Source organism: Maribacter orientalis (assembly GCF_900109345.1).
Taxonomy (GTDB): domain Bacteria; phylum Bacteroidota; class Bacteroidia; order Flavobacteriales; family Flavobacteriaceae; genus Maribacter; species Maribacter orientalis.
The window spans coordinates 1-57671 of record NZ_FNZN01000006.1; the positions used below are offsets into that span (position 1 = coordinate 1).

48 protein-coding genes, 1 tRNA gene and 1 pseudogene (1 of these 50 running past the window's edge) are annotated in these 57671 nt (G+C 33.7%); 35 read left to right on the top strand and 15 right to left on the bottom strand.

The annotated features are described in order from the left end of the window. From BMY56_RS13175 to BMY56_RS13190, 4 genes are all read left to right on the top strand, one after another. Window positions 1-3676: T9SS type B sorting domain-containing protein (locus BMY56_RS13175; protein WP_143057822.1), on the top strand; the 3676-nt coding region annotated here is incomplete at its 5' end. 16 nt (window positions 3677-3692) lie between these two features. Next, window positions 3693-4640, top strand: coding sequence for a PorP/SprF family type IX secretion system membrane protein (locus BMY56_RS13180; protein ID WP_091625508.1), 948 nt, complete (start codon window positions 3693-3695; stop codon window positions 4638-4640). A gap of 44 nt (window positions 4641-4684) precedes the next feature. Continuing rightward, a complete protein-coding gene (gene folB / locus BMY56_RS13185) occupies window positions 4685-5044 on the top strand; it encodes a dihydroneopterin aldolase (protein ID WP_091625090.1) in 360 nt (119 codons plus the stop codon). A gap of 92 nt (window positions 5045-5136) precedes the next feature. Further along, window positions 5137-5210, top strand: a tRNA-Cys gene (locus tag BMY56_RS13190). A 101-nt stretch (window positions 5211-5311) separates the two neighbouring features. On the opposite strand, the gene BMY56_RS13195 is transcribed toward BMY56_RS13190, so the two are convergent. Both BMY56_RS13195 and BMY56_RS13200 read right to left on the bottom strand, forming a co-directional pair. Then, the gene (locus BMY56_RS13195; RefSeq protein ID WP_091625092.1) at window positions 5312-5710 is read right to left on the bottom strand and encodes a DoxX family membrane protein; all 399 of its coding nucleotides are present in this window, start codon (window positions 5708-5710) and stop codon (window positions 5312-5314) included. A 6-nt stretch (window positions 5711-5716) separates the two neighbouring features. Further along, complete coding sequence (locus BMY56_RS13200) at window positions 5717-6877, bottom strand: DNA polymerase III subunit (protein WP_091625095.1); 1161 nt, start codon at window positions 6875-6877, stop codon at window positions 5717-5719. Window positions 6878-7002: 125 nt separating this feature from the next. Between BMY56_RS13200 and BMY56_RS13205 the strand changes: the two genes are divergently transcribed. The 3 genes from BMY56_RS13205 (at window position 7003) to BMY56_RS13215 (ending at window position 10965) form a co-directional block, all read left to right on the top strand. Beyond that, complete coding sequence (locus BMY56_RS13205; protein ID WP_091625098.1) at window positions 7003-8193, top strand: phosphoglycerate kinase; 1191 nt, start codon at window positions 7003-7005, stop codon at window positions 8191-8193. A 117-nt stretch (window positions 8194-8310) separates the two neighbouring features. Further along, entirely contained in the window at window positions 8311-9951 is a 1641-nt protein-coding gene (locus BMY56_RS13210) for a LysM peptidoglycan-binding domain-containing protein (RefSeq protein WP_091625100.1), read from the top strand. 12 nt (window positions 9952-9963) lie between these two features. After that, the gene (locus tag BMY56_RS13215; protein ID WP_091625103.1) at window positions 9964-10965 is read left to right on the top strand and encodes a DUF4837 family protein; all 1002 of its coding nucleotides are present in this window, start codon (window positions 9964-9966) and stop codon (window positions 10963-10965) included. 134 nt (window positions 10966-11099) lie between these two features. Here BMY56_RS13215 and BMY56_RS19100 read toward each other — a convergent pair whose 3' ends face one another. The 3 genes from BMY56_RS19100 to tatA all read right to left on the bottom strand — a co-directional run bounded on the left by BMY56_RS19100 (window position 11100) and on the right by tatA (window position 14602). Next, window positions 11100-11276 carry a DUF6747 family protein gene (locus BMY56_RS19100; protein ID WP_317040627.1) on the bottom strand — a complete coding sequence of 59 codons (177 nt, stop codon included), beginning with the start codon at window positions 11274-11276 and terminating at the stop codon, window positions 11100-11102. A gap of 331 nt (window positions 11277-11607) precedes the next feature. Further along, complete coding sequence (locus BMY56_RS13220; protein WP_091625511.1) at window positions 11608-14064, bottom strand: OmpA family protein; 2457 nt, start codon at window positions 14062-14064, stop codon at window positions 11608-11610. 352 nt (window positions 14065-14416) lie between these two features. After that, window positions 14417-14602 carry a twin-arginine translocase TatA/TatE family subunit gene (gene tatA, locus BMY56_RS13225; RefSeq protein WP_091625105.1) on the bottom strand — a complete coding sequence of 62 codons (186 nt, stop codon included), beginning with the start codon at window positions 14600-14602 and terminating at the stop codon, window positions 14417-14419. Between the two features lie 663 nt (window positions 14603-15265). Between tatA and BMY56_RS13230 the strand changes: the two genes are divergently transcribed. The 23 genes from BMY56_RS13230 to purD all read left to right on the top strand — a co-directional run bounded on the left by BMY56_RS13230 (window position 15266) and on the right by purD (window position 40749). Further along, window positions 15266-16135 carry a M23 family metallopeptidase gene (locus tag BMY56_RS13230; RefSeq protein ID WP_091625108.1) on the top strand — a complete coding sequence of 290 codons (870 nt, stop codon included), beginning with the start codon at window positions 15266-15268 and terminating at the stop codon, window positions 16133-16135. A 7-nt stretch (window positions 16136-16142) separates the two neighbouring features. Next, complete coding sequence (locus BMY56_RS13235) at window positions 16143-17648, top strand: GH3 family acyl-acid amido synthetase (RefSeq protein ID WP_091625110.1); 1506 nt, start codon at window positions 16143-16145, stop codon at window positions 17646-17648. Window positions 17649-17694: 46 nt separating this feature from the next. Beyond that, window positions 17695-19377: a DUF6909 family protein gene (locus BMY56_RS13240; protein ID WP_091625113.1), complete on the top strand. Its 1683-nt coding sequence runs from the start codon at window positions 17695-17697 to the stop codon at window positions 19375-19377. A 1-nt stretch (window position 19378) separates the two neighbouring features. After that, window positions 19379-20374 (top strand): hypothetical protein, encoded by a 996-nt coding sequence (locus BMY56_RS13245; RefSeq protein WP_091625116.1) that lies wholly within the window; start codon window positions 19379-19381, stop codon window positions 20372-20374. 7 nt (window positions 20375-20381) lie between these two features. Continuing rightward, window positions 20382-21392 (top strand): dTDP-glucose 4,6-dehydratase, encoded by a 1011-nt coding sequence (gene rfbB / locus BMY56_RS13250; RefSeq protein WP_091625118.1) that lies wholly within the window; start codon window positions 20382-20384, stop codon window positions 21390-21392. Window position 21393: 1 nt separating this feature from the next. Further along, entirely contained in the window at window positions 21394-22254 is an 861-nt protein-coding gene (gene rfbA / locus BMY56_RS13255; RefSeq protein WP_091625121.1) for a glucose-1-phosphate thymidylyltransferase RfbA, read from the top strand. Continuing rightward, window positions 22251-22796 carry a dTDP-4-dehydrorhamnose 3,5-epimerase gene (gene rfbC / locus BMY56_RS13260; RefSeq protein WP_091625123.1) on the top strand — a complete coding sequence of 182 codons (546 nt, stop codon included), beginning with the start codon at window positions 22251-22253 and terminating at the stop codon, window positions 22794-22796. Before rfbA ends, rfbC begins: the two co-directional genes overlap by 4 nt. Beyond that, window positions 22793-23566: a dTDP-4-dehydrorhamnose reductase gene (gene rfbD / locus BMY56_RS13265; protein WP_091625126.1), complete on the top strand. Its 774-nt coding sequence runs from the start codon at window positions 22793-22795 to the stop codon at window positions 23564-23566. The genes rfbC and rfbD overlap by 4 nt, the downstream gene beginning before the upstream one ends. A 21-nt stretch (window positions 23567-23587) precedes the next feature. Then, window positions 23588-24715 carry a non-hydrolyzing UDP-N-acetylglucosamine 2-epimerase gene (gene wecB, locus BMY56_RS13270; RefSeq protein WP_091625127.1) on the top strand — a complete coding sequence of 376 codons (1128 nt, stop codon included), beginning with the start codon at window positions 23588-23590 and terminating at the stop codon, window positions 24713-24715. An 8-nt stretch (window positions 24716-24723) separates the two neighbouring features. After that, a complete protein-coding gene (wecC, locus tag BMY56_RS13275) occupies window positions 24724-25941 on the top strand; it encodes a UDP-N-acetyl-D-mannosamine dehydrogenase (RefSeq protein ID WP_091625130.1) in 1218 nt (405 codons plus the stop codon). Between the two features lie 161 nt (window positions 25942-26102). Then, window positions 26103-27398, top strand: coding sequence for an MBOAT family O-acyltransferase (locus tag BMY56_RS13280; RefSeq protein WP_394332503.1), 1296 nt, complete (start codon window positions 26103-26105; stop codon window positions 27396-27398). Window positions 27399-27404: 6 nt separating this feature from the next. Further along, window positions 27405-28811: a hypothetical protein gene (locus tag BMY56_RS13285; protein ID WP_091625135.1), complete on the top strand. Its 1407-nt coding sequence runs from the start codon at window positions 27405-27407 to the stop codon at window positions 28809-28811. A gap of 218 nt (window positions 28812-29029) precedes the next feature. Next, window positions 29030-29179, top strand: a complete 150-nt coding sequence (locus tag BMY56_RS18680; protein WP_177170973.1) for a hypothetical protein — start codon at window positions 29030-29032, stop codon at window positions 29177-29179. 174 nt (window positions 29180-29353) lie between these two features. Beyond that, window positions 29354-30634: a flippase gene (locus BMY56_RS13290; RefSeq protein WP_091625138.1), complete on the top strand. Its 1281-nt coding sequence runs from the start codon at window positions 29354-29356 to the stop codon at window positions 30632-30634. A 4-nt stretch (window positions 30635-30638) separates the two neighbouring features. Then, on the top strand, window positions 30639-31634 hold the full coding sequence (locus tag BMY56_RS13295) for a nitroreductase family protein (protein WP_218144568.1): 996 nt from the start codon (window positions 30639-30641) through the stop codon (window positions 31632-31634). Further along, window positions 31631-32743 carry a polysaccharide pyruvyl transferase family protein gene (locus BMY56_RS13300; protein WP_091625141.1) on the top strand — a complete coding sequence of 371 codons (1113 nt, stop codon included), beginning with the start codon at window positions 31631-31633 and terminating at the stop codon, window positions 32741-32743. The genes BMY56_RS13295 and BMY56_RS13300 overlap by 4 nt, the downstream gene beginning before the upstream one ends. Then, the gene (locus BMY56_RS13305) at window positions 32740-33879 is read left to right on the top strand and encodes a glycosyltransferase family 4 protein (RefSeq protein WP_091625143.1); all 1140 of its coding nucleotides are present in this window, start codon (window positions 32740-32742) and stop codon (window positions 33877-33879) included. The genes BMY56_RS13300 and BMY56_RS13305 overlap by 4 nt, the downstream gene beginning before the upstream one ends. Continuing rightward, complete coding sequence (locus tag BMY56_RS13310; RefSeq protein ID WP_091625145.1) at window positions 33872-35104, top strand: O-antigen ligase family protein; 1233 nt, start codon at window positions 33872-33874, stop codon at window positions 35102-35104. The genes BMY56_RS13305 and BMY56_RS13310 overlap by 8 nt, the downstream gene beginning before the upstream one ends. Then, on the top strand, window positions 35094-36338 hold the full coding sequence (locus tag BMY56_RS13315) for an O-antigen ligase family protein (RefSeq protein WP_091625148.1): 1245 nt from the start codon (window positions 35094-35096) through the stop codon (window positions 36336-36338). Before BMY56_RS13310 ends, BMY56_RS13315 begins: the two co-directional genes overlap by 11 nt. Window positions 36339-36378: 40 nt before the next feature. After that, on the top strand, window positions 36379-37071 hold the full coding sequence (locus BMY56_RS13320) for a WecB/TagA/CpsF family glycosyltransferase (protein WP_245737224.1): 693 nt from the start codon (window positions 36379-36381) through the stop codon (window positions 37069-37071). A gap of 90 nt (window positions 37072-37161) precedes the next feature. Next, window positions 37162-38451 (top strand): exopolysaccharide biosynthesis polyprenyl glycosylphosphotransferase, encoded by a 1290-nt coding sequence (locus BMY56_RS13325; protein ID WP_317040631.1) that lies wholly within the window; start codon window positions 37162-37164, stop codon window positions 38449-38451. A gap of 6 nt (window positions 38452-38457) precedes the next feature. After that, on the top strand, window positions 38458-39435 hold the full coding sequence (locus tag BMY56_RS13330) for a UDP-glucuronic acid decarboxylase family protein (protein ID WP_091625156.1): 978 nt from the start codon (window positions 38458-38460) through the stop codon (window positions 39433-39435). A 42-nt stretch (window positions 39436-39477) separates the two neighbouring features. Beyond that, complete coding sequence (gene purD / locus BMY56_RS13335) at window positions 39478-40749, top strand: phosphoribosylamine--glycine ligase (RefSeq protein ID WP_091625159.1); 1272 nt, start codon at window positions 39478-39480, stop codon at window positions 40747-40749. A gap of 60 nt (window positions 40750-40809) precedes the next feature. On the opposite strand, the gene BMY56_RS13340 is transcribed toward purD, so the two are convergent. Beyond that, window positions 40810-41034, bottom strand: coding sequence for a DUF6341 family protein (locus BMY56_RS13340; RefSeq protein WP_091625163.1), 225 nt, complete (start codon window positions 41032-41034; stop codon window positions 40810-40812). 40 nt (window positions 41035-41074) lie between these two features. Between BMY56_RS13340 and BMY56_RS13345 the strand changes: the two genes are divergently transcribed. From BMY56_RS13345 to BMY56_RS13355, 3 genes are read left to right on the top strand one after another with little or no spacing between them, the layout of a single operon-like run. After that, complete coding sequence (locus tag BMY56_RS13345; protein ID WP_091625165.1) at window positions 41075-42004, top strand: DUF6427 family protein; 930 nt, start codon at window positions 41075-41077, stop codon at window positions 42002-42004. Between the two features lie 38 nt (window positions 42005-42042). Further along, window positions 42043-42642: a DUF4254 domain-containing protein gene (locus BMY56_RS13350; protein ID WP_091625168.1), complete on the top strand. Its 600-nt coding sequence runs from the start codon at window positions 42043-42045 to the stop codon at window positions 42640-42642. After that, complete coding sequence (locus BMY56_RS13355) at window positions 42632-43684, top strand: glycosyltransferase family 9 protein (protein ID WP_245737225.1); 1053 nt, start codon at window positions 42632-42634, stop codon at window positions 43682-43684. The genes BMY56_RS13350 and BMY56_RS13355 overlap by 11 nt, the downstream gene beginning before the upstream one ends. A 12-nt stretch (window positions 43685-43696) precedes the next feature. On the opposite strand, the gene BMY56_RS13360 is transcribed toward BMY56_RS13355, so the two are convergent. From BMY56_RS13360 to BMY56_RS13395, 8 genes and pseudogenes are all read right to left on the bottom strand, one after another. After that, the gene (locus tag BMY56_RS13360; RefSeq protein WP_091625174.1) at window positions 43697-44314 is read right to left on the bottom strand and encodes a TetR/AcrR family transcriptional regulator; all 618 of its coding nucleotides are present in this window, start codon (window positions 44312-44314) and stop codon (window positions 43697-43699) included. 322 nt (window positions 44315-44636) lie between these two features. Next, window positions 44637-45692 (bottom strand): arsenosugar biosynthesis radical SAM (seleno)protein ArsS, encoded by a 1056-nt coding sequence (gene arsS / locus BMY56_RS13365; RefSeq protein WP_091625177.1) that lies wholly within the window; start codon window positions 45690-45692, stop codon window positions 44637-44639. Between the two features lie 186 nt (window positions 45693-45878). Further along, the gene (locus BMY56_RS13370) at window positions 45879-46214 is read right to left on the bottom strand and encodes an arsenosugar biosynthesis-associated peroxidase-like protein (protein ID WP_091625516.1); all 336 of its coding nucleotides are present in this window, start codon (window positions 46212-46214) and stop codon (window positions 45879-45881) included. 237 nt (window positions 46215-46451) lie between these two features. Beyond that, window positions 46452-47084: pseudogene (locus tag BMY56_RS13375) on the bottom strand (metallophosphoesterase family protein); the annotation flags it as partial. Beyond that, window positions 47069-48409 carry an SLC5/6 family protein gene (locus BMY56_RS13380; RefSeq protein ID WP_091625179.1) on the bottom strand — a complete coding sequence of 447 codons (1341 nt, stop codon included), beginning with the start codon at window positions 48407-48409 and terminating at the stop codon, window positions 47069-47071. The gene BMY56_RS13380 and the pseudogene BMY56_RS13375, both read right to left, overlap by 16 nt. Window positions 48410-48480: 71 nt before the next feature. Then, the gene (locus BMY56_RS13385) at window positions 48481-49905 is read right to left on the bottom strand and encodes a SusD/RagB family nutrient-binding outer membrane lipoprotein (protein WP_091625519.1); all 1425 of its coding nucleotides are present in this window, start codon (window positions 49903-49905) and stop codon (window positions 48481-48483) included. 10 nt (window positions 49906-49915) lie between these two features. After that, entirely contained in the window at window positions 49916-53119 is a 3204-nt protein-coding gene (locus BMY56_RS13390) for a SusC/RagA family TonB-linked outer membrane protein (RefSeq protein WP_091625182.1), read from the bottom strand. A 53-nt stretch (window positions 53120-53172) separates the two neighbouring features. Continuing rightward, a complete protein-coding gene (locus tag BMY56_RS13395) occupies window positions 53173-53862 on the bottom strand; it encodes a TIGR04282 family arsenosugar biosynthesis glycosyltransferase (RefSeq protein ID WP_091625184.1) in 690 nt (229 codons plus the stop codon). 373 nt (window positions 53863-54235) lie between these two features. Here BMY56_RS13395 and BMY56_RS13400 point away from each other — a divergent pair, with 373 nt between their 5' ends. Continuing rightward, complete coding sequence (locus BMY56_RS13400) at window positions 54236-55750, top strand: Do family serine endopeptidase (protein WP_091625187.1); 1515 nt, start codon at window positions 54236-54238, stop codon at window positions 55748-55750. 78 nt (window positions 55751-55828) lie between these two features. Then, window positions 55829-56596, top strand: coding sequence for a patatin-like phospholipase family protein (locus tag BMY56_RS13405; protein WP_091625190.1), 768 nt, complete (start codon window positions 55829-55831; stop codon window positions 56594-56596). A 71-nt stretch (window positions 56597-56667) separates the two neighbouring features. Here the strand turns inward: BMY56_RS13405 and BMY56_RS13410 are convergent, their stop codons facing one another. Beyond that, window positions 56668-57671: the 3' portion of a ferredoxin--NADP reductase gene (locus tag BMY56_RS13410; protein WP_091625192.1), read on the bottom strand. Its footprint extends 46 nt past the window's final position; the window shows 1004 of its 1050 coding nt (coding positions 47-1050); its start codon lies off the right edge, out of view — the gene reads right to left on this strand; it ends in the stop codon at window positions 56668-56670.

Below are 57671 nucleotides of genomic sequence, written 5' to 3' on the forward strand. Positions count from 1 at the left end.
ACTAGGAGCCGGTAGTTATGAGGTACTTATTACGGATCAATGGGGTTGTAGTTTCACAACGCTTGCAGAAGTGTTATACGAACAATTGGATGCTACTACCACTGTAGATAAAGCTATCGATTGTACAGTAACACCTGGTGGAACAATCACGGTGAACGTAACCGGTGGTTCTGCAAACCTTGAGTTTGTGATGACCCCTCCGACCGGTCCAAATGTAATTCAGGCGAACAATCCAACTTTTACGGGTCTTGTTGATGACGGTACCTACAGTTTCTTGGTTAGGGATTTGGACACTACAAATCCGGTTTGTGAAAGAACGGTAACACAAGTATTAGATGCTCCGATAAATCCGGTTTTATTAGATGCAACACTAGTAAATGTGAGTTGTTTTGGTGGTAACGATGGTAGTATTAGGGCGAATATTGACCCAGCTACTAATGTGAATCCTGCATACCAATATGAATTATATGAAATCAGTGATTTGGTTACACCAATAGCTGGGCCACAGAACAATCCTTTGTTCACAGGTTTAAGTATTGGAGATTATCAAGTAAAAATAATTTCAAGTAGAGGTTGTGAGGGTATTAAGAATGAAACTATTACACAACCAACCGAATTAACGGTTAGTGCGGTTACAACAGCATTCAGTTGCTCACCAAATAACAGTGTTAACACAGCAAGGGTTACGGCAACTACTGGAATAGGAACAGGAACAGCACCTTATTTATATAGTATCGATAATGTAATATTTCAATCATCTAATACATTCAACATTACAGATAACGGTAGTGCACAAACTATTGACGTATATGTTAAAGATGCTAAAGGATGTATAACGTTTGATACTGTAACGATTCAACCTATAAATACATTCACAGCAACAGTAGCAAAGGATGTTGAAATAACATGTACTAATGATGAAACAGTAATAATTACTGTTGTCGACAATGGTTTGGCACACAATTATGGTTATGAGTTATTACCATTAGGAAATGCAACCGGTACTTTAGTGAGTACAACGGCAACATCTGCTACATTTGACCTAAATACTGTTGGTTCTTATGTATTTAGAGTTACCGATTTAGATACGGGTTGTTATGTAAATACAGCTAGTTATACCATTGCACCGTTTGACTTTATTACGGCATCAGCAACTGCAACCTCAGCGGTTACTTGTTTTGGAGAACTTAATGGTAGCTTAGAAATTGATATTGATGGGTATACTGGTAACTATAATTACGAAGTGTTTAATGCGGCAGGTGTTTCAGTAATAGGATTGACTGCTTCAGATACTAGTGTTAATCCAAGAACAATAACAGGATTATCAGGCGGTAGCTATTATGTTACGATTACCGAGACTGCAGTTCCCTTATGTTCAGAAGACACGAATATTGTTACTATTTCATCTCCAGACAGACCTTTAAGCGGAGCGGTTACAATAGTAGCAGAGGCAACTTGTTCAGATGATAAAGGTGAAATTAGAGTATCGCCGCAAGGGGGTTATAAGCCATATGATATTGTATTAACTAATACCACGACCGGAGATAGTTATCTTATGGATGATGTTCAAGAAGGGTTATTTACTAATCTTTCTGCTGGTGAGTATTCAGTTAGAATTACTGACAACTCAGGTTGTATTGTTAATTATACAGAAACAATGACTCCAGCAACGCCAATTGTAGCTAATGCTACACCATTGGTTACTGACTTAGTTTGTTTCGGAGATACAGGTGCTACAGTATCTGCAATTGTAACAGGTGGTGGCAGTGGCACGTATAGATATCAGTTGAATTATTACGACGCAACTGGGTCAACGATAATAGCTACTACAGGAGCACAAAACAACCCTAATTTTAATGATTTAGGAGTTGGTATTTACAGCATTATAGTTGTTGATGGTTGGGATTGTGATATGGTTACAAATACTGTTGAAATTACACAACCTACAGAAGTACAGGCTAGCTTGTTAAGAACGGATCCTTTAACCTGTACAACAGGGGCTGAATTCGAACTTACGGCAACTGGCGGAAGTGGTACATATGAATATAGTGTTGATAATATAAATTTCTTGCCAATGACAAGTAATCCATTAGGATTGCCTGAAACAGGAATATTCCAAGAAGGCACATATCAGTATTATGTTCGTGATGCAATTAATGGTTGTGAGTCAGTAATTTCAAATGCGATTACTGAAACAGAAATAGCCCCATTGATTTTAATTGTTGATAAAACAGCCGCTTCAGTCAACTGTACCGGTGAAAACACAGCAATTATCTTTGCTACAGCTCAAGGTGGTTTAGGAAACTATCAATATGAATTGTTTACGGATAGTTCTTTAGCTGTGGGTTCACGTATTGCAGGTCCTCAGTCACAAGGCGTATTTAGAGACTTGGGTGCAGGAACATATTATGTAACTGTTATAAGTGAAGATTGTACAACAGCAGCTGAAGAAGTAGTTATTGTCGAGCCTATTCCTCTTTCTTATACTGAGAGTGTAATAGATGTAACATGTGCAGGTGAAAATGACGGTGAGATTACGGTAACACTTTCTGGTGGAGCTGGAGGTTTCCAGTATGCGATTTCTCCTAACTTGAACCAGTTCTTTAATAACAATACATTCACAGATCTAGAACCTGGTGAGTACACGATAATCGCACAAGACCAAAATGGTTGTTTCGAATATCTAACGTACACCATTTCGGAACCGGCAAGTTTAGTGGTGTCTGCAGAAACTACACCAGAAATATGTGTAGATAGTCAAGATGGTACGATTGTTCTTGAAATTAGTGGAGGAACCGCTCCTTATAGCACAGCGTTGAATTCTAGTGATGATGCAGATTTTGTTTTAAATAGAACAGAGTTCCTTGATATGGCTTCTGGTGAATATATCATCATTATTAAAGACGCAAATGGTTGCGACACCAACGTAGTTGTTGAAATAGAGAGAGGTGTAAACCTGAATGCTATTATTGATCCGATTTACGAATGTTCAGGTGATACACCAAGTAATTATGTGAATATCATGCTAGAAGATGATAGTATTATAGGTGACGTATTATATGCTATAGATTCTGTTGATCCAGCCGACTTACAATTGAACCCTGATTTCAGAAACACTGCACCCGGTAATCACTATATTACAATAGCTCATGCAAATGGCTGTATACAGACAATTGACTTTGTAATAGAGGCGTTTGATCCGTTGAGTCTAAATTTAGAACAACGTAACATGAATGAGATAACAGCTATCGCAGTAGGCGGAAGAGAAGAATATACCTACTACTTCGATGATATCGATAATGGTGATAAGAATACCTTCTACATCACTAGAACAGATACGTACGAAGTTCGCGTTGTAGATCAAAATGGTTGTGAGTCAATTGCAAATATTTTCATGGAATTCATTGACATTGAATTGCCTAATTTCTTTACCCCTGACGGCGATGGACAGAACGATTTTTGGATACCGAGAAACATGGAACAATTTCCAGAAATACTAATAAAAATATTTGATCGTTATGGTAGAGTAGTTTCAGAACAATCGGCAGATTCAGAAGGTTGGGATGGTTTATACTCTGGTAAAGAATTACCTACAGGAGACTACTGGTATGTAATCAAATTGAATGGAGAAAGAGATGAAAGAGAATTTGTTGGTCACTTTACCTTATATCGTTAATAATTTACCTAAAAAGATGATACGAAAAAGTCTATTGACCTTGGTATTTTTTATTAGTGCCTTTGCCGTAAAAGGGCAGGAGTTGACTATACCTCAGTTATCGCAATACCTTGCAGATAATCCATTTGTGATGTCGCCCACATATGCTGGTATTGGTGACCATGTGAAAATACGACTTAACGGCCTTACACAATGGGTGGGTATAAAAGACGCGCCAGATACTCAGTCACTTGCGGCTGATATGCGAATTGGTGAGAAGTCAGGTATAGGAACTTTATTATATAACGATAGTAACGGTGAAACAAAACAACGCGGAGCACGACTTTCTTTTGCGCACCACCTTACTTTAGATCGTTATGATGACGAGTTTTTATCTTTCGGACTTTCTTATAATTTTAATCAGTTTCGAATTGATATTCAGAATTTTGACGCCTTAGATCCATCTGTAACAGATGATAGGGCAACCACGAATCATAACTTTGATGTTGGTATGCTTTATCGATACGACAAGTTTTACTTCAGTGTAAATGCGTCTAATATTTTAGATAAGGATTTAAGCAATTTCAACCCTATTTACGAGCCAAATAGACTTAGAAATTACTATGTATATACTGGGTATCGGTACATGAAGAAAAGAACGAGTAAGGTAGAAGTAGAACCTTCTATTTTCTTTCAGTTATTTGAAAGTGATGGTCGTTCTGTAACTGATTTGAACTTGAAATTTAGGTTTTACGATTTTGAAGATTATTATTATGCAGGTATTAATTATCGTTTTCTTAATGATCAAATAGGAAACCCACTCTATATCGCTCCTATAGCAGGTTTAAAGAAGAGTAATTTTTACTTCGGTTATTCGTATCAAGTTATTCTAAATGAACTTTTAGGCTATAGTTCAGGAACCCATGTGGTTACTTTAGGGGTAGATTTATTTCAAGGTATAAGTAATTGTCGTTGTACCTATTAAACCTTTCGTGAGATTGATTAAGTTTGTTCTCCAGAACATAAATAATGGGTAAAGTACAATTAGAAAATATAAAGGCATACGCACATCATGGTTGTTTGCCACAAGAAACCAATATTGGTAGTGATTATTTGGTTAATGTGTCGGTAGATACGAATTTATTAAAAGCTTCAATATCTGATCAGTTGAAAGACACGGTCGATTACGTTCACATCAACAAAATTGTCAAACAAGAAATGGCGATACCTTCTAAATTATTAGAACACGTAGCCAAAAGAATTATTGATCGAATATTTTTAGAACTTCCATCCGTAGAAAAATCAATGGTTTCTGTTTCAAAAATCAATCCGCCTATAAACGGTGATGTTGAAAAAGTAACGGTATCATTAAATTTAAACAGAGAGTAAATAGTTTCTAAATCTCAAATAAACAGGATTTCTTTCTTTTGTATGACACTTGGAAAAGGATAATTGTTTATTTTTGCTATCCCTTAAAAAAGGGCATCGTGGCCGAGTGGCTAGGCGCAGCTCTGCAAAAGCTTGTACAGCGGTTCGAATCCGCTCGATGCCTCCAAAAAAAACCCTCCTAATTAGGAGGGTTTTTTATTTTCAATCAATTTGTATCGTTGATGTTCAAAACTTTTAGTTCCAATTAAATCATAATAGCCCTAATTACTATGGCTGCAAAAGAAATACCAATAGAATAGATGGTATAAAATATACCGCAATGGTTTTAGCCCCTTCGTAATCTTTGGCAACACGTTGCCCAAACAATAACATGAGTAAGGTTACACATGATAAAATTGCACCATAAATCGCAAAGAGCGGATTACCTGTACTCAAAAGTTGGTATATGCCGATTAAGCAAAGTATTCCAGCAACAACTTCTGTAACTAAAATTATACCGACCATCAAGGGTACTATGTTTTTAAGCGGTGTTTTAGAAAAATGTTCTTTCAGCCATGAGACATTTCCATTCCAATCAGAAATTTTGTCAAAACCACTTTGTAGAAAAGTAATTATTAAAAATAATAAAAGTAATATCTCTGTTGCATGGTCTAAAATGTTTTTCATGGTAGTTTATTTAAGTGCGGCTTTTTTTCTGTGCAATAATCGCGTTAATTTGATAGAAAGGTCGGTGAAAATGATCTTTGAATTTCCATTTCGTTCTATATGATATATAGCATCTTCAAGCTCCTTGGTTATATCTAGAATATTGTTTTCATGTACAAATGGAGCAAATTTTTTCAATTGAAATCCTTCTGCATGAATCTTTAAATAAGCAAGTTCCTCTGCTCCGTAATTTATCATTAAAGCTTGTCGCATTACTGTAATACAATATAGCAGAAAATTTTTTTGTGTTTCTCTTCCTGTCTTAGCAACTTCTTCGCTCCAAAGTATTAATTCATGAATTACGGCCTTATTACCTTTTGCTTTAAAGGCACTGCGAACCCATTGTACAAACCAATTCTCAAAGACTAAATCTTCAGAATCATTATTCAAGAGATCTAAAGCTTTGTTGAAATTTCCGTTTGCTTCATGGGCTAATCTCATAGCTTCTGGTTTCGCGGCTCCTTTTTCTATTAAAGCATTTGCTATAGCATCTTCAGCCAAAGGGGGAAAATGAACCACTTGGCATCTCGATTTAATAGTTTGAATTATTTGTTCTTCATCTTCACATAAAAGAAGAAAAATAGTTTTATCGGGCGGTTCCTCAATTAATTTCAAAAGTTTGTTCGAAGCGGCCGTATTCATTTTTTCGGCCATCCAAATCAACATTACTTTGAAACCGCCTTCATAAGATTTTAAATAGAGTTTTTTTACAATATCTTGTGCTTCATCAACACCAATTTGCCCTTGCTTTTTTTCAATTTCAATATGGCGATACCAGTCAAAGAGATTGCCATAAGGCTGGTTTATAATAAACTCGCGCCATTCTTTCATGTAATGGTTGCTAACCGCATGAGATTTCACTTTATCAGAATTAGCAACAGGAAAAGCAAAATGAACGTCTGGGTGGGAAAAGGAATTGAACTTAAGATTACAAGCTTCATTTTCTCCTTCATTCTCGCCATTGCGGTTTTGGCAAATAATGTATTGTGCATATGCCAATGCCATTGGCAAAAGGCCACAGCCTTCTGGTCCAACGAAAAGTTGCGCATGAGGTATTCGACCTGCATCAGCACTTGAAGACAAGTGTTTTTTAATATGGGAAAGTCCTAATATATCTTTAAATAACATCGATTCAAATATAGTTGTTTTAAAGCATAACAAAATTAATGGAATTGAGCATAAATTATCCCGATTAGCACTTTAACCCAAGCCTATTAATCTTTACATTTGTTACTTAATAAAAGGAAAATCACATGAAAGTATTGAATGACTTTAATTTTGAAAATAAGAAAGCGTTAATAAGAGTGGACTTTAATGTACCATTAAATGACAAATTTGAAGTAACGGATACAAATAGAATTGAGGCAGCTAAACCAACTATAATTAAGATTTTAGAGGATGGTGGCAGCGCTGTATTGATGAGTCATTTGGGCAGACCTGATGGTAAAAGCAATCCTGATCTATCTTTAATTCATATTGTAAATGCTGTTTCTGAAATAATTGGTGTTGCTGTAAAATTTGTTGGAGATTGTGTAGGTGAAGAAGCAGAAAAAGCCGTTGCAGAATTAAAAAACGGCGAGGTTCTTTTGTTAGAAAATTTAAGATTTCATAGCGAAGAAGAAAAAGGGGATGAGGAATTTGCTGAAAAACTTTCAAAACTTGGAGATATATATGTAAATGATGCTTTTGGAACGGCACACCGTGCTCACGCATCAACTACTGTAGTGGCAAAGTTTTTTCCGAATGCTAAGTGTTTCGGATTGTTAATGGCTAAAGAAATAGAAGCGATAGAAAAAGTAATGGCGACAGGTGAAAAACCTGTTTTGGCTATTCTTGGAGGAGCAAAGGTTTCTTCAAAAATCACTATTATCGAAAATATTCTAGATAAGGTTGATGACTTGATTATTGGTGGAGGAATGACCTACACCTTTATTAAGGCAAAAGGCGGAAAAGTTGGAGAATCTATTTGCGAAGATGATAAGATGGACTTGGCTTTAGAAATTCTTGAAAAGGCAAAGCAAAAAGGTGTCAAAGTTCATATACCCGTAGACGTAATTGCAGCAGATGATTTTGATGCCAATGCAAATACGCAAGTGGTAGATGTAGACAAAATTCCTGATGGATGGCAAGGATTGGATGCTGGCCCAGAAACATTACAAAATTTTAAAAAGGTGATTTTAGCTTCTAAAACTATACTTTGGAATGGACCTATTGGTGTTTTTGAAATGGAAAAATTTGCAAAAGGAACTATAGAAGTTGGTAACTACATTGATGAGGCAACAAAAAATGGTGCTTTTTCATTAGTAGGTGGTGGCGATTCTGTTGCTGCCGTAAAGCAATTTGGTTTTGAAAACAAAGTTAGTTATGTATCAACAGGCGGAGGCGCAATGTTAGAAAGTTTAGAGGGTAAAACCTTGCCTGGTATCGCTGCAATATTAGCATAGCAAAGGCGTTATCGATAAACGGGTTACAACGAAAAATTGTGCATTTTAAGAGAATTTATTTTATTCTCATTAAAAAATGTGCGATTTTCGTTAGTTCCGTTAACAAATTCGCCTCTTATGAATAAATCAGTCTGCAAATGTTTTTATTTTTTGGGATTAACTTTAGTTCCAATTTTGGGTTCTGCACAAAATAAAGATTCGGATACCACGGTTAAAGATTCGATAAGTGATAATTTAATTATTGTTGATGATTCCTTAAACAATGAAGTTTCTACTGCAATACCTATTAATCAAATTGGAAATTTAGCGAATTCTCCAAAAGAAAAGTTAGTGCTCTTTAAGCCTACTGAATCTTCATCTTATAATCTTGAAGACAATGAATTGGCAGCCAAGTTTGATAGTCTATGGATGAAAGAACTTGTAGAAGCAGCCCCTCTTTTTGATGAAATGTATCAAGAAGTAATGGAGCTTGACACCATCTCCGATTTCGTTTTAGACTTACCTACCGACACTTTAAAAATGCGTTTGGCAAGATTAAATGAAAAGACACCTTTTAATATAGAATATAATGCATCTTTAGAGAGTGTAATTAAATCATTTCTAACAAGAAAAAGAGATTTAATGGAGCGCATGCTTACCATAAGTCAATTTTATTTTCCTTTATTCGAACAGCAATTAGATAATCATGATATTCCATTAGAAATGAAATATCTATCTATAGTTGAATCGGCTTTGAACCCTAAAGCTAAATCTCGAGTTGGTGCAACCGGGCTTTGGCAATTTATGTATGGTACTGGTAGAGAAATGAAATTGAACATCAATAGTTATGTTGATGAGCGTAGTGATCCAATAAAATCAACCGAGGCAGCGTGTAACTATTTGAATAGATTATTTAGGATTTATAATGATTGGGATTTGGCACTTGCTGCCTATAACTCTGGTCCAGGAAATGTAAACAAAGCAATACGTAGAAGCGGAGGTCAAAGAAACTATTGGAATATTAGAAGAAACCTACCAAGAGAAACGGCAGGATATGTACCAGCATTTCAAGCTACTATGTACATTTTTGAATATGCCGAGGAACATGGATTAAAAACGAAAAGAGCGGAAAGAGCTTATTTCGAAACAGATACGATTCATGTAAAAAGCATAATTACATTTGACCAAATTTCAGAATTAACCGGTATCGATAAAGAGGAATTAAAAGTATTAAATCCGTCCTATAAGTTAGATGTCATTCCTTTCGTTAAAGGTAAAACTCACGCGTTGAGGTTGCCTGTGCATAAAATGGGAAAATTTGTTGCAAACGAAGAGGCAATTTACGCACATGTAGAAGAAGAATTAAAAAGTAAGGAAAGTCCACTTGCCGAAATCACAAAACAAGCAGAACAAAATAATATTCGTTATAGAGTAAGAGACGGTGATTTTCTAGGGAAGATTGCTGAACGTTACGGAGTTGGTGTAAGCCAAATTAAACAATGGAACGGTTTACGAAGTAATAATTTGCGTATTGGGCAACGTTTAACAATCTATCCAAGAAAAAATGCAACTGCATCTGTAAAACCTAGGGAAACGCCTGCTAGAAATGATGTGGTAAGTAACTCAAAAACACACGAAGTTAGAAGTGGAGACTCTTTATGGACCATTTCTAGAAAATATCCTGGTGTTAGTATAGAAAATTTGCGAAAGTGGAACGGTATTAGTGGTAATAATTTAAAACTAGGCACAAAACTTAAATTGTGCGACTGTTCTTCGTAAATTAAAATACCAATGAAAAAAAGAATTTTACTTTGTTTGTTTGCCATTCTAGGATTGTCAATTGCTTGTAAGGAAGAGGGTAAAGCTGATTATTTACCAGAATCTGTAGGCGCGATGAATACGCTAACGGTAGTAATCGATAATGAATTATGGAAAAGTAGTGTTGGCGACGCAATTCGCGAAAATTATACTGCAGCAGCACAAGGCCTAACTTGGGACGAAGCGCTATTTAGTGTTACCCAAATTCCACAACAAATATTTTCTGGATCTATTAGAAACACGAGCTCCGTTTTATACGTTATGCAAGACTCGTTAAATTTGGCTCACATGAAATCTAATATGTACTCTAAGCCACAAAAGGTCGGAGTAATAAAAGGTCGAAACAAACAAGAACTTATCGATAACATCAATACCACTTCAGCCGAATTTATTAAAGATTTCAAAACACTTGAAATTTCAAAGGCGCAAAAACGATTTGAAAAATCATTAAATAAGGAGAAGGCATTAGTAGATAAATTTAATATTTCAATGAAAATCCCTTCTATTTATAGAGTAGGTCGAGAAGAAGACAATTTTGTTTGGATTTCGCGTGAAATCCAAAAAGGGAACATGAATATTATTGCCTATACCATGCCAGAGAATGGTTTTCAGAACGATTCCACTTTTGCACAAGACATCATTAGAATGCGCGATTCTATAGGTGATCTTTATATTAAAGGAAGTGATGTTGCAGGTAAAAATAATCACATGATTACAGAAAAGGCATTTACACCATATGTCTTTCCTGCCGAGGTTTCAGGCAAAAAAGCAGCAGAAGTAAGGGGAATATGGGAAATGTCCGCATACCCAATGGCAGGCCCATTTTTAACCTATATTATAAACGATAAAGAAAACAATCGTAAACTAATATTAGAGGGCTTTGTATTTGCACCAGCGACTAAGAAGAGAGACTATATGTTTGAATTGGAAGCGATACTTAAGTCTGTTCAATTTAACGTTGAAGAGAAGAAATAATTAATTCAATTAACTGAAAAAATAAAGGCCCAGGATATTCCTGAGCCTTTTTATATTTTAACCTTTACGTGTTGCAAAGTTGTTCTAGGAACTTGGCATAGTAATAGTAAAGTAAAAATGCTACTCTAAATAATCTATATGTTACTAAAAGTAAACCCAGTAGATATTCTAAAAACTATAGCATATATTGCCAAGCCAATTAACACAAAGCATAACCAAGAGAAGATCTTAAAATAATTCTCAAGAATAAAGCTTCTCCAATTTCTAAACGCTTCTGTGTATAATTCTTTAACTAAAGTAATTTTTTCCATATCCTATATTTTAGGGGTTCCTGAAATATAAAGTTGGCTTTTAATTCTTCGTTTATTGAAAAGATTAGTTAAAAGGGGAATTAATACTTCGAAAAGCATCTACATTAAAACTATTTCTATGAACTGTAAAATATGGCGGATTAAATACAAGAGTGGAGAAAGTGTCGTATTCGGTAAAAGGTATAAAACTAAGGGCTAATAGCTAAATAAAGATGACAAAAAGGACTGTTTAGAAGTGATTATTAGAGTTTATGTATAACACCATACTTCCTTTGTCAAAGGCAGAATTTATTAGTAAAAAAAATACCGCCCAAGGCGGTATTTTTAAAGTTTACATATCTACGATAATAAATTCTGACCTTCGGTTAAGATAGTGCTGTTCTTCTGTACAGCGAACAGAACCATCACAGCCATTAAGTAATTTTTCTTCGCCATAACCAATTGCACTTTCTATTCGCGAAGGGTCTATACCTTTTGCTATAATATACTCCCTTGTTGATTTGGCACGTTTGTCAGAAAGGTATTTGTTATATACCGCATCACCTCGAGAATCGGTATGTGATTCAATTTTAATAATCATGTTTGGTGAATCATTCATGACAGCAATCAATTTATCAAGTTCTAAAGAAGCATCCTTTCGAATATATGATTTGTCGAAATTAAAGTGAATCATCTCTGTCTTCAGCTTTCTAATTCCGTTTTCAACAGCAATCATATCATTAAGTTTCCTCATTGAAACATCAACGTTTACGATTTCGTTATTTTTTGTTGCTGTATCTCTAGTGTCATCAAAGTAAGAACCCTTTGTAGTTTTTAGTACATATCTTTTATCTGATTCTAGATCTTCAAAAACGAAACTTCCATTTTCGTCCGTCTCCATTTCTTTAAGTTTGATGTTGTTCTCATCTAATAGTTGTACCAATGCATTTGGCATGATATCACCACCTACCAATTCTGTAACTATACCCGAAATAGCGTTTGTATTCGCTGGAATTTCCTCAATTTGTAATGTTTTAAACGAGTAAATATCATCATCACCTTTACCGCCCGAACGGTTAGATGCAAAGTATCCTTTTTGTGTATCCTCATCTACTATAAATGAAAAATCATCCTTTTTACTATTTATAGGTTTTCCAACATTTCTTACTTCTAGAAAGCCAACTTCATCATCGAAGGCAACTTCAAAAATATCTAAACCCCCTAATCCAGCATGACCATCTGAAGAAAAGTAAAGTTTCTTTTCATTTATAAAAGGAAACATTTCTTTATGTTCTGTATTGATTTCAGGACCTAGGTTTCTTGGTGTAGAAAAAGAACCATCTTCTAAAACGTCTACCACGAAAATATCTGTTTCACCTATACTTCCTGGCATATCTGATACAAAATAAAGCTGCTTGCCGTCTTTGCTTAAAGCAGGGTGACCGGTTGAATATTCATCACTATTAAAGGATACTTCATCTGCCTTTGTCCATTCTCCATTTATTTTTTTAGAACGGTATATTTTAAGGTTGTTTATACCATTCTTATCTCTTTTTAACTTTTTTCCATAATTATTTCTCGTAAAATACATGGTTTCATTATCAGGCGAGAAGGCTACCGATGCTTCATGGTATTTAGTGTTAATTTCTTTCGAGAACTTTATAGCGTTTTTTAAATCTTGAGATTCTTCATTTATCTTGGCTACATACAAATCCAAGTAAGGTTGATTATTCCATTTATACCGCCTAGTATTAAATACAGAAGAATCTTTTGCTGAAGCGTAAACAATTTCGTCGCCATTGTAGAACATTGGTGAGAATTCAGAATATTTTGAATTAACATTAATATTTTTAACATCAAACCTATCATCCATTCTTAAAAGACCATCTAATACAATTTCATTTAATTCACTATTTTGTTCTATCTTTTCTCCTGCTAACTTTCTATTATATAATTTCATAAGGCGTTTAGACCTTTTGTAATTTCCGGTTCCTTTAAGTGAATGTGCATACTTAAAAATATAATCTGAGCTCATTTCTGATTCATATTTTTCATACAAGATATTATACCATTTATAGGCTTTTTCCATATCAGTATTAAAATAGTGCGCATCCCCCGCCTTTTTTAAAACGTCAAAGGTGTAGGCGTCATCATTCTTGTTTAAGGCAAGTTCATAAAGTTTTGCAGCCTCTGCGTACCACATTTTATTAAAGTACTCATCTGCCCTCTGTACAAGTTTATTTTTTGATTCTTTTTCAACTGATGTAAGGGCAACATGTTTATTTGAAGTCAATGTGCTTTGTTCAGAATTTTCTAAATGTTCATAGGTAACATCTTCTAAAGAAATTAATTCGGAATCAGGTTCATTATTGGCTATTTTAAGCATCCAGAATTCTTTATCATAACGATTGTTGAATTTTGTACTACACTCTTCTAAAGCTGTCTCCCACGATTTATAGTGATTTAAATAAAGATAGAATAAATCGTTTTCGGGGTTTTGAAAATAACCTGAATCAAAGCCCTTTTTATTTAACTTTTTAACTTGAGATTTTAGATTTTTACTCTTACTAAAAATACCTGAGATTACATAATAACCATTCTGAACATCTTTAATGTTTTCAAATGTTTTATGTGGAATAGCGTAGGATTCAGCAGTTCTTTCAAATGCTTCTGAGTCCGTTACCTCAATTTCAAGCACAGGTGTAGATTCGGAGATGAAAGATTGTTCAGAGGTTAAATTAGCTTGAAAATCTTGAGCATGAATAAAAGCGACAAAGATTAAAAAATACAGGTTTATAAAACTTCTCATATGCATAATTCTAATTTGAGCCGAAGGGATTGCAACGGTGTAAATCTGTAGTATTGAGGTTTTATAATGGTTTGGTCATACTACAACACTTACAAAATTAGTTTTAATGGTATGGTTCGTATAGTATTTGTTGTGAAAGAAGTGTTTTTTGTCGTGTAGTCTATGTTATCAGTAGCTTCGATAAACATTTGAATACATTTTAGCCGAAGTATTTAAGCATTTCAAGGGCAAAAAAGTACTGAGCTTAAAGCTAATTTAGCTAGGCTTAAGATAATGACCAGTTATTACTGGGCACAAAAAAGCCCTGTACAACAGGGCCTGATAATGCTTTCTGAAAAAGAATTAAAATAAATTAATCTTTTTTCTTTTCTTCTAATTGATCGTCCTCTTTGGAGGCATCTTTGAATTCTTTTATTCCACTACCTAAACCTCTCATTAGTTCAGGAATCTTTTTTCCTCCGAATAATAGTAGAACAACCACTACCACTAGAATTATTTGCGGTGCACCTATAGCCAAAAAAGTAGATAAGATTGTCATAAGACTTTATTTTTAAATGGATTTCAAAGATACTAAAAACTTCTTAGTTTGCTGTTAATATTCACTTCAAGTGTTTATTTATTTAATATAAAGTAAAATCTATAAACCAATTTGATAAACCCTCCCTAATAAACCTATTGGTTTATTTTATATATAACTTATAATTAAGATCTGTCTGGTAAAACATATTGATTCATTTCATTTTGGTATCAATTCAATTAACGTAATCGAATTCTTTATTTATTCTTATGAAGAATAACTCTTTGGTTAAAGATTATAATTTGTTATTAGGCAAACAAACTATAGTATTGATACTTTATTAATAGTTATGGTTCAATACGTAATTCAAAACGATATATATTGAAAATTGACCATAATTGAATTTGTGAACAAGTCTGATATAGGGTTTAGAGTACGAAGTAAATGTTGTAGAAGGATATATAAAAACAAGGCACTTAAAAAAAAAGATAGTTAATCACCTATTATAAAGAAAAAATGAAATTTGGAGATTTAATTAATTTTATTCTTTTTGAAGCGCAATTTAGGAGATTATGTAAACCAGATATCTATTAAAAACGTAAGTATTGTGCATTTAGACTTGTCTTGTAGAATTAATTATTTTAAAGATAGTCTTAATTAAATTCTAAGTTTATCTTTGTTAGGATGGCCAAGAAAGTTAAAAAAAGAAAAGAAATAAAACGAAAGTTGCTTCATAAGTACCGTTTGGTCATTTTGAATGAAAGTACTTTTGAGGAAAAAATATCTTTTAAACTTAGTAGGCTGAATGTTTTTGTTACAGGGTCTCTTTTTATGATTACCCTTATAGGACTAACTACTTTATTGATAGCCTTTACGCCTTTACGCGAGTATATACCTGGATATTCTTCGACACGGCTCAAAAAAGAAGCCACAGAACTTACGTATAGGACAGACTCCTTGGTTAGAACCTTAAATTATACCAATAAGTATTTAGATAATATTCGAATGGTGTTAAAGGGAGATATAGAAAATACAGTTGTTAATAGAGATTCTCTTTTTCAACAATTTAAATTAGATCCCGAATCTGTAGATTTAAATCCTATAAAGGAAGATTCATTGCTACGCGCTGAAGTGGCACTTGAGGATAAATACAATTTGTTTGAACGAACCATCGACAAAAAAAATCTGGTTTTATTTACCCCAGTATCAGGTTCAATATCGATGGGGTATAACCCGAATGAAAAGCATTATGCGGTAGATGTTACTGCTCCAACTGATAGTCCGGTAAAAGCTGTTGCCAATGGTACGGTCATTTTTTCCGAATGGACTGCCGATACGGGTTACGTGATTATTATCGAACATGAAGGCGGATTATTGAGTGTTTATAAACATAATGGCTCATTATCAAAGTTTCAAGGAAATATTGTAAGGGGCGGTGAGGTTATTGCATCTGTAGGCAATACAGGTGAATTTACTACGGGTCCACATTTGCATTTTGAACTGTGGGATAATGGAACACCTATAGACCCAGTTAATTATATTGATTTTAATTAAAAATTAGATGTCTTTAAAGACCATAGCCGCTAAAATATTTGCTCATCGAATTGCTAAAAGGACCAGCAGCTGGGTAAACAAACCTATAGAAACGCAGCAAAAGGTTTTCGAAAGCCTAATACAAAGTGCTAGTCAAACCAAATTTGGAAAGGACCATAAGCTAAGCACCATTCGAACTCATGATGATTTTGTTCGAAATGTGCCTATCAGAGATTATGAGGAACTAAAAGAATATATAAACTTAGTCGTGTCTGGCGAGAGCGATGTTCTTTGGCCTGGTAAACCTATTTACTTTGCAAAGACTTCAGGCACTACATCAGGAGCAAAATATATTCCTATTACCGAGGTGTCTATTAAAGAGCAGGTAAAGGCATCTAGAAACGCAATTTTAAATTATATACATGAAACGGGTAAAGCTGATTTTGTATCTGGCAAAATGATTTTTTTACAAGGTAGCCCAGTTTTAGAAGAGAAAAACGGAGTTAAGTTGGGCAGACTTTCTGGTATTTCAGCGCATTATGTTCCTAATTATTTACAGAAGAATAGAATGCCAAGCTGGGAGACGAATTGCATAGAAGATTGGGAAACCAAGGTCGCTGCTATTGTGGAAGAAACCAAAGGTGAGGATATGACCGTTATTGCGGGTATTCCTTCATGGGTGCAAATGTATTTTGAAAAACTTAAGGAAAATACCAATCAGAATATTGGTGATTTGTTCAAGAACTTTGAGCTGTTTATTTATGGAGGAGTCAATTTTGAACCTTATAGAAAGAAGTTTGAAAAGTTAATTGGTCGAAAGGTTGCTAGCATTGAACTTTTTCCTGCAAGTGAAGGGTTTTTTGCTTATCAAAATTCCCAAAAGGAAAATGGTATGTTGTTGCTCTTAGATGCTGGTATATTTTATGAGTTCGTAAAATCAGATGAATTTTTTGAGGAGAATGCACGACGACTTACCTTAAAAGATGTGGAAATAGGTGTAGATTATGTAATGATCATAACTACAAATGCGGGCCTATGGGCATATAACTTAGGAGATACCGTTCGGTTTGTTTCTGTTTATCCTTTTAAAATTGTGGTTTCAGGTAGAATAAAGCATTTTATTTCAGCTTTTGGGGAACATGTAATAGCTAAGGAAGTAGAAGAAGCCATGTTGGTAGCAACTAGCGCAACAGATGCCAGTGTAAGTGAATTTACAGTTGCACCACAGATTACACCGGAAAAAAATGAATTACCATATCATGAATGGTTTATTGAGTTTGAAAAGCCACCGAGCGATATGAATTTATTTGTTCAACAGTTAGATGCCGCTTTGCAAAAGCAGAATAGTTATTATTATGACCTTATAACTGGAAAGGTTCTGCAAACTTTAAAGATTACTCCGATTGAAAGTGGAGGTTTCTTTTCTTACATGAAATCAATAGGAAAACTAGGCGGACAGAATAAGGTTCAAAGATTATCGAATGACAGAAAGGTAGCCGATAGTTTGTCAAAATATAGCAAGATAAAAACCTAGCTTTTTATTAACAAATTTTAAATTGTAATTTTGTTTGAAATCTTCCATGGGAAAAGCAATTACTACAACTAGAGCTCAAGAATCCACAAATGCTATTGAACGCATGTATATTACCATGCGTCATCTTTTTAATAGAGGATTTTATAAGCCAAATGGAGTTTCTGGGGAAGCATTAAAAAATGCATTATTACAATTAAGACCTGAAATTTATGGTTCGGTAGGTGAAGAAAAAGCGGAATTAAATGGTCTTATTTATGTGTTAGAACGTCTGCCAGAAGGTATTGAACAATGTACTTTTATCAATTTAACATCTGATGAAGGTTACGGTATTTCCCACATCAACCCAATCATACCACCAAAGAGAAGGAGAAATTGTTATCGCATTGATGATGAGCAGATGAATATTGAGATTACACGAGGTCGTTCTGACATCTACGATATTTTAACGCACCTAACTTTTTTGTTTATTGAATCTGAAAAAATCTGTAATCGAATTTTAATACCTGAAACAGAAAAAACAATAAGAGATTGGGCAAAGCTTGAAAATGCTGTTAATAAAGAAGAATTAACTCAAGAAGAACGCGAAATAGCCTTAATCCATACAGCCAATATCTTAGGACGGTCTTTCGAGGAGATATTGGAGGTCTATAAAAAGTTCAGCACTAAAACGAATCCAGAACGATTTTTAAAAGTAATTTACTGGCTTGGAAAGCTAGCACTGCAAGAAGAAATATCTGGTGAAAAAAGAGCTATAACATTTAGCGCTTTATTGAGAGAGCGATTGGGGCATCATATTCATGGTGAAATTTGGGCAAATAATATTAAAAGTATTATAGTAAAAAATAATTTACAACATAGACCTATCCATATAATATCCGCAAATATGCATAGCGTTATGAATTCACTTTTTGCAAAGGCGGCTTTGACTAGCGAATTTTCAGATGCAGACTCATTAGATATATTCGAGGCATTAAGTAGCGATGGTAATGCTGAATTAAGGAAAAAAGTAACCGAGTTAGCAGAAATCAATGGGATGATTTCAATAGATGATACTTCGGGCACCAATATCGATGTTCAAATTTTTGATACGGCGAAGATAAAAGTTAACAATTGTTCATACGAATTTTCAACTAAAGAGATTGATAAAAAACCTGTTATATTTGTAATGGATTACGCCTTTGGTGAACAGGCCTATGAAACTATTGATGAGCTGTTAAAACCATATATCACCAAAAAGAACAACGGATCTTTAATTAATGTAGATTCAGTTTCAATAATGGGGAAAGCAGGTATACTTGAAGGCGGAAAAGGTGATTTGATGATTCCGTCGGCGCATATTTTTGAAGGAACTGCAGATAACTATCCATTTAAGAATGAGTTATGTGCCAAAGATTTTGAAGGGTATGGACTTGAAGTTTTTGAAGGTACTATGGTAACTGTTTTAGGAACATCACTTCAGAACAAAGATATTTTGAAGTTCTTTCACAAATCAACTTGGAATGTCATAGGACTGGAGATGGAAGGAGTGCACTATCAGAAAGCGATACAATCAGCATCTAAAATAAGAAAGAGTATCAGTGAAGATGTTAAGGTTAGATACGCATATTATGCATCAGATAATCCTTTGGAAACAGGCAGTACATTAGCCTCTGGAGGATTGGGTACAACAGGAGTGAAGCCCACGTATCTAATTACCGATAAAATTTTAAAACAAATATTTAATTCATAGAATGGCTGAAAATCAATCACCAAAAACTCAAAACAGTTCCGATGAAATAGATTTGGGACAATTGTTTCATTTAATTGGAAAAGGGTTCAATGCCATATTTCGATTTTTTTTAAGAGTCTTCCTGTATTTAAAGAAGAATATTTTTATATTAATTGGTTTGGTAATATTAGGCTTGGTTATAGGTTATGGGCTTAATAAAATTATTTCTAAAAGACTAAAGATTGAGGTCATTGTTAAACCACAACTGGAAAGTAAAAATTACTTATATGACGTTATTAATGAGGTTCAATCAAATATTAGCGCGAAGGATTCAGTATTCTTTAAATCCATAGGTATTGAGAAAATCGACTTTTCGGGATTAGAGGTTACCATAAGTAGGGTTGTGGAAGACGTAAATTCCGAAAGTGATATAAAATATTTGGAATTGCTTCAAAGTTTTGAAAATACTGACGCCATATCAGATATTGTGAGGGCCGAACTACAAAATAAAAGTTCATTTAACCATCAAATAACTTTTTATTATAAGAATGCAGAGTTTGGTAAAGACTTCGTAAATAAAATTCTTGAATACATTAATTCTAGTAAGTATTATAATGGTATTTTGGAAGTATACCGTAGCAATGCAGCATATAGAATTAAGGAGGATGAATACTTGCTAAAACAAGTAGATGAAATTATTTCAAACTATACAAACAGTTTGGCATCTAAAAGTAATAACACTGTTAGTGAAAGAATTGTTCTGGATAACCAAGAACAAGTCAATATAGCTGACATATTTGAATATAAGACAGGTTTGATTCGTGATATTGAAACTAAGAAATTAGAGTTGATAGAACGGACGGAACCGGTAAGCATAATTAATTTGGGTCAACCCCAAGAAGAGCATAAATCGTTTTTTGGCAAGAATATAGTTTTAATACCGTTCATATTTATTTTAGTATTTTTTATTATCTCAATTCTCTTATTTTTAAATAAGAAGTCCAAGACTTTAACTTAAAACGACTATGCCAGAAAGTCCAAAAGAAAAGCAATCGATTCTTATTACTGGAGGCGCAGGTTTTATTGGGAGTAATTTTATTCCATTTTTTTTAGACAAGAATCCTGATTATACGGTGGTTAATTTAGACAAACTCACTTATGCGGGAAGTTTGGATAATTTAAAGGAGGTAGAAGCACATCCCAGATATACATTCATCCATGGCGATATTTGTGATTTTGATTTAACTAAAAACATCTTTATTCAACATAATATATCAGGGGTGATTAATTTCGCAGCTGAGTCTCATGTAGACAACTCTATTAGTAGTCCAAATGAATTTGTAAAGACTAATATTGAAGGCACATTTAATCTCTTGGAAATTGCTAGACATTTTTGGACAGGCAGTAATAACAGATTTCATCAGATATCAACCGATGAAGTGTATGGTTCATTGGGGAGTGAAGGTTATTTTACTGAAAACTCCAAGTACCAACCCAACAGTCCGTACAGTGCCACAAAGGCCTCTTCAGATTTTCTAGTAAGGAGTTATTACCATACGTATGGTATGAATGTTGTAACCAGTAATTGCTCTAATAATTATGGGCCCAAACAACACGATGAAAAATTAATTCCCACTATCATTAGATCTGCAGTAAACGGAAATAAAATACCTATTTATGGTAATGGTAAAAATGTAAGAGATTGGCTGTTCGTCAAAGACCATTGTGAAGGCATAAATTTAATCTTTCATAGAGGAAAAGTAGGTGAAACATATCTGTTAGGAGGAAATAATGAATATGACAATTTAACCATTGCACTAAAAGTATGCGATATTCTAGATGTCAAGCTCCCTAAAAGTAACGGTAACTATAAAGACCAAATTAAGTTTGTAGAAAATCGTTTGGGTCACGATTTTAGATATGCAATAGATGCTTCAAAAATTTCAAATACACTGGGCTGGAAAGCTAAACAAAACTTCGATACTGGTTTGGAAAAGACAGTACAGTGGTATTTAGATAAATATCAACAAGCCTGATATGAAAGGAATTATACTTGCCGGTGGTACGGGTTCAAGATTGTGGCCCTTAACAAAAGCTATTAGTAAGCAGTTAATGCCTATCTATGACAAGCCAATGATTTATTATCCGTTGGCAACACTTTTATCAGCAGGAGTTCAGCAAATTCTTATTATCACCACCCCTCAAGATAACTTGCTTTTTAAGAAGTTATTAGGTGATGGAAGTCAACTGGGGTGCGATTTTCAATATGCAGTTCAACAAAACCCTAATGGTTTGGCAGAGGCATTTATAATAGGCGAAGATTTTATAGGGAAAGATAAAATTGCTCTAATATTGGGAGACAATGTATTTTATGGTTCAGGTTTAGCAAAATTACTGAAAGCCAATATCGACCCTGATGGAGGTATTATTTATGGGTATCACGTAAATAATCCAAAACGATATGGTGTTGTTGATTTTGACCAACATGGCAAAGCTATTTCAATAGAGGAAAAGCCGGAAAAACCATCATCCAATTTTGCTATTCCGGGTATTTACTTTTACGACAATAACGTCGTTAAAATTGCCAAAAGTATATTGCCAAGTAAAAGAGGAGAATTGGAAATTACTGATATTAATAAAGCCTATCTTGAACAAGGAAAATTACAGGTGAGTGTTTTGGACAAGGGTATTGCTTGGTTAGATACAGGTACATTCAGTTCATTAATGCAGGCATCACAATTTGTACAGGTTATTGAGGACAGACAAGGTCTAAAGATTGGTTGTATTGAAGAAATGGCTTATGAACAAGGTTTTATAGATGCTGATCAACTTAAAAAATTAGCAGAACCTTTGTTGAAGAGCGGTTATGGGGAGTATTTAATGAATTTGATTACATGAAAATAATCGACACAAAATTAAAGGGTTGCCTAATTTTAGAACCGAGAACTTTTCAAGACCTCAGAGGAATGTTTTTTGAGGTATTCCGAAAAGTAGATCTAGAAAATCATTTAGGGTATAAAATTGATTTTGTGCAAGAAAATAAATCTATTTCTAAAAAGGGTGTTTTAAGAGGGTTGCACTTTCAAACTGGACAAGCTGCGCAGGCTAAGTTAGTAACAGTGCAGAAAGGAGAGGTAACTGATGTAATAGTTGATATTAGGCCTAATAGCGATACATTTGGCCAACATATAAAAGTAAATTTATCAGCTAAAACACACAAAAGCATATTTATACCGAAAGGTATGGCTCATGGATTTTTAGCTCTTTCAGAAGAGGTAGTTTTTTCGTATTTGTGTGATAATTATTATGAGCCTAAGATGGAGTCCGGAATTCTTTATAACGATACGGATTTAGCTATAGAATGGGATTATCCTATAGCTGATTTTATAGTTTCCGAGAAGGATATGTTGTTGCCTAGTTTTAAAGCTTTAACAACATGAAAAGGGTTTTAGTAACAGGAGCAAATGGCCAGTTGGGTCAGTGCCTGCAAAAGATTGCCCCATCTTATCAAGAAATAGAATTTACTTTTAAAAGTTCTAAAGAATTAGATATAACAGACACCTTGTCAATACCAAAAGCTTTTGAGTCACAGAAATTTGATTATTGTATTAATGGTGCGGCCTATACAAATGTAGAGCAAGCAGAAAAAACACCTGAATTAGCATATGCAGTCAATGCTGAAGGTGTAAAAAAAATTGCCTTGGCCTGTAAAAAGCATGATGTTTCTTTAATTCACATTTCAACTGATTATGTTTTTGATGGCAATAAGAGAGAGCCATATACCGTAGATGATATTCCTAACCCTATAAATGAATATGGGAAGTCTAAACTAATGGGGGAAAGATATATTCAAGAGTTAATGGACAATTATTGTATTATAAGAACCTCTTGGTTATATTCAGAGTTTGGCAATAACTTTTATAAAGCAATATTGGACAAATGCAAAACGAATAAAGTTTTAAGAGTAACCGATGCACAAAAGGGTTGCCCTACCAATGCCAATAATTTGGCATTATTTATTATGGACCATATAACTAATCAAAAGATTAAAAGCGGCATATACCATTTTACAGATGGTATTGTTTGTACTTGGTATGATTTTGCAAAAAAAATTTTATTTGAAAATGGTTATAATGGAAAAGTCGAACTTGTAGCGGATAAGAATTATCGTACTTTCGCTAAAAGACCAAAAAATAGCACCTTAATTTAAATTTACCAACTAGAAAGGAGAATGAAAAAAAAAAACCTCATAGTTTTTGGAACACGGCCTGAGGCTATTAAAATGGCTCCTCTTGTAAAAGAATTTCTAAAACATTCAGATAAGTTTGACACCAAAGTTTGTGTAACTGCACAGCATAGAGAAATGCTAGATCAAGTTCTTTCATTTTTTGAAATTATTCCAGATTATGATTTGGATTTAATGAAACCTAACCAAAATTTATATAATCTTACTTCCGATATTATATTAAACTTAAAATTGGTTTTAGAAGATTTTCAGCCAGATTATGTTTATGTACATGGAGATACTACAACTACGATGGCTACTAGTCTAGCGGCATTTTATTCAGGAGCTATAATATGTCACGTAGAAGCAGGACTGAGAACTTTTAATATGAAATCTCCATTTCCAGAGGAAATGAATAGATGCGTTACTGGCGTTTTATCAACTATTCATTTTTCACCTACAGAGACTTCAAAAAATAATTTGTTGCGTGAGAATAAAAGCGAAAATTCAATATTAATAACGGGCAACACAGTAATTGATGCACTTAAATTTAGTGTAGAAAAGGTAAACACTACTAATTATGTGGACCAACAAATTGAAGATTTAAAACCGTTAATAAAAGAAAACAAAAGAATAATCTTAGTTACGGGTCATAGAAGAGAAAATCATGGACAAGGGTTCATCAATATTTGTGAAGCTTTAAAACAGATAGCTTTAGATAATCCTAATACTCAAATCATTTATCCTGTTCATTTAAATCCAAATGTTCAAAAGCCTGTATATGAGCTATTAAATCAAGTTGACAATATTAAGCTTATTTCACCGCTTTCTTATCCCGCTTTTGTATGGTTAATGGATAAGTCTTATTTGATAATAACGGATAGTGGTGGTGTGCAAGAAGAAGCACCTAGTCTAGGAAAACCAGTTTTGGTCATGAGAGATACCACCGAGAGACCAGAAGCAGTAGATGCAGGCACGGTAATTCTAGTTGGAACAGACAAAACAAAAATTGTAGATAAAACACAGAAGCTATTAAACGATCACGATAGCTATAGTAATATGAGTAAGTGTCATAATCCTTATGGAGATGGCAGTGCTTGTGAAAAAATAGTTGAATATATTTTTAACCATTAATAATACTAATGTTGAAGAAACCAAGTGTAGTAATGGTAGGTTTAGGATATATAGGTCTTCCTACGGCAGCTTTAATAGCACAAAATAGAACTTACGTTTATGGCGTAGACATTAATCAATCAGTGGTTGATACAATAAATGCAGGTAAAATACATATTATAGAGCCTGAATTAGATACAGCAGTAGCTGAGGCTGTCTCTAATGGATATTTGAAAGCATCTACTAAACCAGTTGAAGCTGATACGTATTTAATTGTTGTACCAACACCGTTTAAAGCTAAAAATGAGCCAGACATTTCTTTTGTAGAAAAAGCAACAGAATCTATTATTCCTTTTTTAAAAGAAGGTGATTTGTTCATTATTGAATCTACATCTCCTATTGGGACTACGGAAAAAATGATGACGCTTATATATAATTCCCGCCCAGATCTTAAAGGAAAATTATCAATAGCCTATTGTCCCGAAAGAGTTTTACCTGGTAACGTTATGTATGAATTAGTTAATAATGACCGGGTTATAGGTGGTATTAATGAAACATCTACAGAAAAGGCTGTTGCATTTTATAAACAATTTATAAAAGGAAATTTACACAAAACTAATGCAAGAACTGCTGAAATGTGTAAGCTTGTGGAAAATTCTTCACGTGATGTTCAAATTGCTTTTGCTAATGAATTATCCCTTATATGCGATAAGGCAGATATTAATGTTTGGGAGCTTATTGATTTGGCGAACAAACATCCACGTGTAAATATTCTTCAGCCAGGCTGTGGTGTAGGGGGGCATTGTATTGCGGTAGACCCATATTTCATTGTAGCAGACTACCCGATGGAATCTAAAATTATAGGTACGGCTAGAGAAATAAACAACTATAAATCTTTTTGGTGTGCAGAAAAGGTTAAAAATGCAAAATTAGAGTACGAAATCAAAAATGGGAAAAAACCTAAAATAGCCTTGATGGGCCTAGCGTTCAAACCAAACATTGATGATCTTAGGGAATCTCCTGCAAAATATATAGCTCAAAAGGTTTTGCAAGATTCTAATAATGAAGAGTACTTTATAGTTGAACCCAATATAGATTCTCATAATGTATTTAAATTAACTACATACAAAGAAGCGGCTAAAAAAGCAGATATTATTGTCTTCTTAGTGGCTCATAAAGAATTTAAAACTTTAGAATTATCAAAAGAAAAAATAGTGTTGGATTTTTGCGGGGTAAATAATAATTAGAGTTTATGCTGTTTAATTCAATAGACTTTGCTATTTTTTTCCCCTTGGTATTTGTTCTATATTGGATTTTTCACAAAAATTTAAAAATACGGAATATCTTCCTCCTAATTGTAAGCTATATTTTTTACGGTTGGTGGGATTGGAGATTCCTATTTTTAATAATGTTCAGTTCGTTACTAGATTATCTTTTAGGAAAGTACATTTATAAAGAAATTGATAAACATCGTAAAAAACTTCTGCTGTTTATTAGCTTGTTTTTTAATCTGGGCTTTTTAATTTATTTTAAATATTTCAATTTTTTCATTGAATCGTTTGTTGATGCTTTTAGTTTGTTTGGAAGCAAACTAAGCTTAGAAACCTTGAATATTATTTTACCCGTTGGGATAAGTTTTTATACATTTCAGACGCTCAGCTATACCATAGACATATATAGAGGACAACTGAAGCCAGCTAAAAACGGTATTAACTTTTTTGCTTTTGTTTCGTTTTTCCCTCAATTGGTTGCCGGACCAATTGAAAGAGCATCACACCTACTCCCTCAATTTGATAAAGTTCATAAGTTCAACTACGAACAAATAAAAAGCGGATTATTTCTTATTCTATACGGATTGTTCAAAAAAATGGTTATTGCTGACCGTGTGGCACTATACGTAAATGAGTACTATTCAAATCTAGCTGACCATAATGGATTGGCAACTTTAGTAGCAATTTTATTTTTTGCAATTCAAATTTACTGTGATTTTTCCGGGTATTCAGATATTGCTATTGGAGTAGCTAGAAGCATGGGATTTGATCTTATGAAAAATTTTGACACCCCATATTTTTCCAAATCAATTACTGAATTTTGGAGAAGATGGCATATTTCATTGTCAACATGGTTTAGAGATTATGTATTTATCCCTTTAGGTGGCAGTCGTAAAAGCGAATATCGGGTATATTTAAATTTATTCATTGTTTTCGTGATAAGTGGTTTATGGCATGGAGCGTCAATAAACTTTGTGATTTGGGGTGCCTTACACGGGTTATTAATTGTTCTTGAGAAATATAATAAAAAGCACAAATTATTATCGGTAGTATCACCTACATTTTTTTTTGATATTGTTAAAAGAACTTACATATTCATTTTAGTATGTTTCTCTTGGATTTTTTTCAGGGCAGATACGTTCAATAATTCTTTAGTGGTTATTAAAAAAGCTTTTGGTTTTAAATTTAATGAATTTGGAACGAGCATTGTTAACAAAGGAATGGATCAATATGATTTGTATGTTGCTTTTTTTGTGATAATCCTTTTATTTATAATTGAACTTTTTCAACAGAAATTTAATTTATATAAAAAGCTGCAAAGTCAAAAAATTGTATTTAGATGGTCTCTTTATTTATGTTTGATATTATTAGTTATGGTTTTCGGAATTTATGGTGATTATGACGAATCTAAATTTATTTATTTTCAATTTTAATTTCAAATGAAAAAACTTATTTTCAAATTACTTCTGTCAACTATTTTGGTCATGGCAATGCTGTTTTTTTTAGGGAATCCCTTAACCAAAATAAATCCATTTGCGGACTTTGTTAAGAATTTTAATAATAGTTGTAATGATGGTGATGAATATGAGGTTTATTTTTATGGAAGTTCAAAAAGTTATAGCACATTTAATCCAAGAATATTTAATGAGGTTTTAGAAATTAACAGCTTTAATTTTGGTAATAATGGACAAAGGTTACCAACTACCAAATTTGTGTTGGAAGAAACATTAAAAAAACAAAAACCCAAACTTTTAGTAATTGAACTTTATAGTGAAAGCATAGGTTCAGCATATTCTAAAAAGAATATTAGCAATCAATTTACTAGTTATGATGCTTTTCCCTTCAGTATAAATAAACTGCAACACGCTAAGGAGGATTTTCCTTTAAAAGAACTTCCATTTTTATTCATAAAAACATTTAGGAACCATCAAGGCTGGAAAACCTTAAAAGAGAACAAAATTGATGCTCAAAAAAATGTTAATCTGGTTGAAGAAAACAATGGTTATCGTGGTTGGCAATATAGTGTTAAAGATGCCAAAAAATACGCCCCATTATTTGCGGTAAAAAATATGAAAAGTAATATAGGGGAAGATATATTAGACTTAAATCAAAAATATAATTTAGACCAGATTATATCAGTTACAGAAAAATACAGAATCCCAGTTCTGTTTGTTACGGCACCATCTTTAAGAGAGCTAAAAAATAAGAGTTATTCAATATTTTCTACTTCATTAAATAACTATCTTAGAAGCAAGAATCAAAAGTATCTTGATATCAACTATAAAATTAATTCCATACAATTAACACCCCATGATTTTAGAGATGTTATTCATTTAAATAATAATGGAGCAAACAAAGTAAGTGAATTTTTGGCAAAATTTATTAACAAAGAGTATGGAATAGGGCTTTTAAATTCGGTCGAAGCCAAAGTAGAAAGGTATATTACAGATGGGTCATTTTCCAAATCGAATAAATTTGTAGGGAGAAAGCTTACAGATTTAGTGTCGCTGAAAAGCATAGACTTTATGAACGCAGGTAATGGTAAAATGTCTTTGATTATGGAGTTAGATATAGATAACATTGAAGATTTAAACCAGTATTCTATTATGTTTCACGCACTACCAGAAGATAGGTACTCATCTTTTTTATCGCAGAATTCAATAAATAATAAAAGAAAGCATGAAATTTGGGATTTTAAACCTGAAATCATATTCATAGATGATAACTATTATATGGTTAAAACAATTGAAACCAAAATAAAAGCTTTAAAAATCATTAATCTAGGGGTGTATAGTGCTGAAAATTATGCGGGCCTGTTATATGACAAAATAACTATCGCATTGTAGGTATTAATTAGTTATTTTATACCATTTATCCCCAATTCATATTGGCTTTTGTCACATATAGTAATCAGTTTTTGACCAATGCGAGAAGTTTTAAAGAATTGTTGAATTTATTAAATAGTTTAATAATGATACACTAAAGTTAAATGATTGAGTAATTCAAATGAAAACAGTAAAATAGCAAAGAGCACAATGTACCTTTATATAAGGATGCTGTTTTCATGGCAGTTGCCTTAAATACCTCTAGAGTAGTGTTAGATGTTTTAGGTTTAGAAGACTTCGGGGTATATAGTGCGGTTGGTGGGGTGGTAATTCTATTTTCCTTTTTTAACTCTGCCATGTCCTCTGCTACACAGCGTTTTTTTATTTGAACTAGGAAGAAAAGATATTAAAAAGTTAAGCTTCACTTTTAAAGCCTTTGTTAATATACATATTTTAATAGCGTTATTAGTATTAATCTTAGCTGAAACATTAGACATTAGGTTCTTTTAATAATAACATCAATTTTAATGTTATTATTAAATCATTGTCTATCATAGAAAAATATGAGTTTTAAAAAATCGTTAAAAGCAGTTTCATTTCTCTGGTTAGGTTCAATATTGGGCAGTGGAAGTACTTTTGTAATTTATATTATTTTGGCACGAGAAATAGGGCCATCTTCTTTTGGAATATTTTCTTCCGCCATCGCAACAACAATGATATTTTCTCTGTTAGCTGGGTTTGGAGTTGCTCAATCATGGCTTAAAATTTTTGGTGAGGAAGGTTGGTCCGGAATTAGATGGGTAAAACCTTCTTTATATTTTGTAGTTTTAACTTTGGCTATAATAACGGTTTTTTTGGCAGTTTTCTCCAAATTGCCATTTCAAGATGCAGTCACATCTAGAATATTACTAGTATTAACTCTTCATATGTATGGTTTTATAGCTATAGAGTTGGTAACTTCAAAATTACAGCTAGAGGAGGGTTATGTAAATATGACGATTTGGAAATTATTACCAAATCTACTAAGGCTAATTAGTATTTTAATTAGTGTATTTATTTTAGGCATTGAATTGGATGTTTATAAAATAGCTTTCATTTATGCATTTGTAGGGGTTTTGTCCTTATTAATCTCCTTACCACATTTTCTTAAAATGATTGAAGGTGATTTTGGTTTGAAGGGACATGGAAATAAAAAACAGGTGCAAAATAATATTGTTAAAATTTCCGATGTTTTAAAGGAATCCTGGCCCTTTGGATTGGCAACCTTATTTGCGTTTATTTACGTTCAAAGTGATATAATTATGGTAAAATATTTAGCTGGAGACGAACAAGCAGGATACTATAATGTAGGTTATGTTATTCTAACGGCCATTCTTTTGATTCCATCTATCTTGTTCGGCAAATTCTTATTACCTAAATATCATAGATGGGCTAATCAAGACAAACCTAAATTTTATAAAGTTTATAAACTTTCTAATATATTAATGTTAATTCTAGGAATATTGGCTATGCTATTTATTTTAATAGGGTCTGAAACGTTTATAATATTAGTTTTCGGTATAGAGTATTATGATTCTATAGTATTAATGAATATTTTAGCGTTTTGCGTACCTATCTCGTTTTTGACTTATAGTTTTGGAGCTGTCTTAGTAACTAGGAAACATATGAGGTTAAAAGTTGTATTTATGGGTTCAGTAGCAGTTTTTAATATTTTAGCGAATCTTTTATTAATCCCAAAATTTGGGCCTAAAGGCGCTGCACTTGCGACGGTAGGAAGTAATATTTTGTTAATGGCACTTTATTTTTGGGGTGCAAAGAAAAGAGTTTTTGTAAAAGGATTTTAAAGCAATGAATAATATTTGGAGGAATTTTATAAGACCCATATTTCGGGGGTTATACCGAAATACTCAAGGCTTATTGGGGTTTTTATATGACTACCGAAGATTTGTACTTTACAGTGGTTGGAAAGAGAATCTTTATGATAGCCAAATAAGGAACTATAATTTAGCAATGGCTTACCATGGTTTAGAGAAGAGTTTGAGCTATAAAAAACGAAATAAAAAATCTGGGTGGAGTAATGCTCGTCGTGTATACGAAAGATTGAAGAAGGCTCATGAAACAGGTCATTTTGGATACCATGACATCGCTAGCAGCCAGGTTTTATCTAAGTTTTTGACCTTACCTGAAAACATCGAAAATAAACAGTCAAAGGAAATGTTAGATTTTATTAATGACTTGGGTTTGGTTTCGGATGAAGACCATGGATCAATTAATTTGTCTTTTGAAGAAATTACATTAGGTAAGTTGAATAAGCCAGAGATGTTTTTTTTAAGCAGATATTCTTTACGGGAATACAGCAGTAATGGTAAAGTTGATTTACGAACAGTTGAAAGAGTGGTTAGAATGGCTATGAAAACACCATCTGTTTGCAACAGGCAAGAATGGCATGTATATCATACCGATGATAGATCAATCATGGATACTACACTTAGTTATCAAAACGGAAATAAACCATTTGGAAATAAAATTCCAAACCTATTCATTGTTTCTGTTGATTTGAAAGCCTTTTTTTCTGGTTTTGAACATTATCAGCATTGGATAGATGGAGGTTTGTTTTCAATGTCATTAATATATGCACTTCATTCACTTGGTATTGCCTCATGCCCTTTGAATTGGAGTCAAACCCCAAAAGCAGATAAAGCTATTCGGAAGGCAATTGAAATTCAGGATAATCACACTATAATTATGATGATTGGTTTTGGGTATCCAGATGGCAAAAATAAGGTTTGTAGTTCAACTAGAAGACCTTTAGAGGAAGTTCTAACTAATTTACAGAATCGATGAAAATAGCCCTAATAACAATACATAGAGTCACTAATTACGGAGCTATACTACAGGCTTTTGCCACCAAAAAAATACTTGGTTTGTATGGCGATGTTAAAATCATTGACTATAACAAAGAACATTTATCTCAATCCACAGATTTATTAAGATTCAAACTTTCCGTTCATGGAATAAAAATGTTTTTACATGACTTATTAAACTTTAGGAATAGATATGAACTTTTAAGAAAACTCAAAAAGTTCAATAGGGATTATATGAATCTATCATCTGAAATGGATAAAAATAAATTGGATTTAGGTTCTGCAGATAATTTTGATGTTTATGTATGTGGAAGTGATCAAATTTGGAATCCAATAGTGGTATCAAGAGATAGAAAGATAGACCCTATATTTTTTCTTTCATTTGTTAAAAACAACGCAGTTAAATTCTCCTATGCCTCTAGCATAGGTCATTATGAATTTAATGAAATCGAAAAAGTAGAGGTTAAAAAATTGTTGCAAGATTTTAAAATGATTTCGGTAAGGGAAAGTGATGGAAAGAAAAAAATTGAAGATATTATCCAAAATAAGGAAATCCATCATGTAGTGGACCCAACTCTTTTATTGCCCAAAAATGAATGGTATCGAACTTTCAATGTTATAGAAAAGGTACCAAAAGATAAATATATTTTGGTTTATTCAGTTCCTCGAACTGATTTAATTAAAAAAGCTATAGCTTTTTTCGCTAGTAAGCTTGGGTTTAAAGTTAAAGCTATTGATAAAATGTTATTTCCTATAACAAAAATAGATGAACATATTAGGAATGCCGGACCTAAAGAGTTTATCCAATTGTATGCAAATGCGAGTTTTGTTATTACCGATTCTTTTCACGGTACTTGCTTTGCTATAAACTTTGAAAAGCCATTCGTTTGCATATCTGCGAATGAAAGAGCAAATAGGCAACAAAACCTACTTTCAATACTAAATATTAGTGAACGCATTATGTTTAAAGAAAGTGATTTTTCAAATCTCAATCTCAATGTAGATTATACCGAAGTAACGCCAAAGTTAAATAAAGCCAGGGAAGAATCTTTAGAATACATAGAGGCAGCAATGGCGGTAAAATCATGAACATAGCTTTTTTAACATCTAGGTATCCAAGTGCCAACAATCCATATAATCATATGTTCGTTCATATGCGCTGTGCAGAAATGATTAGACAGGGCTATAGATTAAAAGTATACGTTCCTTCCAATTGTAATGACAAATGCAATTATGAAGGAGTTGAGGTGATAAAAATGCCATCAAAACAAATAAATAAAGAACTTCACAATTTTGATATTTTATACTTGCACTTATTGAATATATACCCATTTACTAAAGAAAATGGTTGGCCTATTTATAAACATATACTAAAACATAACCTTTCATTTGCAATGTACATTCATGGTAATGATGTACAAAAGTATGGAGCGAGAATGTATGAATTCCGTTTCACCCTAACCGAATTGTTAAAATGGTTTAAGAGGGATACTATTACAATTCCTAGAATAAAGCGTTTTGTCCTAAAAACAAAACAAAGAAAAAACGTTGCTTTTATATTCCCTTCAAAATGGATGAAAAGTGAAACAGAGCGTAATTTCAAGTTTAACATTAATCAAAATTATTATATCATTCCAAACGGTATTGAAACTAAATTTTTTCAGTATAATGACATAATTCGCTTTAAAACTAAAATTATTTCTATAAGATCACTATCAAAAAAAGTATATGATATTGAAAAGTCGATAAAAGTAATGACTTGTCTTCCTGAAGAATTTACTTTAGATATTTACGGCGAAGGTATTTTTAAAAATGATTATTTAAAGCTTATTGAACAGAAAAACCTTGGGCATAGAGTACGTATAATTCCTAAATTTGTTCAAAAAGATAAAATGAAGGAGCTGTTCTCAAAGTATGGTTTCTATATATCCACAACTAAAATGGATTCCCAAGGAATTAATATGATGGAAGCCATGGCTGCAGGACTTATTGTAGTGACTACAGATAATTCTTCTAAAAGAGAGTTTATTACAGATTGTGAAAATGGAATTTTAGGCATCTCTTCTACTTCTATTGCAGGACAAATTGTTGAGGTTGCTAATAATCCTAGTTTATTTAGGAAAATAGCTCAGAAAGGTCGGAATTCAGTTGAAATGATTGATACAACCATAACCGTTTCTGAAGAGCTCAAAGTCTTAAAAGGAGTATCCTCTAAAAATGGATAAAAAACTAACTTTTGAAATGCTAGTTTTATGGTTAATGTTCGCATTACTTCCTGTAGAAATGTTGCATGGTTTCCTTTTGCATAGTGGTGTAAATTTGCCATTATCAGTAGGGCAGGCATTTAAATTAATTCTTTTAGCATCTTTATTATTCAGTTTTTTTATTGAGTTAAATGGGTTATTTATTTGTTTATTTCTTTTTTGCTTATTATTTATACCATCATTAGGGCAATCGTTAAGTAAGTTAGAAATTGGTTTTTTGTTTAAAGATTTCATTAAAATTTCACGATACCTAATGCCTTTAATAGTTTTTTTATTTTTTAAAAAAATTATAGAAAGGGGTAGAAGTAATGAAATGAATCTGATTTTCAAACTAGTTCAGTTCTCTTATCTTGTCTTCGTTTTTAATATCTTATTAAAATATATTGGGCTGGGTTATGCAATGTACCCAAATGGAGATATTGGGAGCAAGGGTTTTTTCTTTGCTGGTAATGAGACCTCGGCATTATTGATTATTTTAAGTGCTATAATTGGATTTAATCTTTTTAAAAAAGGAAAGAAATTAAGCTATTTTTTATTTTTTTTATTTAATCTTTTTATTGGTTTAACCATAAGTTCTAAAACAGGAACCTTAGGTGTATTAATTGTATTTTTATTAATTCCAGTAAAACAATTTCAATTAAAGATTAGATTAAGGTATGTAAAAAATATAATTATTTCTATTTTGTTAATAGTTCCTGTTGTAGTAGTTTCTACTTGGAAATTTATCGTTGCATCTCCAGTATTTACAAGGCTAAAATTTTTTTGGCATGAATTAGATTTTTTAACCTTCATTTTTTCCAATAGAAATAATTTTTTGAAAAATGCTTGGAAAGTATATTGGGAAGAGTATAATTTTCTTGAAAAAATAATTGGTGTTGGGCAAACTAATTATGAAATTCTAAATGGAAATTCTATTGTTGAAATTGATATCGCAGATATATTCTTTGCATATGGCTTTGTGGGCTTGTTACTTTTCGTTTTTATAATGTTTCTAAGTTATTATCAAGCTAAGATATTTAGAGCAACAAATAGACATCCTTTTGCTGGTTTGGCTGTACTAATGATTTTTGTTTTGCTAGGAATCTCAACAATTGCTGGTCATGTTTATAGTTCTGGAATGTCGGCTGTTTTTATTGGATTAGTTTTTAGTTTAATGTATCTCAAAAAAGACGCCAATGCTATCTAAAGGAGTTCTTTATGCTGGCTTTATTTTTGGTTTCTTGTTGCCAATAAGTACGAAGTATAGTAATGTAGCCATAATCGTATTTTATTTTTTGTCCTGTACTTTGATTATTAGCAGCAGAAAAAGCAGACCATTATTTAAGGATAAAAATGTTTACTTATCAACGGTTTTATTGGTTCTCCCAATTGTGATTAGTATTTTTTTTTTAGGTCTGGAAGATTCTGTATTAAAGATGTTAGGAAGGCGTATTACATTGATAATTTCTCCTGTTGTTGTATTTATGTTACCTAAAGTAATAGTGACAGAACTAAGAAAAAAAGCGTCGTTTGGATTGATTTTGGGCAGCTTTTTTACTTCTGCATATTTGATTTTTGCTGTGTTGAAAAGATTTTTTATAGAAAAAGGAGCTTGGGTCATTGACGAAGATTTATTTGACTATTATCATACCAATGCAAATTTTATGTCAGGCATTGATATACATCCTTCTTATTATGGTATGTATGTGCTAGTTGCGTTATTTTCTTTGCTATTGCAAAAGCCAATTAGGAATCAATTTATTAAAAGTGGTATTGGAATTGTTTTTTTGTTATCTCTTATTTTTCTAAATTCTCGCATATTATTATTTCTCTTATTCTTTTTTATTCTTTGGGTTATTTTAAAAGAAGTAATACTCAAATTAAAATCTAACAAACATAGGCTCTTTGCTGGAGTTATTGGTGCTTTTGTTTTTTTAGGACTGATTTTGATATTGAAGAATACATATATTTATCACAAGTTTTCCAAAGAGTTGGTCTGGGATTTATCTAATGAAGTAGGAACTAAGTACAACAGTAAAAACCAAGGAGATTCTAGACTTGCCAGATGGAAAACGGCAATAGATGCTATAAAACAAAAACCTTTTTTTGGTTATGGAGCAGGAAATGAAACTGAGACCTTAAAGCAAAAATATTTAGAAAGAGGTATGGAGTCTTCTGCTTCATTACAATATAATTCACATAATCAATTTATAACTACACTAGTAGAAGGAGGTATTTTTGCTTTTTTATTGTTTATTGGTTTTTTTATTTCTAATCTTTGTTTAGCGTGGAATAAATTTGATATTTTGTTTTTCTTTTTTCTAATTAGTGTTATGACTATTTGTTTAGTGGAGAGCTATTTGAATAGAAATGCTGGTATTTCATTTTTTTCATTTTTTTCATCAATATTTTTACTAAGCAATGGTGATTCAAGAGGATAACGTAGTTAATATTTTGGGTACTCGAATTCATAATCTTACTATGGCCGAAACCCTTAATAAAATTGAAGAAGGAATAGCTCAACGTAAACAGATACAACATGTAGTTGTAAATGCTGGTAAAATAGTTGCGATGCAAAATGACGAACAACTTCGCCAAAGTGTAAATGAAAGCGACTTAATTAATGCGGATGGACAGGCTGTTGTTTGGGCATCTAAAATTTTAGGGAAACCTTTAAAGGAAAGGGTTGCTGGTATTGATTTAATGGAAAATCTTGTAGAATTAGCTCATAAAAAAAAGTATAAAATATTTTTTTTCGGTGCGAAAGAAGCAGTAGTCTCAAAAGTTCTAGAAAATTATTCAAAATTGTATTCACATAGTATTATAGCGGGATATAGAGATGGTTATTTTGATAAACAGGATGAAGAACAGATTGCTCGTGAGATTTCAGATAGTGGAGCGAATATATTGTTCGTTGCAATTAGTTCCCCCACAAAGGAAAATTTTCTTTATCAAAACAGGGATTTATTGAATAAGGTAAGCTTTGTTATGGGTGTTGGGGGTAGTTTTGATGTTGTTGCCGGAAAAGTAAAAAGAGCCCCTCTTTGGATGCAAAATATTGGATTAGAGTGGTTTTATAGGTTTTTGCAAGAACCTAATCGAATGTGGAGAAGATATTTGGTTGGAAACAGTAAGTTTATATATTATGTTGTAAAAGAGAAGTTTGGATTTTAATACCTTTACCTCTTATCGAATGTAAGAATGTTGTTTAAACGAGGTAGATATTCTGGTTTCATTACTCCAATTTCCTATGGTCTTGATTTGATGGTTGTGAACTTATTTACAAATTTTTTGACCATTAATTTTCAAAACCCGTGGCTGTTCCATTGTTATATTTCAATTACTTGGATTATTCTATCTTTCAAAAATGAATTTTATGTAATTCAACGTTATTCAAAGGCGGTAGTTCTACTGAGAAAACTATTCACCCAATTCGTTTTCTTTTTTTTAATTTTATATGCTTACATCGGCTTTTTTAAACAACCATTAATGAGTAGATTGGCATTGGGCCAGTATTTCATCCTTGTTTTTGTTGGAATCAGTTTTTTGAAGATTTTAAATTTTTTCCTTTTAAATAAATATAGAGAACGGGTTAAAGGCAATATTAGAAATGTTGTCGTTATTGGTAATAGCAAGAAAGCAAATCAACTTATAGAAGTTTTTAATACAAGACGTGAATTTGGGTATCATTTTTCTTCTCAATTTTCACCTAGAGATAAGGATTTTGAGTTGTTAAATTGTTTCAGATACATTGTGAACAATAACATTGATGAAATATACTGTTCGGTTTCTGAATTGAAGAATGATGAGCTTTCAGCATTTATTAATTTTGCCGACAATAATTTAAAAACACTTAAATTCCTTCCAGACAATAAGAATATTTTTTCTAAAAAATTGAAATTTGAATATTATGATTACCTCCCAATCTTATCTTTACGAGATATACCATTGCATAATTCCCTTAATGCTATTTTAAAGCGATTGTTTGATATTGTTTTTTCACTTGTTGTAATTTTTGGAATATTAATTTGGTTAGTACCGTTATTGGCACTTTTAATATCACTGGAATCTAAAGGTCCGGTTTTCTTTATTCAAAAAAGAACTGGATTTGATAATGATGAATTCCAGTGTTTTAAATTTCGTTCTATGGCAATTAACGATTCTTCTGATCATCAACAAGCAGGTAAAAATGATATGAGAGTCACCAAAATAGGGCGATTTATTCGGAAAACTAGCATAGATGAGTTGCCCCAGTTTTATAATGTACTTTTTGGTAATATGTCTGTAGTTGGGCCAAGACCACATATGTTAAAGCATACTGATGAATATGCAAATCGTGTAGATAAATACATGTTACGTCATTTTGTAAAACCTGGTATAACAGGATTGGCCCAAATAAGAGGGTATAGAGGGGAAATAGAAAAAGATAGTGATATTCAAAACCGTATAAAATTCGATATTTTTTATGTTGAAAACTGGTCTTTTTTCTTAGACTTAAAAATTATTGTTCAAACTGTAGTTAACGCCTTTAAGGGCGAGGAAAAGGCTTATTAGATTGTTATGAAAAGAATATTAATAACAGGTGCAGCAGGATTTTTAGGCTCTCATTTATGTGATCGTTTTATTTCGGAAGGATTCTATGTAATTGGGATGGATAATTTAATTACAGGAGATTTAAATAATATTTCACATTTATTTCCTTTGTCGAATTTTGAATTTCATCATCATGATGTAACAAAATTTGTTCATGTTTCTGGCGAATTGGATTATATTCTTCATTTTGCTTCGCCTGCTAGTCCGATTGATTATTTAAAAATTCCTATTAAAACGCTCAAAGTGGGATCGGTAGGGACACTTAACTTATTAGGTTTGGCAAAAGAGAAAAAAGCTAGAATCTTGGTAGCCTCTACGTCTGAAATTTATGGTGATCCACTTGTTCATCCTCAGAATGAAGAGTATAACGGCAACGTGAGTCCTATTGGACCTCGTGGTGTTTACGACGAGGCTAAACGCTTCATGGAGTCGATTACAATGGCCTATCACAGGCATCATGGGTTAGATACTCGAATCGTACGTATATTTAACACCTATGGCCCTAGAATGCGCTTAAACGACGGCCGAGTAGTTCCTGCGTTTATGGGCCAAGCCTTAAGAGGTGAAAATCTAACAGTTTTTGGTGATGGTTCTCAGAGTAGGTCATTCTGTTATATTGATGATCAAATTGAAGGAATATACCGATTGTTATTTAGTGATTATACAAACCCTGTAAATATTGGAAATCCTCATGAAACAACCATAAAGGAATTTGCTGAAGAGATTATTGCGCTTACAGGAACTGAACAGAAAGTTATTTATTTGCCTTTACCGCAAGACGACCCTATGCAACGCCAACCAGATATTACCAAAGCCAGAGAAATTTTAGGTTGGGAGCCGAAGGTTAGTCGTTCAGAGGGATTAAAAATCGTATACGATTATTTTAAATCTTTGTCTTCAGAGGATTTACAAAAAAAGGAACATAGAGATTTCTCCAGTAAATAGTTTTATTCTAATGCAAAGTTTATTTTTGCCAAAACTACAAGCATGAATATTTTAATCCTTGGATCAGGCGGTCGTGAACATACTTTTGCCTGGAAATTAGCACAAAGCAATAAACTCTCAAAGCTTTTCGTGGCTCCTGGAAATGCAGGTACAGCGGAGATAGCAATAAATGTACCAATTGGTGTAAATGATTTCGAGGCTATTAAAAAGTTAGTTTTAAAAGAGAATATTGAATTGGTACTTGTTGGGCCTGAGGATCCTTTGGTAAACGGTATTCATGATTTTTTCCTCAAGGACAATCTATTGAATAAAGTCGCAGTTATTGGTCCTGAGAAATTAGCAGCAACCCTAGAGGGTAGTAAGGAATTTGCGAAGGAATTTATGATGCGTCATCAAATACCCACCGCTCAATATAAAAGTTTTACTTCAGATACGGTTAGTCAAGGTTTTAGGTTTTTAGAAGAATTAAATCCGCCTTACGTTTTAAAGGCAGATGGACTTGCAGCCGGTAAAGGTGTAGTTATTCTTAATGACTTGAATGAAGCCAAGATAGAATTAAAGGCCATGCTTGTAGATAAGAAGTTTGGTTCTGCAAGCGCAACAGTGGTAATTGAAGAGTTTTTAGACGGTATAGAATTAAGCGTTTTTGTTCTTACAGATGGTGACAGTTATAAAGTTTTACCAACAGCGAAAGATTACAAAAGAATAGGCGAAGGTGATACTGGCCTCAATACTGGTGGTATGGGGGCAATTTCCCCTGTTCCATTCGCGAGTAAGGGGTTTATGGATAAGATTGAGCATCGTATAGTAAAACCGACGGTAGAAGGGCTTAAAAAGGATAATATGCCGTATAAGGGTTTTATCTTTATTGGGTTGATTAAAGTTGGTGAAGACCCAAAGGTTATCGAATATAATGTTCGAATGGGTGATCCGGAAACTGAGGTTGTTTTACCTAGAATTAAAAATGATTTAGTAGAACTTTTACAAGCTGTGGCAAACGAAAAACTTTCTGAAGTCGAGTTGCAATTAGATGAACGTACCGCAACTACTGTGATGACTGTTTCAGGGGGATATCCTGGCTCTTATGAAAAAGGGAAAGTGATAAAAGGGATTGAATCTATTGAAGACTCACTGGTCTTTCATGCAGGTACAGCCATAAAAAATGGCAAAGTAGTAACAAATGGAGGTAGAGTTATGGCAATTACTTCTTTTGGGTCAGATTTTAAATCCGCTTTGTCAAAATCTTACCAAAATGTGGAGAAACTTTCTTTTGAAGGAATGAATTATAGAAAAGATTTAGGCTTCGACTTATAAACCTTTTAAAATGCTTATCGGATTTCTATAAGAAATCCGATAAGATTATATCTTTTAAATTTATAGGTAAGAGTGAGAAGTACTAGACGTATCCTCTTCACCGCTATCATTATATTTCTTTAATTGAAGCATCCAATAAATAAAAGCAGCTGCACCAATTAACATAAACATCCAGTTTAAAATGTTCGAAATAGCCCAACTTTCTGCAAATCTAAATGGATCCATTGTGTATTTAAATATCACATTTACAAATAAATCCGCAATACCCTCAAAAAATGATTTCATCTTATTACTATATTTACTGACAAAAATATAAAAAGCTTAGATGATTTCAAGCATTTTTGAGAAAACAAAACCAATCAATTTCATTATTGTACTCGTTTTTTTGTTTCTTTTTTACTGGTCTGTCCAATTTTACCTTTTAGACTATACGTTTACTGACATTGAAATTGTACCATCGATTGTGGTACTAACCATTCTTTTGTTCAGTGTTTTTGTCGTGGATTTTGTGGTGAAAAGAAATAAGTTGACAGGAACAAATTCCTTTGCCATCCTTTTCTTTACGATGCTTTTTGTGGTTTTTCCTGAAACCTTAGGGGATAGTAATGCTGTTTTTACAAGTTTTTTTCTGCTGCTTGCAATGAGGCGATTATTAAGTATTAAATCTCTTAAAAATATTAAGCTCAAAATTTTTGATTCAGGTCTGTGGATATGCATATCTAGCATTTTTTATGAATGGTCCATTTTATATCTTCTTTTGGTAGTCGCTGCAATTTACATTTATGACCCTAAAAATATAAGAAATTGGTTAGTACTGTTTTCAGTAGCATTTTGTTTTTTCATGATTTTATACGGGGTTTTGGTTTTATTAGATGAAGCATCCTTTATGAAAAACCACTATGATTTTGCCATTAATTATGATGCGATTTTCCCCATTAAATGGTGGTCTAGCCTTAAGCTATCACTATATGCCCTTTTAAATATGGTTCTTGCTTTTTCTACCTTCATACACTTAGGCAAAGCCGGTATGGGTAAAGTGATTATTATGCGATTAATTGCTTTGTCATTTTTAATTGGCTTAGTAGTTAATTTTTTGGTGACATCAGAAAATACAAGTGCCATTATGATTACATTTTTTCCGTCAGTAATATTCATTGTCAATTATTTAGAATCTATTAAGAAACCCAAATTTTTAGAGGTATTGTTGATAGCCAGTATTTTGGTTCCTATTTTAGTTTTTGTAACCAAATTATAGTTTAAAACTATAAACTTTATCTTTGTAAAAAAGTTCATATGTTTAGCGAGTTCGCATTTTCAATTTTTAATAATAGTATTGAAAAATATCACATTAAGGACGATGTGTATCAGATTTTTGAGAATCCATATTCAAAAGATGATATCGAATACCTTCTTTATCGAAAGAGTTGGATAGATACTGTTCAGTGGCATTATGAAGATATTATACGAAATCCTGAAATTGATCCACAAGAAGCTCTTGTTTTAAAACGTAAAATTGATGCTAGCAACCAAGACAGAACTGATTTGGTTGAATTTATAGACAGTTATTTTTTAAATAAATACAAATCGGTAGATGTTAAGCCTACAGCAACTATAAATACTGAAAGCCCAGCTTGGGCTATAGATCGCTTGTCAATTTTAGCCTTAAAAATATATCACATGAACGAAGAAACTCATCGTTCAGATGCATCTGTTGACCATAAGCAAAAGTGTCAAATTAAGCTGAATATTCTTTTAGAACAAAAGAAGGATCTCTTTTTAGCTATTAACCAATTATTGGCAGATATTGAAAATGGCAATAAGTACATGAAGGTATATAAGCAAATGAAAATGTATAATGATGAGGAACTAAACCCCATCTTACGTGGCAAATAATAGCCAAGTACATATTTTGGTCATACGCCTTTCAGCAATGGGAGATGTTGCTATGACCGTCCCCGTTATTTTAGGTATTTGTAAAAAATATCCATCAGTCAAGATAACAGTGCTAACGAAACCTTTTATGGCACCCATCTTTTCTGATATTCCTAATATATCAGTTTTTAATGCTGACGTAAAAGGAAAGCATAAAGGAATATTAGGACTTTGGAAATTATACAAAGAATTGGCAAATCTTCAAATTCATATGGTTGCCGATTTACACCATGTTTTACGCAGTAGCATATTAAAACAGTTTTTTAAACTTAAAACAATTCCATTTATTCAAATAGATAAAGGGAGGGATGAAAAGAAGAATCTAATAAACCCTAAAAGGGCGAAATTAGAACCATTAAAATCTACTTTCAAACGTTATTCAGAAGTATTCGAGAAGCTTGGTTATATAATTTCTGTTGATGAAATGGTTGTTATGCCTAAAAAACCATTTCCAAAAGATTTCGTTCATTTAAAACATAATAAAGAACAGTTACTTGTGGGAATCGCCCCATTTGCAGCATTTAAGGGGAAAATGTATCCTTTGAATTTAATGAAAGAAGTGGTTAATGAATTAAATAATACTAATAAGTATAAAATTGTATTGTTTGGAGGTGGACAGAAAGAAGTACAAATTCTTAATACTTGGGATAATCAATTCAATAACGTATTCAATGCAGCCGGTAAACTTTCTTTTTCCTCAGAACTAAGTTTAATTTCTAACCTTGAACTAATGTTGGCTATGGATAGTGGAAACGCTCATCTAGCAGCGATGTTTGGGGTATCAACAGTTACATTATGGGGAGTAACCCATCCGTATGCCGGATTTTCCCCTTTCGGACAGTCTAAGGACAACGCGTTATTGGCCGATAGAGTTGAATATCCGTTGATTCCTACTTCTATCTACGGTAACAAATTGCCAGCTGGCTATGAAAATGTGATGAGTACCATTCAACCTACCCAAGTTGTTCAAAAAATCATCGATATAATTAACAATAATGTTTAACATATATTATTTTTAAACTGTTACCGGTTTTGCCTCAATACTCTTAAAATATTGACGTAATTGTGTCATGAACCTATACTTTTTCGCACTAGGTGATGAACCCGTCATTAATGTTCGTACACCAAAATAAGAACTCATTAAAAATATTGCCACAGCTTCACAATCTGTATGGCGGTCTAAATAACCATTAAATTTTCCTTTTTGTAATGCAGAAATCAGATTAACCTCCCATACGGTTACTATTTCATTTAAGTGGTGCATAATTACCTCATTCTTACCATTGAATTCGGTAAGAAAGTTACTTAGAATACAGCCAAAATCCATTTCATTATGAACGGCAGTTTCCATGGCTTCATCAAAGCAGTTCATTATTAAATTTAGTGGATTTTCGTGCCCTTCAATCGGTTCTATTAAACTGCTATATACTTTACGTCCAAGTAAGTTTTGAATTATTTGTACAAAGAAATCTTCTTTAGAATCAAAATGATAATAGAATGCTCCTTTTGATAATTCTAATTTTTTAAGAATATCATCTACACTTGTATTATAATACCCTTTAGCATAGAATAATTCTAGTCCTGTTGTTTGCATTCGTTGCATGGTGGCCATGCGCTTTAGACTTATGTTCATAATATATAGATTTGGGTAAATCAGACCAATTGGTCTATATAAAGAACTTTCATATTGTAAAAAGCTGTAGTATTTATAGATGAAGATGACCTAATTTTCGGTGAACGTACATTTTGTCGCTGAATGACAAGGATTGTAAACGAAACTACAAACTAAGTGGTCGGTTTAAGTGCCCGTGATTGAAGATGTATAACACTTATGACAATTTATAACTAAATATTAAACCGCTCTGTGCTCAGCACTGAACGGTTTAATTCTAATATCTCTTATAACATAATAGGGGAAGAACTAGACAAATAAAATGGAGACCTAAAATTCATACTTATGCTACCGTTCCTTGACAACTGCTACCTGCGCCTGCCGTACAACCATAACAATGCTGTGAGATAATGATGTTTCTATCGTTTAATAAATCTTCATTGTAATCTTTAATATGCTTCACTTTACTAGCAACTTTTAAATCTAACATTTGATTAAAGTCGCAATCATATAGCCATCCATCCCAACTGATTGAAATCGTATTGGTACACATTACATTTGCTACTGCTGAAGGATTATAGGCTTCTACCAAAGCATACATATAATCTTCATAATTCTCTGAGGCGATTAGATAATCTAAAAATCGTGCTATAGGCAGGTTCGTTATAGCGAACAAACTATGAAATTGAATATCAAAATCTTCTTTAAGGGCTTTTTTGAAATCCTTTTCCATTGCCGCTTGGTCTCCTGGCAAATATGCCCCTGATGGGTTATATACTAAGTCTAATCGTAAGCTACTGCCAGGTAAGCCGTACCCTCTTTCATTCAGTTCTTGTAACGCTTTAATCGATTTATCAAAAACCCCATCACCTCGTTGCTTATCTGTTTTTCCTCTGGTATAATGTGGCATAGAAGAAATTACGTGCACATTGTGTTTCTTGAAGAAATCTGGCAAATCATAATATTTCTTATTTGCTCTAATAATGGTAAGGTTAGAACGTACGATAAAATCCTTTATTCCTGCTTTTGCAGCCTCCTCAACAAACCATCTAAAATCAGGATTCATTTCTGGTGCTCCACCAGTTAAATCTAGAGTATGGGCTCCTGTATTTTTTATGACCTCTAAACACTGCATCATAGTTTCACGAGTCATTATTTCCTTACGATCCGGACCTGCATCTACGTGGCAATGCTCACATACTTGGTTACACATGTATCCCACATTGATTTGTAGTATTTCCAACTTTTTAGGGCGTAGTGGAAAGTGGCCTATCTGAGCAATCTTATCCTTAAAATATGGAAGCTCTCCATCGGCAAAGATTCCTCCGTTCAATATTTCTAACTGCTTATTGGAAACTGCTAAATCGTTCCCTTTCGCTTTTAATGATTTTGTAGCCATTCTTTTTTAGTTGTTGGTTGTTGGTTGTTTGTAGTTCATAAGTGTTATTACGAATTCATAAACCGTTCAACCTGTATTAATTTCTTTTTAATAGATAGCAATTTCTATTTTATTCTCGTTTTGTAAATGGTTCTATGTCGATTTTTAAATTATCTAATAATCGACAACGAACAATTATCAACCAAACTACATTGACAATTTGTTGTACTTATTCATCATTTGTACGCCATGAACCAGTGTCGCTCCACTTTCAATAGCAGCACCTACATGAACAGCCTCCATCATTTCTTCCTTCGTAATTCCTTTCTGTAATCCGTCTTTTGTATAGGCGTCAATACAATAAGGACATTTAACAACATGGGATACCGCTAAAGCAATTAGTGACTTTTCTCTTGCACTTAGTGCACCTTCTTCGAAAACCTTACTATAATAGTCGAAAAATTTAGTTCCTAATTCTTCGCTCCATTCAGTAATCTTTCCAAATTTTCTTAAATCTGCCGGGTCATAATACGTATCTGCCATCTTTTTCTGAGTTTTAGTTTTTATTAAGTCGTTTTGCTCTTGGTTAAAATAAATCGGAATTCCTTGTCCCATTTTTTCCACTTCTGGGAGAATTTCCATGTTGTCCCAAATACCTGAAATAAGTGTGTCTCCGTAGGCTTCAGGCAAATGGTTTTTGTACATTAATTTTTGTGCAGTTTCTACCTCGTATTCAAAGGAATGATGAGTGTAGGTTACTTGACCGTCAACTATATCGAGAATCATATACCAAACCCTAGCCGTACCATCATTTGCCGGCATACCTATAACACCTGGGTTTAACCAAAGCTTATCATTGAAGGTCTGATGAAAGGGCAAACCACAATGACCCGCAATTATGATATCACTTATAGTATCTATAAAGCTGCGTTCTTTACTTTCTGTCGCGTTTGATGCAAATATGAATTCAGAGGTATTCCCATAATTTCCATGGACAACGGTAACTTTTTTACCACCATAATCAAAACTGATGTACTCCGGAATTTCCTTCATCCAATCTAATGATTGTTGCGACAAATGACCTTTGGTATAGGGAAACCACATTTTTGAAAAATCGTCACATCTACTACCACTTTTAAAATCACAGCCACAGTCTTCACTATCATTCGCCAATTGTAATTCTACATTACCTGCAATACTTAAAGCTCCCCATTTTTGAAACAATTGAACGGTTTCTTCGGGCTGCGCACAGTATCCAGTAATATCTCCAGTACTGATACAGTTTTCTGGTTTTATCCCAGCTTCTTTAGTAATGGAAATGAGCTTCTCTAAAGCTTGAAGGTTGCTATATACACCTCCGAAAAGCAACAGTTTTCCGCTTTTAGTGCCAATATGTTTTATTTCTTTATCCATGTAGGTATTATATAAACGAATAGGCAACAAATGATGCCCCAAAAATTAATCCAAAGTAAATCGGCATACTTTCCTGTCGTAAAAATAAGTGCTTGTGGAAACCAATTGAAAATCAAAAGGAAACCGAAGAATAATCCACTAAACACACTTAAATGAAAACTTATTTTGGGAGCCTTCCCTCTCCAAAAAAGAAAAACAGGCGTCAAGCCAATAACCATAGTGCCACTAATAGTTGTGGCCGACAGTATTTCTGCATTTAAGAATACAGGTATAGTGCCTAAAATTGCAATTACCACCATTGACCATCTGCCAAACTTAAGTGACGTTCCAAATTTTAAGTCAATAGCCACTAGTTTTGAAAAGGATGAAAAGGTAGAATCTAGTGTAGATGCCGCAGATGTTATCATTACGAAATTAATGACCAACAAGATAATAATACCAAAAGCTTTTCCCACTTCTACAGCAGCCTGCCCTTGCATACCTTGTGATTGTGCATAAACACCAATGGAACTAAATAGTATAATGCATATTGCTCCTAGAATACTTGCCCATAGAAAACTTTTCAATGTGATTTTAGGACTACTAATAAATCCGCGATCAGTTAAAACAGGATCATGAAAAGGATAACTGAAAGATTGTAATAATGCCGCAAACAATAAATTCAATCCGGTTTCGAACGACCAGATTCCTGAATTTACTACCTCTGTAACAGTTGTTGATGTTGTATTGCCAAAAATAGTGAACAATATTACCGCTAAAAGAATAGAGAAGAGTCCCATTTGGATAACATCGGTAAATATAGAACTACTCATGCCTCCTTTTAAGACATAAGCCAATGTCAACCCTGTAAATACTAAAATGGACCAATAATACGACGATGTGCCTTCAGGTCCAAAATAGGAACCAATGACCATGGTATTACTCCATACCTCGTTAAATAAACGAATGGCAATCAAAATAGAGAATATAGTAACAGCAGATTTTCCGAATTTACTCGATAGAAAATGGTGTATGCTTGTGTACTTTCCATGTAAACGCATTCTATATATTACCAAACCAGCTACGGCAAAGGATAGGTAGTACCCTGCATATGCAACCCCACCAACAATACCAAAGTCTAAGCCTAAATTTGCGGCGTTCGTAATACTCTTCGCAAATATCCATGAGATGATCAAACTGCCCATTAGCATAAACGTGTTGGGCGCTTTCTTTTTTTGAACTGCCTTAAAAAACTGATTCGTGTCTTTTGCCCATGGGGAAAGTAAGAACAGCACCAAACTTGATGCTATAATTAAACTCCATTGCCAAATTTTTACTTCAGTCATTTAATTCTATTAATTACTATAATTCAAGGTATCCTGCCGCTTTCGACCGTACCGAATTAATAATTTCCTAACTATTTATCCCACCAAACTGGAACATTTATGCTATTGCCATCTGTTTGACTTGCGGCAGCTGCATAATTGACACTATTCAAAGCTTCTTCTTCTGAAGGATAGGGCATACGAATAGGAATTAAATTGTTGTTTAAGCTAGCAGAAATTGTTTTCAATTGTGGAAAACCGGTTCTTCTGTATTCTACCCAACCTTCATATCCATTTATCATATTGGAAATCCATTTTTGGGTAATGATATTTTCTAATGCATTACCATTACTTAAAGCACCTTCTGCGCTTAAATAAGTTTCGGGTATTTCTACTTGCCAATACGCAAAAGCTTGAGTTACCCCTGTATTGTATAGTGTTTCGGTATCACCAGTTATCAAGCCTTTTTGAGCTGCTTCTGCCAATAAGAAATGTGTTTCCATACTGGTCATAAAATTAGCGTCTAAAAGCCCTGTATTTTCTCTAAAAATGGCACCTAATAATGAATAATCTGCCACGGAAACACCTGTTGAGGCATCAATACCGTTTAAGAGTCCGTTGAATTCATTAGTGGTGGTATTACCTAACGGTCGATATAATCGTTCAATTCGCGGATCATTTAGATCGGTCAATATTTCATCCATCGTTTCAGATAATACATAATTATTAAAATCTCCGATTCGAAGTCTGGCCAGTCTAAAATTATTCGGTTCACCATCGGTAAAATTGAAAATGGCGTTTTCTGAATTTTCATCTATAAAATTTCCTTCGGATAAAATTGTCTGTAATTGTGCAGCAACATCGACCTTCGCTGAAATACGCACGAGGAATTTAATTTTCAGTGAATTTGCAAAACGTATCCATCCCGCTAAATCCCCATTGAATAAAATATCTCCTTCTAATGAAATGGTACCGGTATAATTTTCCATAGCCGCTATTCCCTTAGCAAGATTGTCCAATATGCCACCTTCATCCATATAAATAGATTCTTGAGAATCATAGACAGGAGTAACGGTTTCTGTATCACCCTTAAATGCTTCAGAATAGGGGACATCTCCAAACAAATCTGTCAACGCTGCTGCCATATATGCCTTCATTATTCTGGCGGGACCTTCATATACCGCAAAGGCAGTATTTTCTTGAGACAAATTCAAAATGATTTCATTGTCCCTTAAATTTTGATAGAATATTGGCCACGGATTACCTCCTAATTGCGGAGATTTTAAATCATGCCTGTCAAACAGGTTAAAATCAAGGGCTGTACTGTATTGCCCAAGCAAGTTCCCCGCCGTAAAACCTTCATAAGACATTTGTTCACCATAATCATAGATTACTTGCCTAAGCAATAGGCTTGGTTGCACGGTAACAGGTGAATTTGAATTTGTGTTTATTTCTTCAAAATCTTTAGTACAACCAACGACCAATAATAAGATTACTATACTATATACATATTTCATTGTCATATTCTTAAAAATTAAATCCGGCTTTAAAACCGATACTTCTGGTCGTGGCATACGACATATCCTCAACACCACTAATAAAACCTTGACCTTGTACAGCGAGTTGTTCAGGATCAAAATGCGGATTTTCGGTGATAGCAAATAGGTTTTTACCGATTAGGGATACATTCAACGTGGCATCTTGATTGAATAAGCTGAGGTTATCGAAGGTATAGCCAATAGATAATTGACGCAGTTTTAGAAAAGAGGCATCGTAGGTATTGTTTTCCTCGTGGTTTCTGTCATAATATTGCCTATAGTAACTTTCAGCTGAAACAGCTACAGTATTGGTGGTGTACACTGGGTTTTCTTCTGTACCAGTATTTACGACACCTGCCGGAACAATGCCAGATTCTGGTCTAAAAGCGGTTTCTGCCAATTGACCACCTACATTACCCAATGCCTTAGTTCTTGATACAATTATGCCACCTTGTCGCCAATCGAATAGAAAACCTAAATTCCAGTTTTTGTAATTGAATTGATTATTGAAACCTAACATAAAATCAGGATTATAATTCCCTAGTTTTTGTAGGTCATTATTAGGTATATATCGCCCTTCTTCGGTTAAGATGAATTCTCCGTTATCATTTTTTAAATAACCTGTACCGTACATATCACCTACACGGCCACCTTCTTCAACTTGAAAAAATACCGTTTGGTTTTGACTGTCATAAATACGAGAATAAGCCAATGTTAGTCGACCATCTTCTTGAGGTAAGCTTTCTACGGTAGATCGGTTGGTGCTAAAATTTAAGGTACTGTTCCATTTTAGATTTTCACTAAGCACGGGCGATATACCTAGAATAATTTCTAACCCTTTTGACCGAACTTCTCCGCCATTAACCACCTGTTGGGTATACCCAGATGAAATGCCAATGGGCAATGAAATTATTTGGTCTTTTGTTAATGCGTTGTAATAGGATACATCAAAACGAAATTGATCGCCGAATAAGCGAATATCTGCACCTACTTCAAAAGATGAGGTACGTTCGGGCTGCAAATTAGGATTTGCAATAATGTTAGAATTACTAAATGTAGGTTGACCGTTATATGGTGTCTGAGCTACAAAGGCTCCCGTGGTCTGGTACGGATTAGTATCATTGCCCACTTGCGCCCAACTGGCTCTTAGTTTTGCAAATGATATAGTTTTTGGTAAATCAACAACTTCAGATAGAATAAAACTACTGGATACCGATGGATAAAAAAACGAAGTATTGTCAACTGAAAAGGGGGTTGCCAATGCACTAGACCAATCGTTTCTTCCTGTGATATCCAAGAAAAGGAAATCTTTGTACCCGAATTTTGCTAACCCGTAAAAACTATTGATGCGCTTGTTCGATTCAAACTCGAATACTTCAACTGGCGAAGCGGCATTGGATAATCTGAAAATTCCTGGTTGCGCTAAACTTGTTGTTTGTGATTGAGAGGTAAATGCCTTTTGGTCCAATCTGTTTCCCCCCAAAGAAATATCGAAACTTATGTCATTAAATTGATTGGCGTAATTCAAAAGAAAGTCGGTGTTTACTTCCCTAAAGAAAACATCATGTTCTGCATAACCACCGTTTTTAAAACGATTTGAACTGTATGCCCTGCGCAATTGGCGTAGTTCACTTGAGTAATCCATACCTGTTCTAAACGATACTGTTATGTAGTCTGTAATATCATAGGTAGCAGATATATTACCAAAAACCCGGTCTCTATTAAATGAATTCCTGTTCTCGTAGAGTATGAAATAGGGGTTATCAAAATAGGTGTAATTAAATGAATATTGTTGTACACCTTCAAGACCAGGTTGCCAATAATTTTTAAGGTTATTAATATTCAATGAACGTGGTCCCCAGGCGACTAAGGAGTAATTGACATTTTCAGAACCGTAGCCATTAGAAGGGCGGTTATCACTATTAGAATTAATATAACTAATAGATGAATTGATGCGTAATTTATCAATTGGCAGAAAATTTAGTCGAGTATTTATGGTTTGTCTATCTAAATTAACACCAGGAATAATAGATTCACTTCGCAAATCGGTAAATGAAAGGCGATAGTTCCCTTTATCAAATCCAGAGGAAATTGCAATGTTGTTTATTAAGGTAGTTCCGGTTTCATAGAAATTTTTCAAATTATCTGGATTTGACTTAAATTCTGTAGGAGTAATAGGAATACTACTGTATAAGGCAGTATCTCCACCACGTACTACACTTCCATCCGCCAGAGTAACGGGACTATCATATTGTGGAATTAGATTGCCTACATCTAAACGAGGACCCCAACTATAGGTTATTAAATCATTTGTTCCTCCGCCTAATCCATCTACAAAAGCAAACTCTCCAGAATTACCTTGTCCGTATTCATTTTGAAAATCGGGCAATTGAAAGGCTGAATCCACAAAAAAGCTGGTATTATAACTAACTCCCAATCCTTTAGTGTTTTTACCGCTTTTTGTCTCAATTATAATAACACCGTTAGATGCTCTTGTTCCATAAAGTGCTGCGGCACTTGGCCCTTTTAAAACGGAAACCTCTTCAATATCATCAGGGTTTACCTCCATGGCACCGTTACCGAAATCTATTTCTTGAAACCCGGCAGCAGCCTCGTTGGTGAAATTAAAGACTGAGTTGTTATTAATGGGCACTCCATCCACAATAAATAACGGATTGTTATTGGAAAAAGATGCTTCTCCACGAATAGTAATTTTTGATGAGGAACCTACGCCAGTAGCACCTTGATTAATGGTTACGCCAGCTAATTTACCCGAAAGGTTGTCCAAGAAGTTTACTGATTTTACTTCCGTAACACCTTTGGCATCCAAGCTCTGTACAACATAGCCTAATTCTTTAGTTTCTCTTTTAAATCCTAATGCGGTCAATACCACTTCATCTAAAATTTCAGATGAATCTTCAAGGGTGACATTAATAGTATTGCGATTGTTTATAGGTACTAATTTAGATTGATATCCTAAAACCGAAAATTCAATAGCACCTGAAAGGCTAGGTACATCTATTGAATACATACCGTTTTCATTGGTCGTAGATCCGGTCAAAGTACCAGACAATACAATGTTTACATACGGAATTGAATTTCCATCGGTATCGGTAACAATACCTGTTATGGTTTCTTGAGCACTGACTATTGTTATCATAAACATAGTCAACACCATAAAAATGTGTTTCATAAATAGCTTTTGAACTGAGTTTTACAATTACCCAATAATGGGTTGGGTCGGATTTAAACAAATAAAACTTCAGGAGAACCTTTATTGAACATGAATCTGTCAGGAAACAGACATAAGAAGTTCTGGTTGGTGTAGTTTAGACTTCTTTTTATTCTTAATAACCGTATAATCAACAGTAATAAGATTGATGATAGACTTCTGGAAAACGATAATATGGTCTGTAAATCCTTTTCGTTGTCCAAATCTTGTAGAACAGGTAGTTTAATTAATTCTGATGACTCTTTTCTTAGCCATAATGATATTTGATGGTATAGGCTAAAACGTTGCCAAGGAAGGTTATGAAAACCACTAACATCAAAATTAGATTTTTGTAAGCCCAACAAGTAGAAACCTCCGTCATTAGAAGGACCAATTACGGTCTTGCCCAATGATAATTGCTTGGCTGTATGTTTAAGGTGTTGGGTTTTTAAATGAGGAGTATCGTTACCTATGGTAATAATTCTAGAAAACCCTTTGTCAAAAACATTTGCTATGGCATTTGTAAAACGCTCACCAAAAGTAGCGCCAACTTGATCTTTGTCTGAAAAGTGAAAAACAGGTAAACCTGTGTTTTGAGCTTTCTTAAGAGTGGTCCTAGTTAGATGGTGGAATAATTGCTCACCTTTAGGAATGGACTTAATAGCCAAATCTTCCTTGGCGGAATTGGCAAAAACCAAAATAGCAGTTGTACCCTGTGAATTCAATTCAAATTTTCTTTCTCGTTAATAAATTTACGTAAAAAAATAGCAAAGGTTTTCTTAGTATATATAAAAATCAAAATTTAAGTATCCGAAGCTTATTACTTTAAGTCAAAATGTCAGTTTAAACTAATCAGTCGGTTTTTAAGGTTCAAAATGCGATATTAAATAGCTGCTTCCCATATAAACAAACACTTAAATCTGTCCATAAGTACATTTTTAGCTAATTTAAGGGCGTAATTTTCACCTTACAGACTGGTTAGTCTAAAAATTCCCTTAAAATTTCAATCAATTTTAAAAAATTATTAGCATTTGCGAATCTAGCACTGGCACAGCTATTGCAATTAGGCCACTAGAAGAATTAAAAAAAATAGTAATTATGAAATCAGACACAAATAACAAAAGCGCTTGGAAGATTTATCTCTTCTCAGCGATTATTGCTCTAGTAGTAAGTTACGGGGTTCTTGAATTTAACAAACAAACTACAAAAGATGATGTTGGTGTGACGGTTGTTGATACGGTTCCTGGTAGTCATGTCCTCTATACTGCCGACAATGAGGGAAATATTAGGCCTTTAGATTTCACTGAGACATCTGAAAAAGTTTTAGATGCAGTGGTACATATTAAATCTACGCAAACAGGTGCTTCTTACGGAGACCAAGGTGCACGTGAATTACCAGACCCTTTTAAAGAATTTTTTGGAGACATGTTTAAAGGGCAGTCTCCAAACGGTATGCAGTCACGACCTAGGGTTGGTACAGGATCTGGGGTTATTATAAATGACAAAGGGTACATCGTTACTAATAATCATGTTATTGATAATGCAGATGAGGTTGAGGTTACTTTATATAACAACCAATCTTATAAAGCGACCGTCATAGGAACAGACCCAACTACAGATTTAGCATTGTTACAAATTAATGCCGATAATCTTAAAACAATGGCCTTAGTAAATTCTGATGATGTTGAAGTAGGTGAATGGGTGTTGGCAGTTGGTAACCCTTTAGGTTTAAACTCTACGGTCACTGCAGGTATTGTTAGTGCCAAGGCAAGAAGTATCCATATCAATACAGACAAGTTTGCCGTTGAAAGTTTTATACAGACCGATGCAGCCATTAATCCTGGTAATAGCGGTGGTGCTTTAGTAAATCTTGATGGTAATTTAGTAGGAATCAATACGGCTATTGCGAGTACAACAGGTACATATACTGGCTATGGTTTTGCCGTACCGAGTAATATCGTCACTAAAGTGGTGGAAGATCTTTTGAAATATGGAAATGTACAACGTGGTATGTTGGGTGTTACTATTAGAACAATGGATGGAAACTTGGCCAAAGAGAAAGATGTTGCGTTTACCAAAGGAGTTTGGGTAGAGCAAGTAGGTGAAGACAGTGGTGCAGATATGGCAGGTATTGAATCTGGTGATATCATTGTTAGTGTGAATGGAAAGGAAACAGGTACTTCGCCAAGACTTCAAGAAATCATTGCGGGTAAAAGACCTGGTGATAAAGTTGCCATTGTTGTTAATAGAAATGGTAAGGAGAAAGAGCTAGAGGTTGAACTTAAAAATTCTGAGGGTGGTACGAGCATCATTAAAAAGGAAGAGAAAGAAGTTTTTAACCTTTTAGGTGCTGATTTTGAAAATGTGAACAAAGAGTTAGCTAAGAAATTCGGTTTAGACGGCGGTGTTCAAGTGTCAAAATTATATCCTGGAAAAATAAAAAAAGAAACCCAAATGCGTGAAGGTTTTATCATTACTCATATTGATGGTAAACGAGTTAAAAATATTGACGACGTAGCCGATATTCTTGAGGGTAAAAAAGGTGGTGTTATGATAGAAGGTATCTACGAAGATGGCACTAAATATTATTATGCCTTCGGATTGGATTCATAGTCCTTGATTATACTTAATTTTATGCCGTGCAGATAATATTATCGGTGCGGCATTTTTTTTGAAATCAATTCTAGATAGATGCAAACACGTTCAAAGTCCATAGGTTTAGTGCTTTCAGGCGGTGGAGTCCGTGGTATGGCTCATATCGGAGTTATCAAAGCCATGCAAGAGTTTGGCATAGAGGCAACAGTTGTGGCTGGTAGTAGTGTGGGTGCTTTAGTAGGAGCACTATATTCAGCCGATAAGTCAATAGAAGACATGCTTCATTTTTTCAAGGATACACCTTTGTTCAAATACAATTATTTTGCTGTTGCTAAACCTGGCCTAATAAATACCGAACGGTTTATTGGCGCATTTCAAGAATATTTTCCTGAAGACAATTTTTCCGCTTTGGCGAAAGACCTGCATATTGTGGCAACGAATTTAGAAGAAGGCGAAGAAATTTTTATAAATAAAGGGGAGTTAATACTTCCGCTTCTGGCTTCTGCAGCATTACCACCAGTTTTTAGTCCGGTTCATTATAACGGTGCTTTACATGCCGATGGTGGTATTATGAACAATTTTCCTTCAGAACCTGTAAAAAAGAAGGTTGACTTTATGATTGGGAGTAATGTATCTATCGTTTCTAAATTAGAGAAAAAACATCTTAATAATTCCTTTCAATTGACTGGCAGAGTTACGGGGCTTATGATTTATGCTATTAACAGAGAGAAAATCAATAGTTGTAATTTGATTATTGAACCGCAAGAATTGGAGCACATTGGTATATTAGACCGTAGAGGAATAGAAAAGGCCTATGCCATTGGGTACGAAACGGCAGTTAGAACATTCGAAAAAGTTCTATAAAACCAATCAGGTACTAAATAAGTTCTAAAACCAACAAATTAGAAAGATATGTATCTTTTTCATGCGACAATTTATACATCATCATAGTCTATTTTTAAAGTAGGTGTCGTAGGATGCGCTTGGCAGGTAAGAATAAATCCGTCGGCTATTTCTTTATCCGTTAAAATTTGATTCATCACCATTTCGGCTTTTCCTTCGGTTACTTTGGCAATACAACTACTGCAAACACCACCCTGGCAAGAATACGGGGCATCAATATTTTCTTTTAATACAGCATCTAAGACCAAGGTTTTTTTATCCATGGTAAATTGAAATTCCTCATCATCCAATACCACCGTAATAGCAGTTGAACCTTCTACTTGAATAGGCAGTTCTTCTTTAATTTCGGTTGGGGTAAAAAGTTCAAAGAGAATTTTATCCTTGTCAACACCATTATCTAAAAGAGTATCACGTACCGTGTTGATCATAGCCTCTGGGCCACATAGATAATAGGCATTAAAATCGACAGCTGCGTGTTTATTCTTTAAAGCGTAATTAACCGTTGAGGTATCGATACGACCAAATAGGGCCTTGTCTTCACGGGTTTGACTATTCGTGAAATATACAAAAAACCGATTGGGATATTCTAGCTCTAATTTCACCAAATCAGTATAGAACATGGTTTCTTCGTACGATTTATTACCATAAACAAGTACGAATTTATTCTTCGAATTACTGTCTAAAACCGATTTTACGATACTCATTATAGGGGTAATACCACTACCAGCAACAAAGGCAGCAATATTTTGAACCTCTTTCGAGGGCTTGTAAATGAAACGTCCTTCAGGCTCCATTACTTCAAGGGTATCACCAACTTGTAGTTTATTATTCGCGTAGTTAGAAAATCCTCCGTTATCTACTTTTTTAATACCAATGGTAATACCATCTTTTTCTGGTGAGGAACTAATGGAATAGGCTCTCCTTAATTCTTTACCCTTTATTTCTTTTTTGATGGTGATATATTGACCGGCCGTAAAAGCAAAGGTCTGTGCCAAATCTTTTGGGATAGCGAAAGTTACCGCTACAGAAGTTGGCG

Coding starts and splice junctions, on each gene's coding strand:
- BMY56_RS13180 (WP_091625508.1), top strand. CDS start 3,693: ATGATACGAAAAAGTCTATTGACCTTGGTATTTTTTATTAGTGCCTTT.
- folB (WP_091625090.1), top strand. CDS start 4,685: ATGGGTAAAGTACAATTAGAAAATATAAAGGCATACGCACATCATGGT.
- BMY56_RS13195 (WP_091625092.1), bottom strand. CDS start 5,710: ATGAAAAACATTTTAGACCATGCAACAGAGATATTACTTTTATTATTT.
- BMY56_RS13200 (WP_091625095.1), bottom strand. CDS start 6,877: ATGTTATTTAAAGATATATTAGGACTTTCCCATATTAAAAAACACTTG.
- BMY56_RS13205 (WP_091625098.1), top strand. CDS start 7,003: ATGAAAGTATTGAATGACTTTAATTTTGAAAATAAGAAAGCGTTAATA.
- BMY56_RS13210 (WP_091625100.1), top strand. CDS start 8,311: ATGAATAAATCAGTCTGCAAATGTTTTTATTTTTTGGGATTAACTTTA.
- BMY56_RS13215 (WP_091625103.1), top strand. CDS start 9,964: ATGAAAAAAAGAATTTTACTTTGTTTGTTTGCCATTCTAGGATTGTCA.
- BMY56_RS19100 (WP_317040627.1), bottom strand. CDS start 11,276: ATGGAAAAAATTACTTTAGTTAAAGAATTATACACAGAAGCGTTTAGA.
- BMY56_RS13220 (WP_091625511.1), bottom strand. CDS start 14,064: ATGAGAAGTTTTATAAACCTGTATTTTTTAATCTTTGTCGCTTTTATT.
- tatA (WP_091625105.1), bottom strand. CDS start 14,602: ATGACAATCTTATCTACTTTTTTGGCTATAGGTGCACCGCAAATAATT.
- BMY56_RS13230 (WP_091625108.1), top strand. CDS start 15,266: ATGGCCAAGAAAGTTAAAAAAAGAAAAGAAATAAAACGAAAGTTGCTT.
- BMY56_RS13235 (WP_091625110.1), top strand. CDS start 16,143: ATGTCTTTAAAGACCATAGCCGCTAAAATATTTGCTCATCGAATTGCT.
- BMY56_RS13240 (WP_091625113.1), top strand. CDS start 17,695: ATGGGAAAAGCAATTACTACAACTAGAGCTCAAGAATCCACAAATGCT.
- BMY56_RS13245 (WP_091625116.1), top strand. CDS start 19,379: ATGGCTGAAAATCAATCACCAAAAACTCAAAACAGTTCCGATGAAATA.
- rfbB (WP_091625118.1), top strand. CDS start 20,382: ATGCCAGAAAGTCCAAAAGAAAAGCAATCGATTCTTATTACTGGAGGC.
- rfbA (WP_091625121.1), top strand. CDS start 21,394: ATGAAAGGAATTATACTTGCCGGTGGTACGGGTTCAAGATTGTGGCCC.
- rfbC (WP_091625123.1), top strand. CDS start 22,251: ATGAAAATAATCGACACAAAATTAAAGGGTTGCCTAATTTTAGAACCG.
- rfbD (WP_091625126.1), top strand. CDS start 22,793: ATGAAAAGGGTTTTAGTAACAGGAGCAAATGGCCAGTTGGGTCAGTGC.
- wecB (WP_091625127.1), top strand. CDS start 23,588: ATGAAAAAAAAAAACCTCATAGTTTTTGGAACACGGCCTGAGGCTATT.
- wecC (WP_091625130.1), top strand. CDS start 24,724: ATGTTGAAGAAACCAAGTGTAGTAATGGTAGGTTTAGGATATATAGGT.
- BMY56_RS13280 (WP_394332503.1), top strand. CDS start 26,103: ATGTTCAGTTCGTTACTAGATTATCTTTTAGGAAAGTACATTTATAAA.
- BMY56_RS13285 (WP_091625135.1), top strand. CDS start 27,405: ATGAAAAAACTTATTTTCAAATTACTTCTGTCAACTATTTTGGTCATG.
- BMY56_RS18680 (WP_177170973.1), top strand. CDS start 29,030: ATGGCAGTTGCCTTAAATACCTCTAGAGTAGTGTTAGATGTTTTAGGT.
- BMY56_RS13290 (WP_091625138.1), top strand. CDS start 29,354: ATGAGTTTTAAAAAATCGTTAAAAGCAGTTTCATTTCTCTGGTTAGGT.
- BMY56_RS13295 (WP_218144568.1), top strand. CDS start 30,639: ATGAATAATATTTGGAGGAATTTTATAAGACCCATATTTCGGGGGTTA.
- BMY56_RS13300 (WP_091625141.1), top strand. CDS start 31,631: ATGAAAATAGCCCTAATAACAATACATAGAGTCACTAATTACGGAGCT.
- BMY56_RS13305 (WP_091625143.1), top strand. CDS start 32,740: ATGAACATAGCTTTTTTAACATCTAGGTATCCAAGTGCCAACAATCCA.
- BMY56_RS13310 (WP_091625145.1), top strand. CDS start 33,872: ATGGATAAAAAACTAACTTTTGAAATGCTAGTTTTATGGTTAATGTTC.
- BMY56_RS13315 (WP_091625148.1), top strand. CDS start 35,094: ATGCTATCTAAAGGAGTTCTTTATGCTGGCTTTATTTTTGGTTTCTTG.
- BMY56_RS13320 (WP_245737224.1), top strand. CDS start 36,379: ATGGCCGAAACCCTTAATAAAATTGAAGAAGGAATAGCTCAACGTAAA.
- BMY56_RS13325 (WP_317040631.1), top strand. CDS start 37,162: ATGGTTGTGAACTTATTTACAAATTTTTTGACCATTAATTTTCAAAAC.
- BMY56_RS13330 (WP_091625156.1), top strand. CDS start 38,458: ATGAAAAGAATATTAATAACAGGTGCAGCAGGATTTTTAGGCTCTCAT.
- purD (WP_091625159.1), top strand. CDS start 39,478: ATGAATATTTTAATCCTTGGATCAGGCGGTCGTGAACATACTTTTGCC.
- BMY56_RS13340 (WP_091625163.1), bottom strand. CDS start 41,034: ATGAAATCATTTTTTGAGGGTATTGCGGATTTATTTGTAAATGTGATA.
- BMY56_RS13345 (WP_091625165.1), top strand. CDS start 41,075: ATGATTTCAAGCATTTTTGAGAAAACAAAACCAATCAATTTCATTATT.
- BMY56_RS13350 (WP_091625168.1), top strand. CDS start 42,043: ATGTTTAGCGAGTTCGCATTTTCAATTTTTAATAATAGTATTGAAAAA.
- BMY56_RS13360 (WP_091625174.1), bottom strand. CDS start 44,314: ATGAACATAAGTCTAAAGCGCATGGCCACCATGCAACGAATGCAAACA.
- arsS (WP_091625177.1), bottom strand. CDS start 45,692: ATGGCTACAAAATCATTAAAAGCGAAAGGGAACGATTTAGCAGTTTCC.
- BMY56_RS13370 (WP_091625516.1), bottom strand. CDS start 46,214: ATGGCAGATACGTATTATGACCCGGCAGATTTAAGAAAATTTGGAAAG.
- BMY56_RS13380 (WP_091625179.1), bottom strand. CDS start 48,409: ATGACTGAAGTAAAAATTTGGCAATGGAGTTTAATTATAGCATCAAGT.
- BMY56_RS13385 (WP_091625519.1), bottom strand. CDS start 49,905: ATGAAATATGTATATAGTATAGTAATCTTATTATTGGTCGTTGGTTGT.
- BMY56_RS13390 (WP_091625182.1), bottom strand. CDS start 53,119: ATGAAACACATTTTTATGGTGTTGACTATGTTTATGATAACAATAGTC.
- BMY56_RS13400 (WP_091625187.1), top strand. CDS start 54,236: ATGAAATCAGACACAAATAACAAAAGCGCTTGGAAGATTTATCTCTTC.
- BMY56_RS13405 (WP_091625190.1), top strand. CDS start 55,829: ATGCAAACACGTTCAAAGTCCATAGGTTTAGTGCTTTCAGGCGGTGGA.